Below are 57,671 nucleotides of genomic sequence, written 5' to 3' on the forward strand. Positions count from 1 at the left end.
ACCCCGCCCAATTCCGTACCATCCCCAGCCTTATCCCCCGCAACTCCCCGGTACTTCAATGAACCTCACCCGTCTGCGCGCCGACGCCCTGGCCGGACTCACCACGTCTTTTGCCTTGCTGCCCGAATGCATCGCCTTTGCCCTGGTGGCTCATCTCAACCCGCTAATGGGCCTCTACGGCGCATTCATCATCTGCACCCTCACCGCGCTGTTCGGCGGCCGGCCTGGCATGGTCTCCGGGGCCGCCGGCTCGATGGCGGTGGTGATCGTCGCGCTGGTGGTGCAGCACGGCGTGCAGTATCTGTTGGCCACGGTATTACTGGGCGGGTTGATCATGGTCGCCTTCGGCCTGTTGCGCCTGGGCAAGCTGGTGCGCATGGTGCCGCACCCGGTGATGCTCGGGTTCGTCAACGGCCTGGCGATCATCATTGCCCTGGCGCAGCTGGAGCATTTCAAGAGCGGTGACACCTGGCTCAGCGGCACGCCGCTGTACGTAATGACCGGGCTGGTCGCGGCCACCATGGCCATCGTCTACCTGCTGCCGCGCCTGACCCGCGCCGTACCACCAGCCCTGGTGGCGATCCTCGGCGTAGGCCTGGCGGTGTACATGCTCGGCCTGCCGACCCGCACCCTGGGCGACATGGCCCACATCGCCGGCGGCCTGCCGACCTTCGCGCTGCCACAGATTCCCTGGACCCTCGAAACCCTGCACATCATCGCGCCCTACGCGATCCTGATGGCCATGGTCGGCCTGCTGGAAACCCTGCTGACCCTCAACCTCACCGACGAAATCACCGAAACCCGCGGCTACCCGGACCGCGAAAGCGTGGCCTTGGGTGCCGCCAACATGGTCTCGGGCCTGTTCGGCGGCATGGGCGGCTGCGCGATGATCGGGCAAACCGTGATCAACCTCAGCTCCGGTGGGCGCGGGCGCTTCTCCGGGGTATTTGCCGGGGTGATGATCCTGCTGTTCATTCTGTTTCTGTCACCGCTGATCGAGCGCATTCCGCTGGCGGCGCTGGTGGGGGTGATGTTTGTGGTGTCCCAGCAGACGTTTGCCTGGGCTTCGTTGCGGGTGATCAACAAGGTGCCGCTCAACGACGTGCTGGTGATCATGGCGGTGACGGTGATTACCGTGTTCACCGACCTGGCGACGGCGGTGCTGTGCGGGATTGTGATTGCGGCGCTGAACTTCGCCTGGCAGCAAGCGCGCGAGCTGTACGCGGATGAGCACATGGAAGCGGACGGCAGCAAACTCTATCGGATGCACGGCACGCTGTTTTTTGCCTCGACCACGCCGTTTTTGAATCGCTTCGATCCGGCCAACGACCCGGCCCAGGTGACGCTGGATTGCCGTCACTTGAGCTTCGTCGACTATTCAGCGATTGCTGCGTTGATGACCCTGCGCGAGCGCTACACCAAGGCCGGCAAGCATTTGCGGGTGCTGCACCTGTCCGAGCGCTGCCGCAAACTGCTCAAGCGCGCCCGGGTGCAGCACGACTGACCGTTGTTGAAGTGCGATGATCGTTCCCACGCTCTGCGTGGGAACGCCGCTTTGGACGCTCCGCGTCCGCTCTTAAAATCGTGACGCGGAGCGTCACAAGATGCATTCCCACGCAGAGCGTGGGAACGATCATGGTCCGACCAGGTTTTCCAATTCCTGGGCGCGGGTCTGGGTCATGTCCAACACGCAGCCGGAGCCGTTGACCTGATCAATGGTGCCGCCGGTGGCCGAGCCGATGAAGCCGCAATTGGCATCGCGAAACTTGAGCCACTGGCGCTGGACGTCCTGCAATTGCTGCTTGCGGTTGCCTTCCATCGCGGTCATCGCGGTTTTGTAGGCGGTATTCAGGCGCGCGTCCTGCACCTTGGTTTCCTTGGCGTTGCAATCGACCATGTCGGCGGTGGTGTTGGCGCCGTCCATGCATTTTTTCAGTGCCGGGTTCTCATCGGCCGAGGCCGTGCCGCACAAGGCCAGCAACAGTGCGCCGGCGGCGAAAGGAACAAGCAGGGCGTTACGATTCATTCTGGGTTTTCCTGGTCATGAGTCGGTGTGCAGTCTAAGACTCGGCCTGCGCAGTTGAGTTTCCAGCCCCGGCGATCTTCATGTAAGAACGCCCCCCGAATTTTCATCCACTGACCCTGGGCATATCCCTGCGCGACAGGGCTTGTCTGTGGGCGAAAATTACTTTCATAAAAATTGAAAATACACCTAGGTAATGATTTATGACTTTCACAACCTATTCGACGTGACCCTTTCCGAGGAGTACCGCATGGCCGCATCACCGGGGTATTGGCTGTTGATCTACGCCGCCATCGCCATCATTGCATTGATCGTATTGATCGCGCGTTACCGGCTCAACCCGTTTATCGTTATCACCCTGGTGTCTATCGGCCTGGCGCTGTTGGCCGGGATGCCGGCGGACACGATCATGGGCTCCTACGAGGCGGGCGTCGGCAAGACGCTGGGGCATATTGCGCTGGTGGTCGCGCTGGGCACCATGCTCGGCAAGATGATGGCCGAGTCCGGTGGCGCCGAGCAGGTGGCGCGCACGCTGATCAACCGGTTCGGCGAGCGTAACGCGCACTGGGCAATGGTGTGTATCGCGTTCCTGGTGGGGCTGCCGCTGTTTTTCGAGGTCGGTTTTGTGTTGCTGGTGCCGATCGCGTTTACCGTGGCGCGGCGGGTGGGCGTGTCGATCCTGATGGTCGGCCTGCCGATGGTGGCCGGCTTGTCGGTGGTGCATGCGCTGGTGCCGCCGCATCCGGCGGCGATGATGGCGGTGCTGGCCTATAACGCCTCGGTCGGGCAGACGGTGCTGTATGCAATTTTGATCGGCATACCCACCGCGATCATTGCCGGCCCGCTGTACGCCAAATTTATCGTGCCGCACATTCACCTGCCGGCGGAAAACCCGCTGGAACGCCAGTTCATCGACCGCGAGCCGCGCACCCGCCTGCCGAGTTTCGCCCTGACCATGGGCACCATCCTGTTACCGGTGGTGCTGATGATGATCGGCGGCTGGGCCAACCTGATTTCCACACCGGGCACCGCCTTTAACCAGTTCCTGTTGTTTATCGGTAACTCGGTGATTGCGCTGCTGGTGGCGACCCTGGTGAGCTTCTGGACCCTCGGCCTGGCCCAGGGTTTCAACCGCGAATCGATCCTCAAGTTCACCAACGAATGCCTGGCACCAACGGCCAGCATCACCTTGCTGGTGGGCGCGGGCGGTGGTTTGAACCGGATTCTGGTGGACGCCGGGGTCACCAATGAAATCCTCGGCCTGGCCCACGCCTTCAACCTGTCGCCTTTGGTGATGGGCTGGCTGTTCGCCGCGCTGATGCGCATCGCCACCGGCTCGGCCACCGTGGCCATGACCACGGCCTCAGGCGTGGTCGCACCGGTTGCGATGGGCCTGGGTTATCCACACCCGGAATTGCTGGTGCTGGCCACCGGCGCGGGTTCGGTAATCTTTTCCCACGTGAACGACGGCGGCTTCTGGCTGATCAAGGAATACTTCAATATGACGGTGATCCAGACCTTCAAGACCTGGACCGTGCTGGAGACCCTGATTTCGGTGGTCGCCTTCGGTCTGACTTATGGTTTGTCCTGCATCTTGTAACCCGGAGCCGAACCGATGGACATCCTCTACCAGATCCGCGCCCGCCAGGATTCCTTCAGCGCCGGCGAAGGGCGTATCGCCAGGCTGATGCTCGATGATGTCGGCTTTGCAGCGTCCGCCAGCCTGGAAGAATTGTCCCAACGGGCCGAGGTCAGCACCGCCACCTTGTCGCGTTTTGCCCGCAGCGTCGGCTGCCGCGACCTGCGTGACCTGCGCCTGCAACTGGCCCAGGCCAGCGGTGTCGGCAGCCGTTTCCTCGACCCGGCGGGCCTGCCGGAGCAGTCGGCGTTCCACCGGCAGATTCTCAGCGATATCGAGGCGACGTTGCGCCGGCACCTGTCCGGTTTCAACCAGCGCAGCTTTGTCGACGCCGTGAGCCTGCTGGGCAATGCGCGGATGATCCACGCGTTCGGCATGGGCGGGCCGTCGAGCCTGTGCAGCGACGAGTTGCAAGTGCGCCTGGTGCGCCTGGGCTACGCGATCAACGCCTGCCACGACCCGGTGATGATGCGCGTGACCGCCGCCACCCTGGGCCCGGAGCATGCGCTGATCGTCTGCTCGCTGACCGGCATCACCCCGGAGGTATTGGGCGTGGTGGCGCTGGCACGCAACTACGGCGCAAAAATCATCGCCATCACCCTGCCGGATTCACCGCTGGCGCAGTTGGCCGACGTGCTGCTGCCGCTGCAACCGGCCGAAACCAGTTTTATCTACAAGCCAACGGCGGCGCGCTACGGAATGCTGTTGGCCATCGATGTGCTCGCCACCGAGCTGGCCTTGGCCATGCCGGACGACAACCAGGAACGCCTGCGACGGATCAAGCTGGCCCTGGACGATTATCGCGGCGGCCCTGACAGCCTGCCGCTTGGAGATTGAGATGAAGTACCACACGCTGATCCGCCAGGCGCTGATCATTGATGGCAGCAACACCCCCGGCTATGTCGCCGATGTGGCAGTGCACGAGGGCCGTATCGAGAAGATCGGCGACCTGTCCCGGGACAGCGCCGAGCATGAAATCGACGCTGCCGGGCGCGTATTGGCGCCGGGGTTTATCGACGTGCACACCCACGACGACACGGTGGTGATCCGTCACCCGCAGATGCTGCCCAAGCTGAGCCAGGGCGTGACCACGGTGATTGTCGGCAACTGCGGCATCAGCGCCTCGCCCGTGAGCTTGCAGGCTGATCCGCCGGACCCGATGAACCTGCTGGGCACCGCTGAGGCCTTTGCCTACCCACGGTTCAGCGATTACCGCGCGGCGGTGGAAAACGCCCACCCGGCCGTCAATGTGGCGGCGCTGATCGGCCACACCGCGCTGCGCAGCAACCATATGGACGACCTGCACCGTACCGCCACGCCGGGTGAAATCACCGCGATGCGCGTGCAGTTGCAGGAGAGTCTGGCGGACGGTGCCCTGGGTTTATCCACCGGGCTTGCATACGCCAGCGCCTTCAACGCCGAGACCGATGAAGTGCTGCAGTTGAGTGAAGAACTGACGGCTTATGGCGCGGTGTACACCACCCATTTGCGCAGCGAATTCGAACCGGTGCTGGAGGCGATGGACGAGGCTTTTCTGATCGGCCGGCATGCCAAGGCGCCGGTGATCATTTCCCACCTCAAGTGCGCGGGGGCCGGTAACTGGGGGCGTAGTCCGCAGTTGTTGGCCTCGCTGGAACACGCGGCGAAGACCCACCCGGTGGGCTGCGATTGCTACCCGTATGCGGCCAGCTCTTCGACCCTGGACCTCAAGCAAGTCACCGATGCGTTTCGCATCACCATCACCTGGTCTGGGCCGCATCCGGAAATGGGCGGGCGGGATCTGCAGGATATCGCCGCCGAGTGGGCGGTGCCGCTGATGGACGCCGCCCGCCGCCTGCAACCCGCCGGGGCGGTGTATTACGGCATGGACGAGACCGACGTGCAGCGCATCCTGGCACATCCGCTGTCGATGATTGGCTCGGATGGTTTGCCGGAAGATCCGTTTCCTCATCCACGTCTGTGGGGCGCGTTTCCCCGGGTATTGGGGCATTTCAGCCGGGACCTTGGCTTGTTCCCGCTGCACACCGCCGTGCACAAGATGACTGGCTTGTCGGCAGCGCGCTTTGGCTTGGCCGAGCGCGGTGAAATCCGTGAAGGACACTGGGCCGACCTGGTGCTGTTTGATCCGTTGCGGGTGCGGGATGTGGCGGACTTCAAAGAGCCGCAGCGCGCGGCGGAAGGGATTGACGGTGTGTGGGTCAATGGCGTGCTTAGCTACAGAGACGGTCAAGCCAACGGGCAGCGTCCCGGACGATTCCTGGCGCGCAGCGGGGATTTGCGTAAGGGGTTTGCGGCCGTATAGTGGCCGCTCTCAAATACGGAGCAATCGCCATGCACTTAGGAAAAGTCACCCCCATCTTGCGCAGTTTCGACGAGGCCAAAACGTTGGAGTTCTACGTCGATTTCCTGGGGTTCAAGGTCGATTGGCAGCACCGGTTTGAAGACAACTTTCCGCTGTACCTGCAGGTGTCGCTGGGGGACTGCGTGCTGCACTTGTCCGAGCACCATGGCGACTGCACGCCGGGTGCGGCGGTGCGGATTCAGGCCCAAGGGCTGGAAGCGTACCAGCAACAGTTGCTGGCCAAGCATTACCGCAACGCCAAGCCCGGTATTGAAGACACGCCGTGGGGCAGCCGCGAGATGAGCATCAGGGACCCGTCGGGGAACCGGTTGGTGTTTGTTGAAGAAGTCAGCAGCTGAGGCTGCGCGCATAAATCGCAGGCAATAAAAAACCGCCTTAGTAGGGCGGTTTTTTATTGCAATCCCAGTTCGCGGCTGGGGTTGCGCCTCACCGGAAGCATTGACCTGCTGACCGGATACTACTGTCGGTTCAGGCATCACGCAAGGCCTGGTGACACTCGGTGTTTTCAGTTCTTTGAGATCTACGCTATTTAAGGACGACTGCAAAAACTGGCAATAAATTCTTGGAGCGTTACCGGTGGATTAGTTCTCCCAGGTCACACCTTTGAGCGGGATGTTCGTTAGTATCGCCCCCGTTCTGTGTATGTCGTTTGTAGGTGGGCTGGGTACGCGCGCGAATTTATGGACCGAACGCCACGGGCTAGTAATCCGTGCCGGATTCATGCGGGAGGAACCAAAGCCCGGCCGCCTCACTGGAAGCATTGACCTGCGTCCGAAGGCTCACGTGTTCCGGTAAGTGCGCTGGAGGTAGGCCCAACTGATGGAGGGCCGAGTATGTCCAAGTTTGCACGACGTACGTGGGACCTCGTAGTGAACTCCCTGCGTGTTTATCACGTGTGGAAATTCCTGCGGGACAGCTTTGATGACCGTTAAGGTCTGAGAAGTGGGCCGCCCCGGTTTCGACCGGGGCGGCTTTTTTGTGCCTGGGATCTACACCCGGAAATGGCTGACCATCTGCTGCAACTGCCCGCCCAAACGCGCCAGTTCCACACTTGACTTGGCCGTCTCGTCACTGGCCGCTGCCGTCTGCTCCGACACGTCCCGCACATTCACGATACTGCGGCTGATCTCTTCCGCCACGGCACTCTGCTGCTCGGCGGCTGCGGCGATCTGCTGGTTCATCGACTGGATATTCGACACCGTACGGGTGATGTTTTCCAGTGACACACCGGCCTTGCGCGTCAGTTCGACGCTGCTGTCGGTGAGGCTGCGGCTGTTGTTCATCACGGCGGCCACTTGCTGGGTGCCGTTCTGCAAACCGGCCACCAGGCCTTCGATTTCTTCGGTGGATTTCTGGGTGCGCTGGGCCAGGCCGCGCACCTCATCGGCGACCACCGCAAAACCGCGACCGGCTTCACCGGCACGGGCGGCTTCGATGGCGGCGTTGAGCGCCAGCAGGTTGGTCTGCTCGGCCACGGCCTTGATCACGTCCATCACGCTGCCGATCTTGTTGCTCTCTTGTTGCAGGTGCGTCATGGCGTCGGTGGAGCGTGCCACTTCAGCTGCCAGGCGTTCGATCTGGGCGATGGCTTCGGCCACCACCTTGTCACCGGCACGGGCTTCACCGTCGGCGGCCGAGGCAGCCTGGGACGCTTGTTCGGCGTTGCGTGCGACTTCCTGCACGGTGGCAGTCATTTCGTGCATGGCGGTGGCCACTTGATCGGTCTCGATCTTCTGGCTGTTGACCCCGGCACTGGTCTGTTCGGTCACGGCCGACAGCTCTTCGGCGGCGCTGGCGATCTGGGTCACGCCGTCACGGATGCCGCTGATCAGTTCACGCAGGGTGGTGCCCATGCGCTGAATGCCTTGCTGCAACACGCCGAGTTCGTCGCGGCGGGTCACCTGGATGTTGTGGCTCAGGTCGCCGGAAGCGATGCGCTCCACTACGGCAAGGGTCTCGCGCAGTGGGCGGGTGATCTGGCGGGTGATGATCACCGCAGCCACGATGCCCACCAGCAAGGCCAGCAATGTGCTGATCAGTTGCAGGCTGCGGGCCTGGGCGCTTTCGGCGTCGCGGCGTTGCAGCTGGATGTCGTACAGCTTGTCGCTGATGGTGACAATGTCGGTGCCCTGGGTGGTCATTTCTGCCCGGGCCGAGACGATGTTGGCGTTGGCCGCCTTGTAGTTCTGCACCGCGCTGCGATAGGCGCCGAGGGCGGTTTCCAGGGCGGTCAGTGCAGGCTGTTGGCTGGCGCCAAACGCTGCGTGCAGGCCTTTCAGACCGTCGATGGCTTTCTCGATCTGCGCGGCAGCGCGGGCTTCAGTCTCGGCGTTGACGTTGCCGGTGTAGCCGCGCACTTCGTAGCGGGCCAACTGGAACTGTTCCTTGGCGCTGGTCACGGCCTCGAACTGGGCAAAGCGCTCGGTGCTCTCGGGCATCTGGCGCACGCTGGCGTCCAGGGCACTGATCTGCGCATTGGCGATGTCAGCCTTGTCGCCCATGACCTGGCGCGCGGCGTTACCGTTGCGGTAGGCCTCGCGCATTTTGTTCAAGGACTGCTGGTAAGCGGTGATGATCGCTTTTTGCTCATTGAGCAGCTTGAGGTTGTCCGGGCTCTTGAAGCTGTCCAGCAGCTTCTGTTGCTGGGCGACAAAACCGTCGAGGTTGGTCTGCACGTTTTGCGCCACGGCTTCGTCGCCGTTGGCCAACATGTATTGCAGGCGCACGATGCGCAACTTGGTCAGCGAAGCGTTGAGCTGGGTGATGTCGCTCATCCAGTTGCTGCGGTCGATCAGGCCGCCCAGGCTGGTCCAGCCGGTGAGCGCGAGGATCGAGGTGAGGACCAGTACCAGGCCGAAGCCCAGGCCCAGTTTCATATTGACGCTGATGTTGCCGAACCAACTATTCATCGCATTCCTCCAGGAACAGATTTGCGGGTACATCCGGTTGCTGGAAGTAGCGACCAGCCGATGGGTAGTCAGGAGGTATCGGCAGCCCTGGCGAGAGCTGAAACGGTTTTTTCGTGAGGGCAGGATTTATGGAACGTGAGCGACGAGCGGTCGCACCGCCCTCATGCAGAGGGCGGTGCGAGGGTCAGTGGACTTGGCGCATTCTTTTGCTGGTGGTGATGATGTCGATCAACGCTTCCCTGCTGATGAAACGGCGGTCATCCAGGTTCCAGCGATTGACGAAGTGCCCCCTGGCATCCTGCTGCAACGCGGTGTGGACCAGTACGCCGTCGCGGTTTTTATGGACCATCTCCAAACCGTCGTCCAGGGTGCGCTGAAGCAGGTAGTCGCCTTTGCGCCGCAGGCGTTGTTCGAGGCTGAGGGGTGGTGCGGGCGTGGCAGGTAGCGGCAATGGCGCACCGGCGACTTCGACGTTTTTCTTGAAGTCGTAGCGCACCAGTGGCCATTGCTGCTCGCGCGGCAGCGCCTGGACGCTGGCGGGCTCACGCACAAAGCCGCTGGCCGAGCCGGGAGGCACATCGTCCAGCAGCAGACTGATGCCGTTGTTGAGCTCGGCAATGCCCGGCACGCCGCGATGGGTATTGGCGTGCGTTTCGCCTACCAGTGCGACCCACTTGTGTGGCCGCTGTTGAAGCTGATCGGCGCGGATCACCTGGGTCGCAAAGTAGTTGAACATTGATGTCCTGGAGGCGGGCATGCCGTCCACCCGCAAGCTGGCGACACAGTCGAGTGCGCGGATCCGCACGTTATGCTTCATCGCCACCTGCACCAGGCTGACAAAACCGTAGGGGCTGTCGGCCGGTACGCCGTGGCCTTTGTCCAATGCGTTGAGGTAGCTCCACAGTTCATCTGGCATAAAGCCCAGGCTGTGGACGATATCCAGGTCGGCCTGATGCAGCTCGGTGGTGAGTTGCTCCATGTACAGGGTTTTTACTTCTCGCGGGCCCTTCAGGTATTCCATGTGCCGGCTGAGGAAGCCTTTGCTCGACGTACCGGCGTGGGCTTCGCCGACTACCAGGCCATCGGCGGTGCCCAGCAGTTGGTCGATAAACTTCGCCTCATCCAGGGCCGGGTCGACCACAGGCAGTGCTCCCCGAGCAGGCGGTGTGTGTTCGGTAAAAAACGCCTGGGCCTGATCCTGAAGTTTTTTGCGGGTCTGGTCGAAGGTGGTTTGCGCTGCGCGACGGCTGCTGGCGGTCTCCCTGTAGGCGGTGGCGAAGAGCGCTTCACGCGTGCCTATCGGCAAGGTGATTTCCTCGCTGATCAGGCCCAGGTGTTCATGGGGGAGGTCAAAGGTAGTGAAGTGGCGCGGCGCCTCAACAGGCAGAGGGCGCGTTGGCCGTAGCGCATGTGAGCGCTCCACCGAGGGGCCCGGGTGCGGCGCCGGTTGGCGTGCCGTGTGCAACGACAGCTTCAGGTCGCCCTTGGCCAGGGCATCGCCGGGAATGCCGCCGGCCACATCCGCGATGACTCGGGTGGGTTGGTCGAAGGCGTCGTCGACCCGCAGGGCAATGCTCTTTTGCAGGTCGGCCAGGCCCGGCGTGCCGCGATAGGTGCTCATGCGTTTTTGATCAACCAACGCTATCCAGCGTTCGCCCGGTTTTTTCGCCTGGTCGTCGTTGATGAGGGTGTGGGAGTAAAAGTTGGTCAGCCGGTTGGAGCGAATCGGGGCCGGACGTGAATCAAACAGGCACAGGGTGTTTTCCAGGTCGTAGGAGCTTGAGGCGTTCAACGGCCGAACCTCAATCCCGTGCTGTTGCGCGGTGTTTACCAGCATCCAGTGGCCGTGCAACCCGTCGGGGTCGCGGTAATTTTCCTTGTCGATGGATTTGAGCTGGCCCTCGGCCCGTTTGGAGAGACCACTGGAAAACCGTGAATGGGTTTTCAGGTGATGAATGTCGCGCCACAGCGGCTCGATATAGAGAACCGTGACTTTCAGTTCGCGCAGGTATTGCATGTTTTCGATCAGCACCTGTTTAGCTGCGGTGGAAAACGGTGCCTCGCCCACTACCAGGTGGTGCGCGTCATCGATCAGCAGCTTGAGCAAGTCACGCAGGGCAATGTCTGGCGCCGGGTTCAGGGTTTCGGCCCGGGGAACCACGGCGGGCAACCGTGCAAAAAACGCGTCGGCGTCATCCGTCAGGGCCCTGACATTGTCCAGGTGCTGTTTGAGTGCCGGGGCGAGTTGCCGACGCGAGATCCAGATGCTGTGGGTATTGAGGTCTCGATCCAGGTAGGCGATTTGCAGGAACAGCGCCGACCGGTCCTCGGGGGCGATGACAGCCGATACGTCGCGACGAAACTTTTCCGACAACTCATAGGGCTGGCCGAGTCTTTCAGGGCCAGGCATGCCACCGATGACACCGGAGCGCTGCCACTGGCCGTCCACCGTCTGGTTCACCAGCTTGCCGGTGGAGCGCAATTGCCCGCTGGTGTTGTCGTAGCGAAACAACAGGAATCGCCCCAGGCTGTCCGGGGTGTGCGAGGCCCACAGGCTGTCGCCGGCAAACAGCACGGGCTGCATGCCCTGGGGCAATGGGGGTTGCGGTTGCAGTTGCTTGATCAAGCTCATGGCCTGTTGGTCCTTGGTCACCCGGGCAATATGGCGCAACGGCGGACGGGCGAGCTTGACGGGGGCGAACAGCAGGGGCCGCAGGTCGGTCAACAACGTCCCGCCGGCATTGAGCAGCGCACCCAGATAGTGTCCCAGCGCGGCGGCGGTGTCGTTGCGGCTGTAGGCATGCAGGGCGAGCATCGAATCCTTGAACACCAGCAAGCCGCCCAAGGCCAGGCTCAGTGCCGGGAAGGGCGCGGTCAGCACGGCAATGGTGATTTCGCCGATGACGCTGACCAGTTCCATGATCATCTGCAAGCGCCCGGTGGTGGTGCTTTTGACTTCGTCGATACGGTGACGCAGCTTTTTGTCGTAGGTGTGGTAATGCAGGTTCTTCAGCGGCAGTGCGGTGCGAGGCACTTCGTCGAACACCGGCTTGGAATACAGCCCCTTGAGCTGTGCCGGCAGGCCGGCCACCAACGCATGCAACCTCGGCTCGAACGCCGCGCGCTCAACGCCGCGCGCTCAACGCTGGCGACCCGGCTGATGTAGTAGGTGTCCATGCCTTCAAGGTTTTTCAGGCGTTCGTTGAATTCCCGTTGCGGCCTGAAGGCGATGCCATCCGGTACGTGCGGGGTGTAGAGCAGGGGCAGGTCGTTGGCGTGGTGGAACAGGTAGCAGCCATCGATCACTTGCCCGCTGATGTGCAGGGGATAGAGCCGATACCGATTGCGCATGGCATCGCTGTTATCGGCCAGGCTGTCGATGCTTTTTTCCAGCCAGGCCAGGTCGCTTGTTGCCAGGCAGCCTTGCAGGCAGCACTCAAGCGCAGCGACGTGCATGTGCAGTTGGGCAACCTCCAGGGCCATATTGCGGCGCCATGCATAGTGGGGGCCTTGCGGGTCCAGCAGGGTTTTCTCGACCTCGGCGACATAGCGATCACCGATCCAGGTGCCTCTGACCGAGTTGCTCACCGTTTGCGCGGTGAGTCGACTCAGGTCGACGCCGGGCGGTCCCTTGAACTGCGCGGTGGTACTGGCGTCGGGGTTGATAAAGCCCAGGCTGGCGTCGTAGCCGTTGCGGTACAGCGTGGTGTAGCTGACGCGTTCGCGCGGGGTGATCACGCCCACGAGGTTTGGGTCTACCGCCGGGATCGGGTTGCCGAGCAGTTGGTTGAGGGCGGCTTTTGCCGCCTTGTGCAAGTAACTGTCGAAGTCGGGAAACTGTTGTGGGCTACCCGGGCTTGCGGCGTAGGCCTGTGCCGCGCCCAGTGCCTGTTCCTTGAGATCGGCGAGTTTCTGTCGGTCGGCTGCCGATGCCTGGCTCAGCCACTTGGGCATCTGATACAGGTATTCATCGGCCTGCATGGCCAGCGTCGTGGTGCTCATTTCCACCAGGCAGGCCTCGTAGGTGGAGGGCGCGCCGAAACTGATCATCAAATACTCAAGGCTGGCCGGGGTAAAACCCAGGGCGGAAAGCATCGCGCTGTATTTGGGCCGGATCCGGCTGACCAACTGTTCAAGCAGGTAGTCTTTCATGCTGCGAGAACCTGGAGCGGACGCTATCTCCTGGCTCCAGCCGAGGATATGCGCCTGCAATTCCCGCTCGCTGCCAAAGGCCTGGAACTGTTCGGCGCGTGGCGCGTGAGGCGTGCACAGCAGCAAGCGTTTGACCGCGCCCGTTGCATCGGTCTGGCGCAGCACCCACAGGTCCTTGAGCGGAGCCTTGTGCAGGAACAGGCAGCAGGCAGTGAGTGTGGGCGAGGGGCCTTCACTCAGGGTTTGCAGCAGTGCGTAGTCGTCCGCGCTGATATGGTTTTGCAACGATGCACTGTAGGCCAGCGCGTGCAGGCGGCTGTCGAGCATCTGCTGCATGGCTTCCTGTACGGCGGGCAAACTGTGGGCGCGCTTTTGTTCTTCGGCGAAGGTCAGGCTTGGTTGAACCTTGGCCAGCAGCTCGGCGAGGTAAGCCGGGGTGACGTCCTGGAACTCGGGCGGCAATGGCTGCTGGGCGTAGGTCAGTTGGGTGTGCTCGAGAAACTCGGAACCGGCGTGTTCATCGCCACGGTGCAAGCCACGTACCGCCAGTTGCACCAGGTTGTTGTGCTGGTTGTACGAGTTGCCCGACTTAAGGGTGCGCTCGGTGCTGATCTGCAGTTGCTCGGGGATCAGGCCCTGGATATCCAGGTCGTCGTCCAGGTGCTCAAGCAATTGCAGGCGCGCCATGGCCTCCGGCGAGGCGGCCGGGCCGAGCAGCGCCAGCACTTGCAGGCTGAGGTGTTCATAGGTGCGCAGGTGCTCGGCGAGGGTTTTGCGCTGGGCCTCATTGGCGCTGCGGTACCAGTCGGGGGCGGATTCGTGGAGCAGTTTTTCCAGTAACTGTTGCGCGCGCAGTTCCAGGCGCGAGGACAAGTCCCAAGGCGAGCAGCGCAGCGCCTGGTCCAGTTCGAGGGTCATTCTGGCGACGTCTGTCGGCGCGGGGTGGCCGTCCAGGCCAAGGGCAAACGCGATGTCCTGATGTTGTTTGTCCTGCAGGGCATTGTAGGTGTGTTCGTTCAGCGGGAGGCTGTCGATAGGCTCTGGCACCAGCGGCCAGATACTTGCCGCGCGCAAGTGCTGGTAACGGCGCGGCAAGTGTTGCAGCAGCTCCTGGCGCCAGGCCGCCTGCTTCATGCGCTCTTGCAACGTGCGATCCAGGTGTTTGAGTGAGGTGAAAGCCTCCAGGCCTCTGGAAGGGGTGAACAGCAACACATCGCCGTCCTCGATCTCCAGGTGGGTTACCGGTGTTTGGCTGCGGGTGAGTATGAACACCCCGGCGAACTCGATGGCCTGCTGGCGGTAGCGAAACGTCAGGCGATGGATACCCGGGCGCAGCTCGGGGCCGCTGACGATATTCGTCACCAGCAGCTGGTCGGCAGGGCTGAGCAGGCGATCCTTGACCTTCAGCCTGGCCTCGGCCTCCAGCATCGGCTGATGGCTGTCGAGTATCCAGTTCTTGCGTAAATGGCCGTTGGGACGCCTTTCGATTTCCAGGGCGGCCAGCTTCTTGTGCAATGCCTGGCTGATGCGCGTGCGGTTCAACCGGCCGGGCTCGCCCTGGATCACCCAGTCGCCGGGGACGGTGTAATGCACTTGTGCGTTCTGCAGGCTCCAGCGGCTTTCTTCTGCCAGGGCGGTGTGCAATGCCTGCACCTCCAGCAACTCGGTAGAAGACTGCGCTGCCGGTGCGTGGCCGTTGGGGAAAATCTGTAGACGATGACCGATTTGCAGCAGGTAGCCGTTCAGTTGTTCCGGGGTAAGTGGTGATGTGTTCGGGGGCTGGGCGGGCATGGCCGGTCCTCAGGGAGTCAATGGTCCCTGAGGGTGCGCAGTCTCGGCGTGTGGATGGCGGTAGTTAGTTACTCAAGGCCTCGACCACGGTCAGTATCAGGCGTGACGGGCAATCGGTACTCAGGTGTAGCGTGTTGCGCGCCACCCTGGGATGTTCTGCCTGGCCGGGTGCTTCGCCGCTGTTGGGGTTGACGTCAAAGCGCGGGAAGTTGCTGCTGGCGATGTCGAGGCGCAACCGGTGGCCGCGCTGGAACAGATTGCAGGTGGCGAAGGGTTCGATCACCACCTTGACCCGCTCACCCGGGGTCAGCAGGGTGGGGTGCTCCCAGGTGTTTCGGTAGCGGGCCCGCAGGATGCCGTCGGTGATGTTCATGGCGTAGCCGTCCGGGTAGACGTCGACCAGTTTGGCGGTGAAGTCGGTGTCGGGCGCATCGCTGTCGATCCACAGTTCCACGCGCAGCGGGCCTGCGACGATCAGGTCGTGGCTGAGTGGCTCGGTCTGGAAGCTTAAGACATCGCTGCGCTCGGCCAGGGGGCGCTGGTCGCCACGGGTACCGAAGAAGTCCGCCCGCTCGCGTTGGTCGAAAGCGCCGCCGACAAAAATCGGCGCGCCGGAGGTCAGGGCGCCACCGATGGTCGGCACCGGATCGGCCGGGTCGGCGCAGTAGCTGAGCTGGCCCTCGGTGGTCGGCGGTTCAGGTTGCAGTTGGCGTTGTGCGGTGAGGTGCAGGGTGAGTTGCCGGCTATCCGGTAGCGGCCATTGATGACTGTCGATCCAGTGCCCGCCATGTTGCAAGCGCCCCTGTTGATCGCGCTCACCGGTGCCACCGCCCATCAAGAACACCTTCACCGCCGCGGGGGCGGGCAGCGGCGAACCCTTGAGGGTGCGTTCAAACCAGTCCAGGCGGCAGCTCAGCCAGTCTTTCGCCACCTGCCCGTCGAAAGCCGCTGGCGCACCAAATTGCGCATCGCCACTGTGAGTGATATTGCGATCACCATGCAGCCAGGGGCCCATGATCAACTGATGCTGCGCCGTACTGCCGGCGCAAAACGCCGCGTAGTTGGCGAGGGTCGAACTGACATAGGCGTCGTACCAACTGGACATGAACAGCACCGGGATATCCGGCAGATCGTGGTAATGCCCCTCGGCGTAGATGCCCGGCGCTTGCCAGTACGGGCCGAAGTCGCCCTGGGCCCACTGCTCCAGCAGATAGGCTTCGTACTCCGGCACATGCCGCAGGGGCGATTGCCCGGCGTGCCACGGCATGCGCTTGAACCACTGGTGGATGTCTTCCTGTTCGAGGGCTTCGAGGATCTTCGGATCCGCCAGTGCCGCCGGGCTTTCCTTGGCCTGGCGAAACGCCCAGGTGGCCTGCTTGAGCTCCAGCGCGCCGCCCTGGCGAATCCCGCATTGGTAGGCGTTGGCGAAGCCGCCGCTGTCCAGCACCATGCTGGCGAGGCCCGGCGGATGCAGGCAGGCCATCGCCAGTTGCGTGTGGGCGGCGTAGGACAGGCCCATGCTGCCAATCTTGCCGTTGCACCACGGCTGCTCGACGATCCATGCCAGGGTGTCGCAACCGTCTTCGCCCTCTGCGGTGTATTTGGTGAACACGCCTTCGGAGGCATAGCGCCCGCGGCAATCCTGGAAGATCGCGACAAAGCCCTGGGCCGTGAACCGCGCGGCCATTTGCTCGCGGGAAATATGCTGGCCGTCGAGCTGGATTTCCGAGCGCGATGGTTTGCTCTTGTCGTACGGGGTGCGTTCGATCACCACCGGAAAAGGGCCTGGACCGTGGGGCAAGTAGATATCGGTGGCCAGGTGGATGCCGTCGCGCATGGCGATCATCTGGTTGTGCAACGTCTGCATGGGAAAAACACTCATGGGTTCAGTACCCGGTGCCTACGGCAATGGCCAACAACACCATCGCCAGCACCGCATAGATCAGAAACAGCGGCAGGATGTAGCGTGCCCACTGGCCCCAGCCGACGTTGGCGGTGGCCAGCAATACCAACAGGCCGCTGGAGGTCGGGGTGATCATGTTGGTCAGGCCGTTGCCCATCAAAAACGCGAACACCGTGGTTTGCGGGCTGACGCCGGAGAGCTGTCCCAGCGGCCCGAAGATCGGCATGGTCACCGCCGCCTGCCCCGAGGTGGACGGGATCAGTACATCCAGCCCCAGTTGTGCGAAGAACATGCCGTAGGCAGAGACCACCGGGCCATGATCACCCACCAGATTGGCGAGGCTGTTGACGATGGTGTCGAGCACCTGGCCGGTGCTGAGGATGATTTCCACGGCGGTCGCCAGGCCGATCAACACACCGGCGATCAGCACCTTTTTCATGCCGTCGACAAAGGCGCTGGCGGCGGTGCTGGCACCCAGGCCGGCGATTACGCTGAACGCCACGGTCAGCAGCAGGTAGAACGCCGACAGCTCGTGGTATTTCCACTCCCAGCGGTTCGAGGCGTACACCAGGAAACCAATGCCGGCCCCCAGCACGATCAGGTTCAGCAGGTGGCGCAGGGGCAGCGGTTTGCGTTCGAAGGTGATCTGCGCGCTGGCATCAAACCCGTGCTTGCGGATACTCCACAGTACGAACGCGATGCCCACCAGCAGGAACGTGCAGTAGGCCAGGACGCGCATGCTCAGGCCGCTGAAAATCGGCAGCCCCACCATCGGCTGCGCCACGGACAGCGCCACCGGGTTGGAGATGGAGGCCAGGTAGCCGATCTTCACCGAGATGGCCACGATGGCCAGGCCGATCAGGTTCGACAGCCCCAAGCGGTTGGCCATGGCCACCATCAACGGCACGATCAGGATGAATTCCTTGGCCAGGCCCATGAAGGTGCTGCCGGCGGAAAACACCAGCATCAGGCTGGGCACCAGCACGTAGATATTGCCCCGGGTCAACCCCAGCAGGCGTTCGAGACCGGCATCAATCACACCGGCCTTGTTCAACACGCCGAACATCCCACCGATGAACAGCACCATGAAAATCAGCGCGGCGCGTTTTTCGATGCCTTGGGGAATGGCCATGAAGCCCTCGACCAACGATACCGGCCGAGCGACCGTATCGCTGGCCTTGCGCGGTTCGAGGGAGAACAGTTGGCCCAGGGAGTCGTGCTTTTCCAGCACCTGATAGGAGCCCGGAACCACCAGGCCGTTCTGGCGCTGGAACTTGCCCGAGTTCACCGCGTAGGTGAAGGCGACAGCCAGCAGCACGATGCTCAGCAGAATGAGGGCCGGGTTGATCTGCTTGCGCTGCGCGGGTTTTTCCACCGGCGTATCAGTGGGCGAGTGGGTACGGACGATCTGCGGTTCGGTCATGCTGGTTGCCCCGGTGTGCGCTGTTATTGTTGTGTCGGGTGACACTTGTGGAGCGGACACTAGGGCAAAGTTTTAGCGGCGACAACGTTATGCGCGGGCTGGGTTGGGCTATGCGTTTTGTGCGGCCAGGCGGTGCTTGAGGTGCTCGGCAAACGCCGTCACCACCTTGGACCTGGGTTCATCCGCGCGAAACGCCAGGCCGAATGCATAGGGCAATGCCGGTCGAAACGGGCGGACCACAATCGGCAAATGCATGAAGTGGCTGGCCAGCAAACCATTGACGATCGACACCCCCAGCCCTTCGGCGACAAAGCTGCACGCGGCGCCCACCGAGTGCACTTCCACCCGCACCTGTGGCGTCAGGTTGGCTGCGCGAAACACCTGGTTCAACTCCGCCCGCAGGGCCCGTTGCCGGCCCAGCATTACCAGCGGCACGTCCCGCAAGTGTTGCACTTCGATGCAGGCGTGGCGGGTCAGCGGATGGTCAGCGGGCATCACGCACACGCCTTCGGTTTCCAGCACCGGTTCAATCTCGAAGTCGGGAATCTCGGTAGGCAAGCGCACAAAACCGAGGTCGGCGGAACGGTCGAGCACGGCCCGTTCGATCATGTCGTAGGAACCGGTCAGCAGCTCGACGACGATGTCTTCCCGGCCCTTGAGAAACTCGGCGACGATCCGCGGCAGCAGCTCCTGGGTCATGCTGGTGGGCACCCCGACCTTGATCAGGCTCTTGCGCGAACGGCCCACGCGCATCTCATCTGCCAGGCGCTGGATACGCTGCATGCCGTCGACCAGGCCGGCCACTTCGGCGAGCAGTTCTTCAGCCTCCGGGGTCGCCATCAAGCGGCCCTTTTTGCGCAGGAACAACGCGAAACCCAATGCCTCTTCCAGCTGGCTCAACAACCGGCTGACCGCGGATTGCGACAGGCCCATGCGGGTCGCCGCACCGATGGTCGAACCGGTGGACATGATCGCCTTGAAGGCTTCGAGCTGCTTGAGATTCACCGTGATTTTCCTGTGGTTTGAGGGCTTTGCGCATAGCCTGATGCGCTTCTCGCATAACGTTGCCGGGCGTTCGAGGAGCCGTTAGTGTCCGCCGCAATGCGACGCGCCGTCCAGCGTGTCGCAGGCAGCAACTGCCCATAAAAAACCACAATACGGCATTCGGGAGACGGTTATGCGTGAGCTTTTCACGAGGGGAGGAGTGGTGTGCACGGGCTTGCTGGCGAGCCTGTCACCGGCACTGATGGCCCAGGGTTTCTGGGAGGATTCCCACGGCAAATTGACCTTGCGCAATTACTATTTCAACGACGGTTACCGCGACGGTGGCGAGGACCGCAAGGAGTGGGCCCAGGGCTTTTTGCTCAACCTGCAATCGGGTTATACCGAAGGCACGGTGGGTTTCGGCCTCGATGCGCTGGGGTTGTCGGGGATCCGGCTCGACTCCAGCCGCGCCCATGCTGGCACCGGGCTATTGCCGGTGCACGACGATGGCCGCGCGGCCAGCGAATTCTCAAGCCTGGGCGTGACCGCGAAGATGCGCATCGGTGAAGCCGTGGTGAAAACCGGCACGCTGCTGCCGAAGATTCCAGTGCTGGTGTACAACGATGGCCGGCTGTTGCCACAAACATTCCAGGGCACTCAAGTCGAGTACAGCGGCGTCCGTAACCTGTACGTGCACGCCGGGCATCTGGACAAGTTCAAGCTGCGAAACTCGACCGACAGCGTGGACATTTATCCCCAGGGCTACAGCGGCAAAAAGGGCAGCGACTTTGATTTTGCCGGCGCCACCTATGCCTTCACGCCCAAGCTGAGCGGTACCTGGTACTACGGCGAAATGCGTGAATTCTATCGCCAGCAGTTCTTTGGCCTGGTGCATAAACAGCCAGTGGGTGCCGGCAGCCTCACCAGCGACTTGCGTTACTTCATCAGCAACGAAGCGGGCGAGGCACGCAATGGCAAGGTCGACAGCGACATGTTCAGCGGGTTGTTCACCTACCGGCTAGGGCCGCAGGCGCTGGGCGTGGGTTATCAGAAAGTCACCGGTGATACCGCGTTGCCCTACGCCAGCGTGTCGACGGTGTATTCCTTCAGCAACGCAGGTGTCGGCAAATTCATCCAGGCCGGTGAGCAAACCTGGATGCTGCGCTATGACTACGACTTTGCCGCCGTGCTGCCGGGCCTGAGTTTCATGACCCGCTACTACAAGGGCCAGAACGGTGACTTCAAAGGGCGCGAAGCCCGCGAGTGGGAGTCGGACACCAACCTGCGCTACGTGATCCAGGACAGCACCTTCAAAGGCGTAGGCATCGAGTTGCGCAAGGCCACGTATCGCTCGACCTATGCGAGCGATCGTGACAACTACCGGGTCTACCTCACGTACGACCTGGCGCTGTGGTGACAGGCCCTACTGCTCGACGAAATAGTACGGCTGACGGTTGATCGCCATCTCCTTGACCACCGTCACCGGGACGTTCAGCCGGTCAGTATTGTCCACCAGCGCCACGTTACCGGGCTTGGCCGCGAGGTAGCTTTTGAGTTCCTCCGGCGTCTGCAGAATCGTCAAATAGGCCTGCATGTAGAACACCCCGGCGCCGGCGATTCGCTCGTTGGCCTGATACAGCACCACTTCCTTGCCTTGCGCCTGCATCGCCTGGATCTGGCTGATTACCGGCACAAACGACTGGCGCACATCGGCCTTGGGCGCGAACCAGAAAGCTGCAATCAGGTAGCAGGCCACTACCACGGTGAAGAAGCCACCTACCAGACCCCGTCGGTTTTCATAAACGTGTTCGGCAACGTGTGAAACCTGCCCACGACTTTTCAGCCAGCCCAGCAGCACGCCGCCATACTCGGCGGCCAGCACTGCCGCGGCGGGCGTCAAGGCCATCAGATAAACCGTGCGCTTGCTGGAGGCGAACGTCAGCAGGGTGAACTGCGCCACCAGCCATACGCTGAAAAACAGCCGGTAGCGGTTGCGCACCAGGCTTTTACGGAAGTGCCACAGCCCCAGGTACACCAGAATATTCCAGGGCAAAAAGGCTTCGGGCAGTTTGACGATGTAGTAATAGAACGGCTCGTAGTGACCGGCTTCGACAAACGAACCGCTGAAGCGCCCGACGCTATTGGTCAGCAGCACTTCACGTACTGCTTGCAGCCCGTCGCGCTGGTAGAGGAAACCCAGCCAGATCATCAGCGGCACCAGCGCCAGCAGCGTGAACAGCCCGGGCTTGATCCAGTCGCCCAGCTTGAATTGTTTATCCATCAGGCTGGTACTGGCCAGATAGACGAAGATCACCACACCCGGCATGGCCAGGCCCAGAACCCCTTTGCTCAAGGTGGCGATGACCATCCCAAAGGTGAACAGCAACCAGGTGCTCAGGTTGGAACGGTCGCGCTCCGACTCAGGGCGGTTGGCTTGATAAAACGCCAGCAGGGCCATGGTGACCCCGAGGGTGAGCAGCGAGTCCTCACCCACACCGCGCACGTTGCTCCAGTAACTGGCCATGGTCGCCAGCATCAGGCCCGCGACAAACGCCAGCGTCTTGGGCCGGCCAAACTTGCGCAGCATTCCGTACAGCAGCATCACACTGAACAGCCCGGCAAACGCCGACGCCAGGCGCACTGCCCAAGTGGTACCGCCAAACAACCGGATCGCCCCGGCGTCGAGCCACAGGCTCAGCGGCGGTTTCTCCAGGAAGGGTTCACGGAACAGTCGCGGCACCACCCAGTCGTTATCCAGGTGCATGGCCATGGCGATCCCGGCCACACGGGCCTCGGTCGAGCCTTGCAACTCGTGATTGCCAAGGGCAAAGAAGAACAACAGCGCGGCGAGCAGGAGCAGCAGAGGAGCGGAACGCGTCATGGATTCTGGCTACCGGGGCAGGGGGCCATTCGGGGGAACGGCCCGGGCGATCGGCGAGTATACGAGGGCGATTCTTAATAATTCGTGAATGGATGTGAGGTTTTTGTGGGGTCAGGGTTGTTTCAGCAGTGGCCAGTGGGTTAGCCAGCGTTTGGAGGTGATGCGTTGTTGGTAGATGGCGTGTTTTTCCTGGGTGAAGCGGGGCGTGGGTTTGAGTTGGAGATTGAACAGGTCTTCCAGGCCGAGTGGGGCTGAAACTTCGCATACGTCCACTGCGGTTCTTCTGACGGCTACTGCGGTGGCGGTCTCGGGCCAGAAGCGCATGGCGTCGCTGGCGTTGCGATAGGGCGCATCGCCGTTGCGCAGGTGCATGCGGGCCTGGTTTTTGACGGACCAGTCGATGGAGGGTTCTGCTGCGTGTAAGAGGGCTTCGAGGCGGCGGTCTTCGACGGGGTCGGTGCAGGTGGCGTCGAACCACAGTACGTCGACGTCACCGGTCGGTGGTGATAGGGGGCGACCGTGGAGGTGATCCCATACCGCGTTGCGTACGAAGCCGGCGCCGATCCAGCAGTCGGGGAGGGCGAGGGAGCGGACGACGGCCAGCAAACGCCAGCGCAAAGGATCGCCGCCGATCAGCATCTGCACCATCGCGTGATGGTTATGCACTCAAGGCATCTTCAGGCTGGCAAGTGCGGCTTTACCCTTGGCCGACAAAACAGGCTCCAACTGCTCCCAGGTGAAGCTCAGGTCATTGTCGCAACCGTCGCCATTTGCCGGCGTCGACAGCTTCATGCCTTGAGTGTCGAAGCTCAGGTCGAAGCTCGAGTAACTGGTGATCGCCGGGCAACCTTCATCGGTGGTGGTTTGCTTCTCCAGCCATGCGCTGAAGTTGACGGGCAGTTTCAGATGGCCGGAGTAAGCGTCATACCATTCCTGATGCCCGCCGAGCCAAGTCCATGGGTCAACGCTTTCGCCGGTTTGCAGGTTCCAGGAATGCAGCCCCCAACTGATACCCCTGGCGCCCGTACCGGCGGCCCATCGGTAAAACCTGACGGTGATCCACTGGGATGACCAGTACGTGGGTTCGACGCTGATTTCGCTGGTATAGGCCGCACCGTTGCGTCCAAGGTATTCCCGTCGTTCGCTGAAGTAATTGGCTTGATCCTCAGCGCTGACGGCCAGGCTTGCCAACTGCCGGTTGATCTTCTGAATTGCCGGGCTGTCGCCCTCAAGCTTGAGCGTCACCTGGGCGCCTTGGGTTTTTATCTGGTAGCTGTGCCCGGCGAAGGACTGCTTCTGCGTCTTGACCGGCAGGGGCGAGGTTTCCATGGGCGTGTTGTAAGCATCGCTTGCGCAACCTTCGGGTGGCGTTGCTACGCGCTGCAATGCCAGGGGTAGTGGATTGCTGCCCTTGGTTTTGCTCCAGACGCCCTTGAGCGATTCGCCCTGTGGCATCTCCAGTTGCCAAACACCGCTGTTGCCTTCTTCGACCCAGGGAGCATCGGGTGTTTCCTGGGTGAGCTGGATCGGTGTCAGGAATCGCTGGTAATAGTAACTGCCGCCTGTGTTGGGCGCGGCGTTGAAACAGGCGGTGATCGGCGTCTTGCCGAGCGTGCCTTGCCAGACCCCGCCGAGGTCGGCGTTGGCGATCGTGGAGAGCGTGGCGAGGGCCAGGAATAAACAGGGCTTGAGCATGAGGTATCGGACTTCCGGTTGTCTGATAGAGGCGAATTCAGGTGGAGCTGTGCTGGGCACGGGATGGAGAAGTATCACAACCATCCGTAATAGAAAAAGGTGACGGATTTATTTTCGAAGAAAATAGCCCGCTCACCCTTTGGTTACTTTTTGGCGATCTCCTGCTGGATCGCTATTTTTAATACTCTGAAGCTGTCCTTTCCTGCGTTTTCGAATCTGCCGTTGGCACGAGAATGTCCAGTGCGCGCGTCACCAGCAACTCGCCCAAGACACTCAATTGCTGAGTGGCCAGAAGTTTATGGCGAAAGGCGCCGTCAAGTTCGAAAGCCAGGTCAGTAGTGAGCGCGTTTAGCGAGGCGAGGGTTTCGCAGGCCTGTACTAGAAGGGTTTCGGGGTCGATGCCTTGGGCGATGCAGAAGATATCCGCGCCGGGGTGGTTCGAGCATGGAGGATTGGGAGTGATCTTTTTCATGGTGACGCTCCTACACTGGTGACGGGAGCTGCCATCCCCTGCTGTCAAACAGGGTTGGGTGGCAGCTGTACGCGGGTTGACAGACCGGAAGTGTAGGAACCCGGCGCACCCGAAGATGCCCCACGCACAGCCGCCATGAACGAAGCGGAATGCGCGAGGCATGCCGACTTATCAAGGGGAGTGAAAGGTTACACTTTTCGGCCTGTCAAAGCCGGTTGCTGATGAGCAGCAACCAGAGAAGGCTATCTTCGTGGGGTGGCTCGCGCCAGTTCATGCAGGGCGCGATGACTTGCGGGAAAAATCCGAAGGTCCATTCGGCGGTGTGTTTACAGGAGCCCAGAAACAACAAAATCAGCACAAGGCGGGTTTTGGTGGTGCTTCGTATTTGGAAAAAAGTGACGGATTTATTTTCGAAGAAAATAGCCCGCTCACCCTTTTTTTATTTTTTGGCGCTTTCCCGCTGGATCGCTATTTTTTAATCCTCGGAAGACGTCTTTCCCTGGATTTTCGAGTCTGCCGTTGGCACAAGAATGTCCAGTGCGCGCGTTACCAGCAACTCGCCCAAGACACTCAATTGCTGAGTGGCCAGAAGCTTATGGCGAAAGGCTCCGTCAAGTTCGAAAGCCAGGTCAGTAGTGAGCGCGTTTAGCGAGGCAAGGGTTTCGCAGGCCTGTACGAGCAGGGTTTCGGGGTCGATGCCTTGAGCGATGCAGAAGATATCCGTGCAGGATTGGCCCGGGCTCGGAGGATTGGGACTGTTGTTTTTCATGAGTGCAACTCCTTGATTGGTGGAGTCGCCAGACATTGCTGCTAAACGAAAAGGGTGGCGACCGTACGCGGGTTAGCAGACCAGGAATCAAGGAACCCAGCGCACTCGAAAGTGCCCCACGCACAGCCGCCATAACGCGGACAAGCGGACGCAAGATGCTTCGTTTGAACGGATGGTGGCATTGCATGCCTTGATATTAACCGAGCTGCTAAACCCGGTCGCTGATTTTGCAGCGACGTTTCAAGGCTAGTCGTGTCGATTGATGAGCACCAGTTCATCAAGGGCGCGATGGCTTGCGGGAAAAATCCGAAGGCTCATTCGGCGGTGTGTTTCCAGGAGCCCAGAAACAGCAAAACCTGCACGAAGCGGGTTTTGGTGGTGCTTCGTATGTAGTGGCCGGGGTAATTTGAATAAGATCACTAGTCTATTGATTTATAACATTAATTTATTGTTTGTTTTTTAGTTGGAATACCAATTGGAATGCCGTGCGAAATTGCATTCCACTTGACCACTCGGTTGCATTCGACTTTACCAGCACGCTTCGTAATCATGATCGACAGAGAACTGCCCATTGCTGCCGGTGGCGACAGGCAGCAACCGACTAAAAGCGGCGATCGAATGTCCACATATTAAGGGGCGATTCAACTATGTCTGGAAGCGACCTGAAACGCCCCCGTGGCCCACAGTTGCTGGGCGTAAGGGACGCACACTGGAAGCCTGCATTACCTAGACTGCGGCCGGATGGTGCTCCAGCGGTGCTGCCTAACACTTTGGCTGTGTATCTCGTGGCGGCATTTTCTAACGGGGGATAGTAATAAAAACAGGTTCTACCAACCGCCAACACAATTCAGTGCTGGCATGATGCCCGCACAAGTAATGCTATTTCTGGCTATTTACGGAGGCAGGGCTCGGCAGAATATTGCCTGATGTTTAAAGGCTCAAGCGCATAGATAAGTCTATGGCTTTTATATTTTTAGTTAGCGCACCAATTGATATGTAGTCAACCCCAGTACCTGCGATAGCTACCAATGTACTTTCATTGATTCCGCCGCTGGCCTCAAGCCGGGCCTGTCCGTTGTTGAGTCGAACGCCTTCACGCATGTCATCCAGACTCAGTTCGTCGAACATAATTAAATCCGCTCCACCTCTCAGTGCTTCTTGCAGTTCGCCTAGGTTTTCGACTTCGATCTCTACCGGTCTACCTGGTGCAATGCGGTGTGCAGCATGGATAGCTTCGAGAATACCACCGCAAGCTGCAATATGATTTTCTTTGATGAGGAAGGCGTCGTAGAGACCAATGCGATGATTATGGCAACCACCGCAAGTAACTGCGTATTTTTGTGCGAGCCGAAGGCCAGGGATAGTCTTTCGAGTGTCGAGCAACTTTACGTGAGTATGCGCAACTTTATCAGCTAGCCGCCGGCATTGTGTCGCGACGCCCGAGAGAAATTGTAAGTAGTTCAGTGCGGTTCGCTCACCGGTCAATAAAGAGCGGGCAGGACCCTCTAAATGTAATACGGCTTGATTTGGTTCTGCGCGCTCTCCATCCTTAACGTCCCATTTCAGGATGACAGGTGGATCTAGTTGGCGAAAGACGGCCTCCACCCACGACACACCACTGATGATACAAGGTTCTCTAGTAATAATTTTTGCACTGGCCAAGCGAGCGGACGGCACAAGCTGCGCGGAGATGTCACCACTTCCGATATCCTCCAATAACGCCCTACGTACGTTTTCATCGATCTCGGAATCCAAGCCCGTCAGTTCTATATTTTGCATTCCAGCACACCTAAATCAATAAATAACGAAATATCAGTTCGCCATGCCCAGCGCAGAATCCAGACGAGCATTGCACCTGAACATGGCTATCAATCAAAAGTTATAGACATATCCAATTATGAGTCGGTTCTCATCGGCCCCATCTGAATAAGTGGATCGATTGATTGCATTCCTCCATCGGAATGAAACACTTTTAAACACGCCACTTTGTACTACGTAAGTGATATCAGAACTTCTTTCCCACTCCTCACCGTCGGAACCTTCCGCCCTGAGCGCCTTTGCCTTCACAGTTTTAATATTCGTGGGGTCGACGTTTTCTCCTTTCGCATAACGCAGACTCCATGTCAGACCAGGCAAGCCGAGGGCGGCAAAGTCATACGAATATCCGGCATACCAGACATCTTCATTTGCAAGAGCGAAGTTGCTCACCAGCATTTCACCAAACAGATAGGTGTCCGTACCGTTTACATACGGGTATGCAGTCGCGCCGGATGCCGCTTGATAACCCGCACTTAAGGTGTGTCCCATGGCCGAATAGCCCGCATTGCTACTGATCGTCCGGTTATCCACTTTTCCTAGTAGTTTTTTGCCACTTTCTTGACCTTCAAAGTATCTGACTTCAGCAAACACGCGACCTTTGGACAAGGGCGTATTAAACTTTAAACCGACGTAGTCTCGACGGAACAAGTTCTCCAGATCGCTGTACTGGTACGCCACATTGAGGGAAGGAAGAAGTTGATAGTCAAATCCCGCATATGTGTAGTGGTCACTGGTGATGGCAGAGGAGTAGCCGCCTAGTTGAGAACTGGCAGACAGGTCTTCAGAGTTGGTTGAGTCGCGCTGTTTTACGGTGTCGACCTGGCCGAGAGTTGCAGTCAGCGATTTGATATCCTTTGATGTCAGTTGCACACCGTTAAAAACTTGTCGCAACAGCCGTGTATTGTTTGAGGCCAGTAAGGGAAGAACTGGATTCAAGCCGCCAACTCTTAACTCACTCTGAGAGATTCTGGCCTTCGCCGTCAGTTCAAGCTTCGAGTAATCATCATAGGCGCGCCGATCGCTGCCGCGAGATAGAAGTCCTGTGCCCGATCGGTCGGGGCTGGAGTCAAGTTTCAGCCCCAACATACCAAGGGCGTCCAATCCAAAACCGACAGTTCCGTCGGTAAAGCCTGATTGCAGATTAACGATGAAACCCTGCGCCCATTCCTCTCGCTTGGATTCAGTAGCCGTCGAGTCTCTAAAGTCGCGATTGAAGTAAAAGTTTTTTAGCTCAAGACTGCCTTTGCTGTCTTTTAATAGATCCGCCGCCGCAAAGGGAGAGCCGAAGGACAATGCAAGAAGCAGAGCATTTGTCCTGGCAATATAGGTGTTTTTATTCATTGTTTTACCTTTTCTTATTTTTGTGCAGCAGGTATTCGTCCAACCTATTGCCCCGGACAGTTAGCTCGCCTATCTAAAGGTTTTGCGCACGCGCAAGAAAATACTTCAAACGGATAAATCAATTACCCGTCCACCCCATATTGGCGATAACGACCAGAGCTTGGATCAAGCTAGACATTGGTAGGCAACTCAAGATCTAAAGTTGTCATTAAACATAAAAATTCTGCATCTCATCTTGTCGATAATCGCCCAACCAAACAATGAGACCTAGCAAGATAAATACATTTTATGCGACTGAACTTATATCCGCGAATGTACTCAGGCATTGAAACCGTTATCATCTCTCTGCACGTAATGGAAAGTTGTGGCCGCCATCTACTCGCCCGATAGGGACAGCCACAAATTTAATAACCATACTCGGTTTACTAAACACCCTCGAACCTACTTTTTCGAGGGTGAACATTCGCTATGACCACCGTTAAATTTTAAAGCTCTCCAACGACGCTGGATGGAACAGTTCCTCAGGCTGAAGCAAGCGTGACGACAGTCCTTCGGCGTGGTGGCGTTCTAGGAAGCGAGTGAGTACATGGCGGTTAGCTTCGAAACCATAGGACCAGAAGTCTTCACCGAGCAACTGGCGCGCCGCCCTTAACTGATCCTCGATAAACGGCAACGTTACCTTGGTGGCGGAGGTGTCGCTTAGTTTCTGCAACGCTACGGACTTGGACTTCTCGAATGCTTTGGCAACGGCCCCGGGTAACCAAGGGTGCTGCTCGGCCAACGTGCGCCGGATCCCCAGCACGTGCATGATCGGGAATAGCTGAGTGCGGCGATACCAGTCCGAGGCCGCTCCCTGAGGATCACGATAAAGATAGCTGACCTTGGGATGGCCCTGGGTGAAACACGAAGGTGCACGTGGACCGATCACGGCATCCAGTTCACCAGAGGCGAGCATGCCAGAAAGCGTTTCAGTCTCCGGTGCGTTCTCGACGATTACATCCGCGGGTAGTTTCAGAACAATTTTCTCCAGACGCCCGGTTTCTTCATACCCACCACGGACCCAGGTGACGTCAGACGCTTTCAAACCATGGTCCTCTTCCAGGAACAGTCGAACCCATACGTTCGCCGTCAACTGGTACTCCGGCACACCGATACGTTTGCCCTTGAGGTCTGCTGCGGACTCGATTCCGCGATCATTGCGGATGTAGATCGAGGTGTGGCGAAACGCGCGGGACGGGAAGACAGGGACAGCAATATAGGGACTGGTGCCAGCTGCGGTTTTAACGCTGTAGCTGCTCAACGATAACTCGCAGATGTCGTAGTCAGCATGGCGAAATGCGCGAAAGAAGATCTCTTCGGGATCTTGCAGCATAAAGATTGGGTCGACCCCATCGATCTGTACTTCTCCGTCCACCAATGGTCGGATACGATCGTAGTTGCCCACAGCAATAGATAAGTTCAACTTGTTCATGACGGGTTCTCGCAGGATTGAGTATCTTCAACATTCACACCCAGTGTGATGTCGCATTGTTCTTTGCTGGATCGCAACATGGCGAGACAGATCTCCAAAGTGTCACGAGCCCACTCGCCGTTATGCAACGGAGTGACCCCGTAGAACTGCGCTAGATACAGTTCGTCTATGACTTCGGAACGCGGCACCGTTGGCCGCTCAAGCATCATTCGATCACGACTATGCGGCCGGTAAATCATGACGGCATCAGCCATTGGCCTAAGGTCGCCACCTTCGCACGACACGATAATCGGGCCGAAATGCTGGAAGGCCGTCGCGTCGTCGGCAGAAGGGGGGCTGACGTAGCGTGTGCCGCCATAAGTGCCCTCAGCTTTGAGCCGCGCCTCCTCATCCGCCGTTTGCACCTGCTGCAATAACCGACGCGCGCCGCCGTAAGCTTCGGGATTTTTGGGCTTGCCCATTTCCCCAACCCAGTCCATCCACTCGTCGGAGTCGAAGTGTCCGTAGCCGTTGTAGGTAATAGAGGCGAATGCCCCATTCTCGAACCATAGAGTGGCTGTGTAGGCGCCTTCAGTAGGCCGGGCGGGGTCCCAGTTACCCACTGCCGCGCGGACACAGGTAGCGCGACTGCCAGCCAGCAAACGGACCACGTCCACTTGATGTGCGGCCTGGCTGAATACTGCTCCGCCGCCTTCAGCGGTCGAGAGTTCTTCCGGGCGGCGAGGACGCTGCAAGTAGTCGGTGTAGTTCAACGCTTGAATCATCTTGACCGCGCCGAACTCGCCACTACCGATCAGCTCCCGGGTACGCAGATACGGGGTATCGAAGCTGTGGCAATGCCCAACGATCAGTTTCACGTCAGCATCGGCGCAATCGGCGATCATCCGGTCGCACTCGTCCAACGACAACGCCATAGGTTTTTCGACCAGCACGTGCTTGCGGTTAGCCGCAGCTATACGGGTGTGTTCGGCGTGAAACTGATGTGGGCTGGCAATGTATAAGGCGTCGACATTGCTGTCGGCTGCCAAGGCTTCGATGGTCTCGAAAGCAGGAGCATCGAAATCCCGTTCAAATTGCCTGCGAGCTTGTTCACGAGGATCACAGGCGCCTACCAACTGAATGCGGCGATCGGCCAGGAAAGTTGGCAGCATCAGGGTAAATGCCCGACCTAGACCGACGACCCCCAGGCGCAGCCGTGTCGAAGATTCCGTCTGGCTGGCCATCAGGTCTGGACCTCGTAATCGGGCTCGACAACCATATTGGCATCGCCGAAGTCCCAAACGTAATGAGCTTTATATTCACGCCAGTCGATGTCCTTGGACACGATCGCCTGGAACGAGCAGATATTGGAAGGGATCGCTTTCTCACCCGTACCAATAGCGCTATCACCCGCTTGGAACGCTGCCACGGCATCAAGCATAACCCGGCGGAATTCCACCACCGCAAGGTCACTGGCGCCCAAGCGCTCATCGGAGCGGTTGGCGATGGGCCCCATGGTCACCCACATGGCGATATCTTGATTGGGGAAGCCCTTGATGCCCGTAAAGTTGCCGTTTTTCATGGCTTCACGGTCCTGGAAGAAACGGTTCTCGTCGTTCCGTAGCGGGCGGTAACACTCGTCCAGATCGATGCCGGGCTGCTGGCCAAGAAACTTTCGCCAGGTCTCGGTTTCCGGGGTGGTATCGGGATTTCCCCAAGCCATGAAATAGAAGGCTGTGTGGGTGTCGTCGATCGGTACGTTGATATTCGCCACGTTGTACAAGTTATTCGGTGGGATCAGCGCGGTGGCGGGGGCTACGAATACAGTAGATCGCACATACTCGTTGATGGCTGCATCCTGAATGGGGCGGCGCAGAGCGGCATAACGAAAGCCATAGCTGGTACGGTCAACTTGCATGCGTGGAGCTTTGTCCGTGGACGGTCGTAGCCAGTTTTTCGCGGTCGTTTCAGCGCCCCCAACCCGGGCTGGAACGAAGTCGGATGAGTGCAGGCTTGAGCTGTGTGCCGAGTCGATGGCGCCTTCCAGGATCTGCGCCCAGTTGCAGGGAATGATTGCCTTGGCGATGCTCACTCGAACCTGCGCATGGGGTGCCCAGACAGGTGGCACAAATTCGGGAATTGCGTCCTGTGGCCCCATGTAGGCCCAGACGAAACCGCCCCATTCTCGGGTTTTGTAGGCCGTGTGCTTGACCTTCTGACACATGTTGCTGGCGGCAGGTTCGGAAACCATTTCCACCACATTACCGTCCACGTCCATTTTCCAGCCGTGATACAAGCAGCGTAAGCCTGAGTTTTCATTGCGGCCGTAGATCAGCGACACGCGGCGATGCGGGCAATACTCGTCCATGACACCCACGCGACCTTCGGTGTCGCGAAACACTACCAAGTCCTCACCGAACAGACGGGCCCTGACAGGCGTGCCGTCGGGCTCGCTGACTTCTTCGAGCAAGCACACTGGCGTCCAGTGACGGCGCATCATCTGGCCCATCGGTGCGTCGCCTTCGACGCGGCAGAGCAACAGGTTCTCTTCAGGGGTCAACATGTAATATCTCCAGCGTTCAACTAATCGTTTGTAAAAAGGGTCTCGCCTAGAGGTCGAGTACCAGCACGTCATTTCTGGCTCGGGAAACGCAAATCATGATCTGATCGTGCTGTTCGTCCTCACGCAGCACCATGTCGCGATGCTCGACGTCACCTTCAATCAGACGGGTACGGCAAGAGCCGCAGGTGCCACTCTCACAAGAACTTGGTGCCCGGATACCGTTGTCGCGCAAAACCTCCAGAATCGAGCGGTCGGCGGGAATTTCGAGGTCGATTCCGCTCCGGCCAAGGGTCACCGAAAAAGGCCGGTTTTCGGCGAAGCGACTCTGGTCGACGCCGAAGCTTTCAAAATGTACGGAGCCGGGTGGCCAGTGCCCCGTCATGTCCAGCACGCTGTCCATCAATGGCCGGGGGCCACAGCAGTACACATGTGTACCGCTGCTCGGTTTGTCGAAAACAGGCCAGAAATCGTAAGCGTCTGCTGGATTGCCGAAGTCGTGGTGAATGACTACCGTGTTAACAAATTCGGCCCCCAGCAGCTCATCCCTGAAGGCGGTGAGTTCCGGATTACGGGTGCAGTAGTAGAGTTTGAAGGAGATGTCGGTGCTGGCCTTCAGGTGACGCATCATCGACAGGATCGGGGTAATACCGATGCCTCCGGCGACGAAGATGAACTGTCGGGCACTCTCAGTAAGTTCGAACTCATTTTGCGGTGTTGCCACCGGTAGCAAGTCGCCTACCTCGATATCATCGGCCATGCTCACCGAACCGCCTCGTCCGTTGGCGTCGCGCTTGACCGCAATGACATAACGCTCACGCTCTTGCGGGTCGTTGCTCAATGAGTAATTGCGGATGCTTCCGTTGGGCACCCTTACCCTGAGGTGCGCACCGGGCGTAAACGCGGGCAGAAGCAACCCCTGCGGGTGGGCCAATTCGAAGCGGAAAATGCCTTGGGCAATTTCGGTTTTGGCGGTCACCTTGAGGCCAGTGAACCCATCATCGAGCTGTTCGGAACTACTCATCGCTGTTTCCTCATTACATCCGGTCGCGGGCTGAACACGCCCGCGAACCGGGAGTTGCATAGATATCTAACGTTTTTTAGGCGTGCTTCGGCCAATCAGACTGCTCGATCCTATTCGTCGGTAAGTGGCTTTTCGCTCAAGGCGTTAGCTGGCACCGCAATCAGAACCGCCAGACCGCCGGCCAGGATCAGTACCCCGATTATCGTCAGTCCGATTGCGAGGCTGCCGGTAACTGTGTTGATCCAGCCGAGTCCGATGGGCGCACAGAACGCTCCGATCTGACCAAGAGAACTGATCGCCGAAATCCCCCCTGCGGCGGACTCATCATTAAGATAAGCAGGAGGAATCGACCAGATGATCGCTGCGGCACCAAAGTACGACACCGCAATCATTGCCAGGCAAGTAATTGAAATAATGGCCGAGTCCACAACGTGAGGCAGCAGGCAGGCGCCCAAGGCACCGAAGGCGACACTGAAAAAGAAGTGCTTACGACGCTCCAGACGAATGTCGGAGCTGCGCGCAATGAGAATCATGGCGATCGCCCCCACGATGTATGGCACGGTGGAAAGCAATCCGACTTGCAGTACATCCTGGATACCGGTGTTCCGGATGATGGTAGGCGTCCAGTAATTGAGGATCGTGCCACATAGCGGCACGGTGGCCCAACCAGCAGCAAGGATGTATACGCGCGGATCCTTGAACGCAGCCAGCACAGCATGACGCTTATCGGTAACGGGCTTCTTGCCTGCGCGGTCAGCGGCCAGCGCGTCGAGAATAATGGATTTTTCCTCGTCGTCGAGCCACTTTGCCTGCTCGGGTTTGTCCACCAGATAGAAGTAGGCCATCACACCCATTACAGCAGCAGGAAGACCTTCCAGGATGAACATCCACTGCCAGTTTTTCATTCCCATGACGTCGACGAAATGCGTGAGTATCCAACCGGACAGGGGACCGCCGATGATTCCCGCCGCGGCGATGGCCAGCAAGAATCGCGAGGTGATGCGAGCACGCCTGGCACCTGGATACCAATAGGTCAGATAAAGAATGATTCCAGGCCAGAAGCCAGCTTCGGCAGCGCCCAACAGGGCGCGGGCAATGTAGAACTGAGTGGGCGTTGTCATGAACGCCATGGACGCTGAGATCAAGCCCCACAGCACCATGATCCGGGTGATCGTCAACCGGGCACCAATCTTTTGCAGGTAAAGCGTGCTGGGTATTTCCAATGCGATGTAGCCGATAAAAAACAAGCTTACGCCGAGTCCGTAGGCAGCATCGCTCATGCCTAAATCGTGCTTCAGGTAAACCTGCGCGAAGCTGATGTTCACGCGATCCAGATAATTGAGAACCCAGGCCACGAAGATGAAGGTCATCAAACGTAGTGTGACTTTTCTATAGACCTTCTCGATGCGCTCATTGCTGCGCTGGAGAAGATGGGGCACGGCATCTGTAGTTGCTGTTGTTGTCATTGTGCACGCCTCGGACTTTGTGTAACACAACCGGAGCCAGGGAGGGCTTGGTGTGTCTTTTTTATTAGGTCTCTAAGAGAATATGGTGATTTTTCTTCCCTCGCAATCAAAAAAAGTACGATCTCTAAGTATTTTTTGATCTGGCGCATGTGTTGAGGCAACGCGTTATGCTTAGTACCGCTTACGCAGGTGATGAGATTGGATCTTGATATGACTGTACGAAAGCCTTTAGGCCACAAACAACCTGAAACCCAGGAAATACTCAGGCATTGGCACGATGTTGTGCCTGATGACCGTCTGGCCCACCTGGTCAAGGATGCAACTCGCTCTCTGGTAAGAGCGCTGCAGATGCGACTGACCGAACACGACGTATCCTTTGGTCATTGGGCGTTCTTGCGGATCCTCTGGGAGACAGACGGATTGACCCAAAAACAACTCAGCACTCAGGCTGGACTGATGGAGCCTACGACTTTCGCTGCGGTGAAGGCGATGGAAAAACTGGGCTACGTCGTCCGGCAGCAGATGCCGGATAACAAGAAAAATGTTCACGTCTTCCTCACCGATGAAGGACGGCGCCTGAAGGATGTGTTGATTCCTCTGGCGCTGGAAGTCAACGAGGTGAGTGTGGCCGGGCTCAAGGAGCAAGACGTCGAAACAGCACGACACGTTCTATTGACAGTGATAGAGAATCTCGCAAACGCAGAAGCGAATTCCATCAATCCCTCACATCGGGTACCGTCAACGCGGGAGGTTGGACGCATGATCAATGAGCGCGGCGAAACTGTTTGTCCGGATTAGTGTCGTGTCGCAAACCGTTGAAACGGCCTCAGTGCTCCAATCCGTCGGAATTGAATTGTTTTTTCACGCTCAGCCTTGGCGCATCTTCAGATTGCCTCGTCTCCTGGCGTTACGCTTTTCGTACACCAGTGAAGAACGTCAGGCAGGCTGTACCTCACCCCCTGCCGAGTGCAGCAACCGGGGCCGCCTCTACACAACCTGCCTCCCATTGAAAAACTGTGCGCCTTCAACTTTGAGAATACCCAGCAGCATCTGCGCCGCCGGCGACAGGTAGGCGTTCCTACGAGTGAACACGACGATAGTGCGTTTCATCGTGGTTTCCTTGAGCATGACCTCGCGAAGGTTCGTCCTGCCCTTGACGTCTTCAAGTGTTTCCCGGGGTAGAAAGCAAAGCAGGTTTGTTGCACCGACCAAGCGTGGCAGAAGAGAAATCGAGGTGGTCTCGATCTGCACCTGGGGCAAGGGCAAGTTCCGCTCCTGGAACGCATTATCGATCCAGCGACGGGCTGAAACGGTGGTCGCCGGCAGCACCCAGCGGTACTGACACAGGTCACGCAACTGATATCGGGCATTGAACAGCGGATGATTATGGCTGGCGACCACCACCGCTTCAGCGTCGAACAAAGCATGAGACTCCAGTAACGGACCCGTTTCATACTTCGAGCAAATCACCATGTCTAACCGCCCGGAACAAAGGGACTCATGCAGGAAATCGTCCTGACCGATCACCAGGTTCAGCGTGATTGCCGGCGCATGGGAAAGCAATGTCGCGGTCAGGTGTGGCAGCAGGTGGTCCGCCATGGAAGCGCTGCAGCCCAAGCGAATGTTACCCATCACACCGCTGGCAAAATCGCGCACCTCACGTCGGGTTTCAGCGATGTTCTGTTGCAGCTGTTTGCCGCGCACCTTCAGTAGCTCCCCAACCGGGGTGAGTTTGATGCGTCGGCCGTCACGCTCGAACAGTCGCGTACCGAGCGACTCCTCAAGCCGCTGAATGCTCTTGGTCAGCGCCGGTTGGCTGCGGTTGAGCTTTTGCGCCGCCTGGCCCAGGTGGCCCAACTCGGCGATGGTTTCAAAATAGGCGAGGTCGCGCAGGTCCATATCCATCAACCAAAGTTATTAATTCATCAATATTAGAAAATATACTTGATCGAATAAGGCATCAATAATGATCCGCACATTGACTGTACGCCCCGCAATCGGGGCGGCCAGCATGTGGGAGCGTAAATTTGACTTATTCACCGCCGCCTCTATTGCACACTTGCCCCGCTCCGATTCAATGGATCGCACTGACGCTGCTTGCCGGTGCCAGCGGTCAGTTGCTTACGTTTCTGGGGGTACCCGCCGGGCAGTTTCTGGGACCCATGTTAGTAGCCATTGTCTTCGGCGTATGCGGTGCTAGCATTCGCTTGCACCGCTTTGCCTTCACGTTGGGCCAGGGTTGTGTTGGCATTCTTGCAGCCCATTCGATGACCCTGGCAGTTCTGGTCTCGCTGGCACGGTCCTGGCCGTTGATGCTGCTTGCAACCCTGCTGACGGTCATCTTCAGTGCGCTGGTCGGGCTTGTGCTGGCACGGGTCGGCGGTATCCCGGCTAGCACCGCCGCCTGGGGCGCGGCACCGGGGGCCGCTTCGGCGATGGTCGCAATGTCCGATGAATTCGGTGCCGATTCACGAGTGGTCGCCACCATGCAATATGTGCGGGTGGTGTGCGTGGCCATCATCGGTGCGCTAGTCAGCCGCTGGCTGGAGACACCGACCGGGGATAGCGAAGCGCATGCCGCGTGCGCCGCGATGCAATGCTCCAACCTGCTGAACCTGGGGCTCACATTCGCCACGCTTCTGAGCGGGATCACACTGGGTAATTTTCTACCAGCCGGTGCTCTGCTCATACCATTGTTGTTGGGTGGCGCTTTGCAAGCGAGCGGCTTGTTGCACATAACCCTGCCCACCTGGCTGCTCGCCACCGCTTACGGCGCGATTGGTTGCTACGTCGGCTTACGTTTTGACCGCCCGACCATCGGCTACGTCTGGCGGCGTTTGCCGGCGATGATATTGGGAGCGGTGCTGATGATCACGATGTGTGCGTTGTCAGCCTGGTTGCTGGCGGCACTGCTCGACAAAGACTTTCTCTCGGTTTACCTGGCCACTAGCCCAGGCGGGCTGGATACCATGGTGATCATGGCAGTGGACACACATTCCGATGTCGGGCTGGTGCTGGCGATGCAGACCTTACGATTATTCGCGGTAATTATTACTGGCGCGCTTCTGACGCGCGTGATCATTCGATTGACGGGCCGTTGATCCGTTGATATGCGGTCCAGCAGGAGGGTCGTGACCATTTACTTTTGTGGTCCACACAGCCCTTGGCCGCGCGGCGTTAAGAAACACTGGACGCCATCGCCTTTCAATTGAATGTTCGGCGCGTAAACGTTTCGACTTCAAATGCCAGATTGAGGTCATGGGGGAAGCATGCAACAGGCCAGCACCATGCAACACAACCCTCACACACCAATTTAATAGCCGTGTTGCATTCAGCTCCTGCAACCGTCCATTCCTAACTTGAACCTGAAGAGATACTGATCATGTTGAGCAAATCGCTCTTTCTCACAGTTTTACCGATGGCCATGGCGTTCGTTGCTGGCGCGGTCCTGCCGATTCAGGCGACCAGCAACGCGGCGGTTGGACGAGCCTTGGGGCATCCGCTCTGGGCAGCCCTCACCTCACTCGTCATCAGCGCGTTCGTGGTAATCGCCGTCCTGCTCATCCTCAAGGTGCAAGCTCCGGATATCGGTCGCGCCTTGCGAGGCGCCTGGTGGGTATGGATCGGGGGAATCCTGGGGGCGATCTATGTCGGCAGCGCAGTAGTTGTAACGCCGAAACTGGGCGCCAGCGGCTTTATCATCCTGGTCGTCGCCGGACAGATCTTCCTCGCACTGTTGATGGACCACTTCGGCTTGATGGGGCTTACCTCGAAACCCATCACCTTCTTGAAGGTGATAGGCGCAGCCATGATTCTTGGGGGGGTCTTCCTTGTTCAAAGCCCAAACTCGAAGGTCATCTCCCAACCCAAGGAGACCATTGCACAGCGATCCATTCCGCAGTAAAGCAGCAACATCTCGATCTATGGCTGGTGGTGCTTCATCCCGCTTGGCTGTAAGTCGGATGGGTGTTGGCGCATTTTACCTTCAAGACTAATCCAAGGGTCTGGAGGGGATGGTCGCCCGGACATTGTTGAGATAGATGAAGGCAGCCTACTCACGATTCGAGCGTCAGATCAGCAACTCTCTTCGCTCCCTAATCGCTTCCAGACCAATAGGGCGGTGAGTCGATAGTAATACCGGGTGGCGTCGGAATGGTCTTTCAGGTGCTGAGTGAGAAACCAGCGCACATGCTTGATCTGCCAAGTCCAGGGATTATCGCGTTGCCATCGCTGTTGAATGGCCGCTTGCATGGCTCGGGCTTGGCGTAGGTGTCGTTGTTGTGTGACCTTCGAGCCGGTCAGGACGCCGCTCAGGAACAGCGTCATATCGAAGGGCTTACTCACGCTCTGCCTCCAATGTAGACGGAAACTACATCGATCCGGTTATGCCCGAGCTCCACGCTGATCTGTTGCCGCGCTTGTTGATCAAGGTCGCGGTCAATGCGATAGCAGTGGCCACCATTGACCGGTGCGGCGTGACCAGTGAGCTGCTCGTATCGTTCGCAGGCGTAGGCCGCGCGCAGTTCATGAAAACCCTTCAGCCCATGTTCATGCAGCGTTTCGCGGGCAGGGAGTACGGTCTGTTGCAGGAACGCGGCGTAGCTTTCGTTTCGGGCCAGCAAGTTGCGGCTGCCGGTCGGTGCCGCATGACGAGCAAACTGCAGCGCCGCCTTCACCGCTTCATTGGCTATGACCCATCGCGGTGCTGATGCCCCTGAGCGGCCACCTTTGGTGCCGTCCTGGATGTTGATGCGGCCTAAGTGTTCAGCTTCGCGGTGCAAGCGTGGCAGGTCAGCCAGGATCGCTTCGCGCAGGCGCATGCCGGTTTCTCGGGCCAAACGGATAATCGCGGCCACCCGCTCGTGTTGCTGTTCGCCAAGCGCCTCGAGTACTCGCCGCACCTGTTGGTGGTCTTGGCCATCCGGCGCGCGGGTGCGTACGGTCGAGCGCTTCTGTCCCAACGCCTGACTCGGGCTGGCGATCCTCACGTCCTGATCACCGCGTAGCGCAGCGAGGGTACGGTTGACGCTGCTCAGGCGGTTCTGCGCGGTAGCGATGCAGAGTTCACCTTGCTGGATCTGCTGGCGCAGGGAAGCGGCGTAGTCTTGCAGCGTCTGACGATCGATCTGGCGCGCATCGTTGTAACCGGGGCCGTCCTCTGACCGACACCAACGCACGAACGCTTGCCAGCGATCACTATGCGCTTTGACCGTGGCGAAGTGGCCGCCAGCAAACAGATCGCTGAGCGCTTGTGGGCCGGCGTAGCTCAGCTGACGACCGTAGCCAAAGTTGCGACCATCACGCCGACCGACCAGTGCCATTGTCATCACCATTTTCGTTTGTCTGCAGATAGAGCAGCAGGGCTTTCCAGTGGGGGCTGAGCCTGTCCATCTGCCGCCAGTGTGTCGGGCGGATCAGGAGGGCGTTCTCCTGGTGTTGCAGCAGTGCCCCTTCTTCGCGCAGTTGCTCAATCAGCAGGGCAAGGTTGGCAGGCTCCAGGGGGGGGGTGGCGACAGCGGCGACAGTGGCGACAACCCGCGTCGTTTCTGGCCTGGCACGTGGCGACAGGGTGGCGACAGAGGCGGCGACACGCCGCGATTCTGGCTGCGGTTGATGTTGCGCCTGGTAGCGGCGCACCGCGTCATTGAGGCGGAACATGACGGACCTCGAAGGTTCTTCCATCGCGGCTGCTCAGCCAGCGATGAGTGATCAGCACGACCAATAAAGAGGCGGTATGGTCAGCGCTCTTGCGGGCAAAACGAGGGCCGTTGCGATTGACGTCGCGAATGGTGAAGTGAGTCCAGCCCTTCTGCACCAGCCAGCGCAGCAGTCGATCCGCTTCCTCGCGACGGCTATTGACCGGCGCCTGTTCGGTCAGGCGCTGAATCTCGGCCAGGTAGTAATCCATCAGTGTGGAGGCGCGCTGGATGTGTGCTTCGTCCAACGCACTGGCCTCTTCAACCATGGCCAGTACGCCCGCGATACGCAGTACATTCGCCGCGGCCTTGCTCGCCACAGGCTGGACGCCGGCTAGCTCGCCGAACTCGCCAGACTGGCACTCGATGGTGTCGTGAATATCGATCCAGGCACGACGGGCGCGGGGAGTCAGCTCCAGCGTGGCGGGATTGAGTGATCCATCCTTGTGAAGCGACCAGGGCTTTTGCAGCAGGGCGGTGATCCGCTGTTGGTAGCGCTGGACTTTGGCATCTCGGGTCAGGTCGATTGCCTTGTAGAGTCGCTGGCCGGCCAGGCGCTCGGGCCAACTGATCAGGCAACGGCCGAGGATGCCTTGGCCATTGATCACCGGGTCTTTGAACAGTTGGTTGGCCAGGTAGGGTTGCAGCATCAGGTGTAGGCTGAGGCGGCGGTCATAGGCACGCAGGCTTTCTCCTGCCATAGAGCGCGCCCGGTCGATGGGGCTGCCATCCCACAGTGTCGACAAGGTGGTGATCGCCTTGAGCTGGTTCTCTTTGCTCATGGTGCTGCTGCCCAAGAACTGGCCACCTTCATCATTGAACAAACCCATGCTGGGCAAACCATGGCATAGGCTTTTGACCAGGGCCTCAATGGTGGGCTCGGCAATGATCAGTCTCGGCGGTACCGGCTCGGATAGCTCACCGCCTTCTGCCTCCGTGGGTTTCTTTGAGGTTTTGGGTTTGGTCATGAGGCTGGTGGCTACGCGATAAGCTTTGAGCTTTTCCGCATACAGGGTCCACTGCTGTCGTTCCCAGTCGCGCGCCGCCTTCAGTGCCAGGTGATCCACCGCGCTTTTGCGATCACCCGAGGACGCCACCGTCAGTAGGTAGAGGGACAACGGATAGGTTCGGCCATCGAGTTGGACATTGGCATGACCCTGGCTCACCAGGGCAGTAGTAGCCAGCACCGATTGCGCCGCCATGGCGCAGGGTACGCCGATCACCTCGGCCAGTCGTTCGACCGCAGGGCCCAACAGTTCCCCGAGTGCTTCGACCGGGTAGGGCAGTGGCGCCTGCTGGTATTCCAGCAACGGTTGTGGTGGCTCGAACGCTTCGCACAGTTGCATCGACATTCTCCTGAGATTATCGACTTCGTCCTCACTCATCCCGCCACGGTTGTTGAGTGTTATCAGGGATCAAGGCCCCTGCGACCTGTGAGGGTTGTCCACTCACGCGGGACTGACGGCTCCTTACGGCCGGGAGCTTGGGCATCTCATGATCTGGCCTCCTGAACACCGATAGCGGTGGGCGGGTGGAGGCTGCACTGGCTGACGAGACCGGTGCCGAGAGATCCTGAGTTGGGTGACGGCAGTGATGTGATGACTGGGGCATGCCTGACTGTCAGTCAGGTGCAGTCCATTCCGTGGGCTGCGGCATCATCATCGGCATCGCTGTGGTGAGTGAGCATTCGGTGTTTGTCACGCCGATTGTCACGAGGGGGAAAGCCGCAAAGGCTCGTGCGAGCAAGGCTGCAGCAGTGTGAGATGCGCCCGTCTCTTTAGGGGGCAAAGAGACGGGCAACAGGTTGGCGCAAGAAATGGCCAAGCGGATAAGTTGCTGCAGAGCAGCCGAGTAGGGTGGGTTTTGCCGCAGTAGGCAAAGCGTAGAAGTGGGCATCCATCACATGGGTAGTGACCGTGCGAGCCGCCGGACGCTAATCGCACTTGGGGAGAACCACCACGATGTGGCGTAACCTCAACGGTTCTGGCTACCTGGGTGCTGTCGAGGACAGCGCTTGTACGGTTCTGGTTTAGCGCTCGTTTTGCTCGCGGTCAACAGCATTTTTGGGGAGACTCTTGAGCAAATCGGTAGCGCTGGAAGACCTTGGAGCCCAGTGGTTTTCCATGGCCGGGTGATCGTTCGTCGGTTTTTAATGTGAGCCCACGCGGGCTGGAATGCGGAGCCTTCCCGCTCGCGTGGGCTTGGCCGAAAAATCCCCAAGAGAGAGGCTTGCAGCGGCGACAGTCGCCACTTTTGTCGCCATGCTGCAGACCAGGTATTACGCGGGTTGTCGCCGGTGTCGCCGCTGTCGCCAAATCAACCATCACTCCATCTGGGGAGTCATCCTCGGTTACCAGCGGCGTCCGGTGATGCTCACCGTATCGGCACGACGTTGCGGTCCCTGGTTTGATTGATCGCAGATGCCGACAGGCTGCCGGTGGCCGCCTTCTGAATATGCTCACTCCACCAAGCCATCATCGGACGCCGGCGTTCGATGTAGTCGGCTCGGTTGTAGGCGCTCCGCACCTCATCCTTGTCGACATGCGCCAGTGCGACTTCGATGAGCTCCGGATCCCACCCATGTTCGTTCAGGATGGTGCTGGCCATGGAGCGCATGCCGTGGCTGACCAAGCGGTCCTGGAAGCCCATGCGTTTCAACGCCATGTTGGCTGTCTGGCTATTCGCGTGGGTGCGCGGGTTTCTATCTGACGGGAACACATAATCCCTGTGGCCGCTATGGGGCTTAAGCGTCTCCAATAACGAGAGTGCATGTTCGGTCAGCGGGATTGTGTGCGGACGACGCTTTTTCATTCGCTCCGGAGGGATGGTCCAGATGCGTTTGTCGAAGTCGATGTCTGCCCATCGGGTAGTTGCCGCTTCGGCAGGGCGGGTCATGGTATGAAGTTGCCATTCGATCAGGCAGCGGGTCGTCCGTTTGATGCTGGCGTTCGCGATTTCCATCATGAGCTCCGGAAGCTCATCAGGTGGTAGCGCGGCCATATTCTCTTTCTTAGGTTTCTTGAACACCGCTCGAATGCCGCTGAGAGGGTTGGCAAAGATCATTCCGGAATTGACCCCGTAGGTCATGATCTCGTTAAGGCGCTGACTCACTCGCTTAACTGTCTCGAGGCTGCCTTTGGCTTCAATCGGACGAAGGAGCTTGATGACCATTGGGGCGCTGACTTCCGAGAGAGGCATTGATTTCATGCTCGGAAAAACATGCAGTGTGAGGGAGCGCCAAATGTCTTCGGCATACGCCGGCGTGACGGAATCCTTCTTCAGCTCGAACCAGGCGGTGGCCACGTTCTCGAAGGTGTGTTCCGTTTCCGCTCGTTTGGCTTCCTGAAGCTCATTGCGCTGAGCTTTTGGGTCGATGCCCTGTGCAAGCAGCTCTCTGGCCTCAACGGTTTTCTTCCTCGCTTGCGCAAGAGAAACCTCAGGATAAGAGCCGAGTGCCATGTTGATTCGATTCTTGGTGACGGGATGCCGGTAGTTGAAATTCCACTGCATCGAGCGATTGACCCTAACTCGCAGCTGGAGCCCGTCGCCATCGGTGAGGACGTAATCCTTGTCTTTCGGTTTGACCGCCTTGAGCTGGCGGTCGGAGAGGCGGGTGGTTTGAGCGCACATGAGAAGTACTCCATGACACCTTTTGGTATTCCCAAGATTAGCGCCGGGTAACCGGGAATACCATTGGGAATACCAAACCGCCTGGAACTCAAAAAACCTGGAAAGCCCCCCGCAGCCCTGAAACACCCGTATCCACTGGATTTCAGGCACAAAAAAAGACGTCCGTGGACGTCTTTAGATGATGAAGTGGTGGAGCCGGGGGGATTTGAACCCCCGTCCGCCAGTACTCCGCTGTCGGTACTACATGCGTAGCCGTTTCTATTAAGTTAACCCTCAGCGACCCGAAGGGCAGGGTGCTTTGGGCGAGTTGTGTAAGTTTTAGCCGCTTCGTCCACAACGTACTGCACGGCGATTCTGTTCTATATGACAATCACTTTGGGTTTACAGACATCCCCTGATGATTGCTGGACCCGAAGGTACCAGGAGGGAAGGGCTAAGGCTGCTTACGCAGCGAGAGCGTATTCCCCGTAGGTTTCGTCATTGGCAACTATAAGAAGTTGCAACAGTGGATTTACGAGTTCTGTTACCAACTCGGCATGCACCTAAAGTTTCGCAACCGGCGTCGAATCCTAAACGGCCCCGTGCTTGTAACTCGTTGTTTCTTAGTGAGTGACAAGCCTGTGCAGTGTACGCCAATCGGTCACAGAAGGCCAACCCGAAGGTTGGCCTCGGGCAATCAGCGAGTTACTGATTGCCGCCTTTGTCCGTGTCTTGCAGGCTTTGCAGGGCCTTGGAGGTGATCTCGATGCATTTCTTGTCATCGCCTGCCGCATGGGCTGCCTTGGCCTGGGAAACGGCGGTGTCGATTTCGCCAGATTTGCCGCTGGTGTCGGTGGCGAGCAACGCTTTCCCGTTGTTGATTTTGTCCAGGTTGATTTGGCACAGATCGTCTTTTGTTCCGGCCGCAAACGCGGGGGACGCCAGCATCGCAGCGGTAATGAACAAACCAGCAAGAGCGGAACGCTTCATGGGTATCTCCTTGTGCAAATAGGGCTCGATGCTGCCGGTTTTCCGTGCAGCCAGCGAGGTCACTGATGAGCCTCGTTTGTCGAGGCCTATGCAGATGACTACGCCGGCGCGCAGGGGTTCTGTTTTGTCGCTGGATTAGTCGAAAAACCCCGAAATCATTAGGTTTTGCACCCAAAGAGGGCGGCCCTAGTGGGCGCGCGCCTGGGTTACTCGATCCACCAGGTACACCAGGCCGTGGTAATCAATTCCACCGTGTTGTGTCAGGCCAATCTCACACGTACGGCTGGTGGAGATGCCCTCGCTGCAATACTGCACGGCGTCCTTCAGGCTGCGCAGTGAGTGCGCGTTCAGCTCTGGCGTGGTGAAGCCTTTGTCGCCGGCAAAACCACAACAATGAATGCCTTCAGGGATCACCACGTTTTTACTGCAACGCCTGGCCAAGTCGATCAGCGCCTGGCTCTCTCCCAGGTGTTGGGTGCTGCAGGTGACGTGCACGGCGATCGGGGCTTCCTGGGGGGTGAAGTCGAGGCGGTCCATCAGGTGCGTGCGGATAAAGCGTACCGGGTCGTAGAGGTCGAGGCGGGTTTCAGCCAGGTCCTGGACCAGGCGCAGGGTGCACGGGCTGGTGTCGCAGTAGATCGGGTCGAGGCCGCCACGGCTGGCGTGGAGCAGGGCGCCGATCAGTTCCTGGCGTTTGTGTTCGGCTTGTTCGGCGTAGCCCTTGGATGCGAATGGTTGGCCGCAGCAGAGGTTGTCCTGATTGTCGGGGAAGACTACCTGATAACCGGCTTTTTCCAGCAGGCCACGGGTTTTGTCGTACAGCGACATCTGTTCGTGGTCGCCGGCTGCCGGGCCCATCGCGCGTGATACGCAGGCGGCGAGGTACACCACGCGGGGGCGCTCATCGCTCACGGCGGGGCTGAAGCGAATGGCCTTTTCCGGTTGCGGCATGGCGTTGGTCCACTGGGGGATTTGCCCCTTGGACAGGCGGGTCACCGTGGCGGAGAGCTTCGCCAGTCGCGGCGCGCCCAGCAGCATGCGCGCACCGTTGGCTACGTGCAGGGTGAAGCGCGCACCTTGCAGTGCCGTGGCGAAGTGCGTCGACAACCATTCGGCGGTTTTCGTACGGTCGGCGTCGCGGCTGCGCAGCTTTTTCACCAGGTCGCCGGTATTGATGCCTACCGGGCAGCGCTGGGCACAAAGCCCGGTCGCAGCGCAGGTGTCGATGCCCTGGTATTGATAGGCCGCTTCCAGTTCAGTGGTGTCGATACCGGCGCGTTTCCTGGCCTGGATATCGCGCCAGATCACAATGCGCTGGCGCGGGCTCAGGGTCAGCCCCTTCGACGGGCACACCGGTTCGCAGAAACCGCACTCGATGCACTTATCCACAAGCTCGTCGGCGGCAGGCAGGGGCTTGAGGTGCTTGAGGTGGATTTGCGGGTCTTCGCTGAGCACCACGTCCGGGTTGAGAATGCCGTTGGGGTCAAGCAGGCGCTTGAGCTGCCACATCAATTGGTAGGCATCGCTGCCCCATTCCAGTTCGACAAAGGGCGCCATGTTGCGACCGGTACCGTGCTCGGCCTTCAGCGAGCCGCCAAACTCCACGGCCACCAACTGGGCGACGTCGTCCATGAACGCCTGGTAGCGTGCGACTTCTTCCGCGCTGTTGAAGCCTTGGGTGAAGACGAAGTGCAGATTGCCTTCCAGGGCGTGTCCGAAAAGGATCGCTTCGTCGTAGTGATGTTTGTCGAACAGCTCGATCAGGCGATTAACGCCAATGGCCAGTTGTTCCACCGGGAAGGTCACGTCTTCGATAATCACGGTGGTGCCGGTTTTACGCACGGCGCCCACGGCGGGGAAGGTGTCTTTGCGAATCGCCCACAGGCGCGCGTTTTCCACCGGGTCTTCGGTGAAGTCGACTTGTTTCTCCACTGGGAAGCTGGCCAGGGAGGCCATGATCAGTGCCAGTTGCTCATGCAGCAGCGAGGGCGAGGCGGCGCGGGATTCGATCAGCAGGGCGCAGGCATTTTCCGATAGCTGCTGTACGAAAGCCGGCATGCCGGGTTTGTCCTGCACCGAACGCATGCTGCGCCGGTCCAGTAGTTCAACCGCTGAAACAGGTTGGGTTTTGAGTACGGTCACCGCGTTGCAGCAGGTTTCCACATCCGGGAACACGATCAGGGCCGAGGCTTTGTTCGGGTGGTCGATCACCGTGTCGTAGGTCACTGCGCTGATAAAACCCAGGGTGCCTTCGGAGCCGACCAGCAAATGGCTGAGGATATCCAGTGGCTCGTCGAAATCCACCAGGGCGTTGAGTGACAACCCGGTGGTATTTTTCAGACGGTATTTGTGGCGGATTTTTGCAGCCAGTTCAGCGTTTGCCCGGGTTTCTCGACCGAGTGCCGCCAGGCGGTCAAGCAGCTCGCCATGGCGTTGGCGAAAGGCCGCGACACTGGCCGGATCTTCCGTGTCCAGGCGGCTGCCGTCGGCCAGTACCAAGCGAATGCCCGCCAGGGTGTGATAGGTATTCTGCGCCGTGCCGCAGCACATGCCGCTGGCATTGTTGGCGACGATGCCGCCAATCTTGCAGGCATTGATCGACGCCGGGTCCGGGCCGATCTTGCGCCCGAACGGTGCCAGCCAGGCGTTGGCCTGTGCCCCGATCACGCCGGGCTGCAAGCGGATTTGTGTGCCCTGGCCGCGAATCTCGCGCCCGTTCCAATTGTCCCCCAGCACGATCAGTACCGAGTCGCTGATGGCCTGTCCGGAAAGGCTGGTGCCCGCCGCACGAAAGGTCACCGGCACGCGATCGCGTTGGGCCAGTTGCAGCAGCGCCACCACCTCATCTTCCGACTCGACACGGATCACCAGTTGTGGGATCAGTCGGTAAAAGCTGGCGTCGGTGCCGAAGGCGAGGGTGGAAAGTGGATCGTCGAAACGACGATCTTTCGGGATCAGTTGTGCGGCGTCGCTCAGAAAAGCAGCAGGCAGGCTCATCGGTCCTCCAGAAATAGCAGACGCCGGAATCGCTGCCCGGCGTCGGTTCTTACCCTATCGCGTGCAGGTCTTAGTGCACCAGCATACCGGTGAACCAGTAAGCCTGGGCCAAGGTGATCAGCCCGACGATCGTCGCGAAAAACAGGCTGTGCTTGAGGGTAAAGCGGAACAGGTCGGATTCCTTGCCCACCAGGCCAGTGGCGGCGCATGCCACGGCAATCGACTGCGGCGAGATCATCTTGCCGGTCACGCCGCCGCTGGTGTTCGCCGCTACCAGCAAGGTGTCGTTGACGCCGATCTGGTGCGCGGTAGTGGCTTGCAGCGAGCTGAACAGCGCGTTGGACGAGGTGTCGGAGCCGGTCAGAAACACTCCGAGCCAGCCAAGGAATGGCGAGAAGAACGGGAATGCCGCGCCGGTAGCCGCCAGCACCAGGGCCATGGTTGATGACATGCCCGAATAGTTGGTGACGAAGGCAAAGGCCAGCACCATGCCGATGGAAAGGATCGGCCAGCGCAGCTCATAAAAGGTTTCTTTCAAGGTGGTCAGACCAGTTTTGAAATCAATCTTCAGCACCAGCATCGATACCAGGGCGGAAAAGAAAATCGCCGTGCCGGTTGCCGAAATCGGATCAAGCTTGAATACCGCGGGGATGGCCGTTGGCGTAGCAACGATGGGCGCAACCTTGATCACCAGTTGATCCAGGTGCGGGATCGCAAAGTTGAATACCGAGCTGTACATCGCGCCGCCGGCGGCGAACATCGCCTTGAACGGCTTGAGGGTCCAGATGGTGACCAGCACGGTCAGGATCAGGAACGGCGACCAGGCCTTGAAAATTTCCCCCAGGCTGTAAGGCGAAGCCAGGGTGTTGCGAGGCAGGCCAAAGCCACCGGCGCTGGCAGTGACGGCAGTGCCGGACGTTGCGCCAGCGATTTGCGCGCCGGCACTGCGCTTGGGCTGCCAGACTTTCAGGAACAGGGTCAGGGAAATCAGGCTGGCCAGGGCCGAGGTGATGTCCGGCAGTTCAGGCCCGATGTAGTTCGAGGTGAAGAACTGGGTAACGGCGAAGCTCAGGCCTGCAACCAGTGCGGCTGGCCAGGTTTCCTTGACGCCGCGCAGGCCGTCCATCATGAACACCAGCCAGAACGGCACGAACAGCGACAGCAGCGGCAACTGGCGGCCGGCCATGGCGCCGATCTTGAACGCGTCGATCCCGGTCACTTGCCCGGCCACGATGATCGGAATCCCCAGTGCGCCGAACGCAACGGGGGCGGTGTTGGCAATCAGGCACAGGCCGGCGGCATACAGCGGGTTGAAACCCAGGCCTACCAGCAGTGCGGCAGTAATCGCCACCGGTGCGCCGAAACCGGCGGCGCCTTCCAGGAACGCGCCGAAGCAGAAGCCGATCAGCAGCACTTGCAGGCGCTGGTCGTCGGTAATCGACAGCACGGAGCTGCGGATGATTTCGAACTGGCCGCTCTTGACCGTCAGTTTGTACAGGAATACGGCGGCGACGATGATCCAGGCGATTGGCCATAGGCCGTAGGCGAAGCCATAACCGGCGGCGGCGAGCGCCATGTCGACCGGCATCTGGAAGGCAAAGATCGCCACCAGGATCGACAGTGCCAGGGTGATGCTGCCCGCAACGTGGCCTTTGAGGCGAAACACCGCCAGGGCCAGGAAGAAAAATACGATGGGAATGACGGCGGCCAGTGCGGACAGGCCGAGGCTGCCGAGCGGGCTGTAGAGCTGTTGCCAGGTTTGCATATGGGGTGGCCCCTAATTGTTGTTGGTCAGGCACTGCTTGGATGATTTGGGTAATTGGTATTACCAATTTACAATCACCGTTGGCTAGGTTAAAAGCCTTCTGGGGGATGTGTCAATTTGCCGCTTGTGAATCTTTGGTCGTAGGTCGGGGTTGGTGGGGGCTGATTGGCTTAACCGAGGGCGTTCTGATAGGTGCCGGATACGCGGCGATAGGCCAGAATAGGGGCCCCGGCGAGTGGTCGGGATGGTGGAGAGTGAGTTATGGGGTTTGATCAGGTGCGTCAGCGCCGTTTGTCTGACGACATCGTCGAGCAGCTTGAGGGCATGATCCTTGAGGGCACGCTGAAGTCGGGCGAGCGCTTGCCGGCCGAGCGCGCACTGGCCGAGCAGTTCGGGGTGTCGCGGCCGTCGTTGCGTGAGGCGATCCAAAAGCTGGTGGCAAAAGGTTTGCTGATCAGTCGCCAAGGTGGTGGCAATTATGTGGTGGAGTCGCTGGGTTCAACCTTCAGTGATCCGCTGCTGCATCTGCTGGAAAATAATCCGGAGGCTCAGCGTGATCTTCTGGAGTTTCGTCAGACCCTGGAGGCCTCGTGCGCGTATTACGCAGCGTTGCGTGCCACTGAGGTGGACCGCGAGCGGCTAACGGCAGCGTTCGAGGAGTTGCAGGATTGCTACACGCGGTCGGATGAAGTGAGCCGGGCGGAAGAGGGCGCGGCGGATGCGAGGTTTCACCTGGCCATCGCCGAGGCCAGCCATAACGCGGTATTGCTGCACACCATTCGCGGCCTGTTCGACCTGCTCAAGCGTAATGTGGTGACCAATATTGGCGGCATGTACCAGCAGCGTACGGAGACCCGCGACATGCTGATCAATCAGCATCGGGACCTGTACCTGGCGATTATCGAGGGGCGTGCCGAGCAGGCACGGGAAGTCTCAACACGTCACCTGCTGTATGTGCAGGAAGTGCTGGAGGAAGTGCGGCAGGAGGTTCAGCGCATGGCCCGGGCGGAACGGCGCAAAGGGATGTAGCAAATGCTGTGGATGAGGGAGCGGGCTCCGTCATCCACATCAAGTCACAAGAAAGTCAGTCTTCCTTGCCCTTGTTGCGCACGGCACGCTGCAATTCCCGGTTGGAATCGCGCTCGCGCTCGGTATCACGCTTGTCGTATTCCTTCTTGCCCTTGCCCAGTGCGATCTCGCACTTGACCAGGTGCTTGCTCCAGTACCACGACAGGCAGACACAGGCGTAGCCCTTTTGCTGCACGGCGGCGTGGAGCTTTTCCAGCTCGCGGGCATTGAGCAACAGCTTGCGCGTGCGCACCGGGTCGGCGATTACGTGGGTGCTGGCGGTCATCAGCGGCGTGATATGACTGCCGAGCAGCCATGCCTCGCCGTCTTTGAGCAGCACATAACTGTCGACCAGCTGCAGCTTGCTGGCACGCAGACTTTTTACTTCCCAGCCGGCCAGGACCAGACCAGCCTCGAAACGATGTTCGATGAAGTAATCGTGTCGCGCCTTTTTATTTTGCGCGATGGTCCCTGTTGGGTGTTTCTTTTGTTTAGCCATAGGGGCGGCATTATAGGGAGTTGCGAGCGCGTCGGCTACGGTCAACCTGCGTGCTTGAGCGTGTTGAATGAATCCCGGACAATGCAGGCTGGTTTTTGATTTTTTTCTTTCGCGAATCCTGTTGTCCTTTCGCGATGTTTGCCGCTCAGCTGTGGAAATAACGCTCACATGACGACGCATATTCAACGTTCGGCCCTGCTGCCTTATCCGGCACAGGCGCTCTATGATCTGGTCAACGACGTGGCGCGTTACCCGGAGTTCCTGCCTTGGTGTTCGACTGCCGAGGTGTTGGAGAGCAGTGATGAGCACATGGTTGCCAGCGTGGGGGTGGCAAAGGGCGGCTTGAGCCAGCACTTTGTCACGCGCAACACGCTGGTGCCCGGGCAGTCCATCGAGATGAATCTCGAAGAAGGTCCGTTCACTCAGTTGCACGGTGTGTGGGTGTTCAAGGCGTTGAACGAGAAAGCCTGCAAGATCAGCCTGGACCTGTCGTTCGACTATGCCGGCCCTATCGTGCGTGCCACCCTGGGGCCACTGTTCAATCAGGCGGCCAATACTCTGGTGGACGCGTTTTGCCAGCGCGCCAAGCAAATGCATGGCTGAGCCATTGGTTGAAATCGAGGTGGTGTACGCCGCGGTGGATCGCCAGGTGTTGATGAGCCTGGCAGTAGCGCCGGGCTCAACCCTCAGGGCTGCAGTGTTGGGCTCGGGAATGGCTGCGCAATTTCCGGAGCTGAATCTGCAGGATTGCCCCTTGGGGATTTTCGGCAAGGTGGTGGCAGACGCTGACGTGCGTGTGGTGCAGGCTGGAGAACGAATCGAGATCTATCGGCCATTGCTCGCAGATCCGATGGAGATACGTCGTTTGCGTGCAGCCAAGGCTGCCAAGGCAAAGCAGCAGAATTCATAGCTTGCGAAACAGCAGGCAACAAAAAGCCCGGCATGCCGGGCTTTTTATCGAGCGCTGCAAACTTATTGCGGGCTGGCATCCAGGGGTTCTGGAGTCGGCACCGGAACGGTTTGTACGCCGTCGACGCCTTTCTGGATCTCGTCCAGCAACGAGCCAGGCTTGGCCGGTACCTCGGACTTGGGCTTCTCCTCGTTCTGCGCGGGCGCAGGAGCGGTGGTGCCGTTGTCCTTGCCCAGCAAGGCTTCATCGCGGCTTACGCCCGGTTTGAAGTCCCCCGACAGGCTGACGAGCTGGTCATTGCCATTGAAGATGACACTGACCCGCTCCTGCTGGCGTTCACCGCCACCAGGTTGGATGCTATAGAGATAATCCCAGCGATCGGCATGGAATGTGTCGGTCAGCAGGGGATTGCCCATGATAAACCGTACTTGCCGTCGGGTCATTCCCGGGCGTAACTGGTCTATCATGTCCTGCGTGACGACATTGCCCTGCTGGATGTCGATTTTGTAAACCCCGGGGAATGAACAACCGGCGAGTGCGAGCAGTCCCACAAAGGTGAAACTGGTTAGCAAGAGCTTGGTGTTTTGCATCGGTGGGCGACTTCCACTATCTTGGCTGGGACAACGTAAACGCCGATCATACCCGTATTAAGAGAAGCTGCGAAGCAGCATCCGCGAGAAAGCTAACCATGGTTGAAAATAGCGAACTACGCAAAGCCGGTCTTAAAGTGACTCTGCCACGAGTCAAGATTCTACAAATGCTCGATTCTGCTGAGCAGCGCCACATGAGTGCCGAGGATGTATACAAGGCGCTGATGGAGTCTAACGAGGACGTCGGCCTGGCCACGGTTTACCGTGTTCTGACCCAGTTTGAAGCAGCAGGACTGGTGGTTCGTCATAATTTCGACGGCGGTCATGCAGTGTTCGAACTGGCCGACGGCGGTCATCACGACCACATGGTTGACCTGGATACCAATGAGGTTATCGAGTTCACCAGTCCGGAAATCGAGAAGCTCCAGCACATGATCGCTGAGCAGCATGGATTCGATTTGGTGGACCACAATCTGGTTCTCTACATACGTAAGAAAAAGTAAGAAAGCTACGCAGATTCGCTCTGCGAAACGATCGAAGGCGACCCTAGGGTCGCCTTCGTGCTTTCTATAGAAAGAAAATACTCAGTAAGCCAGGCTTCAGACCTTCGCGGTTACCACCATTTTCTTCGCGTGAGCCAAGGACTCCTTGGTCAAGTCGATGCCGCCGAGCATCCGCGCCACTTCTTCTACCCGTTCGGTCTTGTTCAGCTTGGACACGGCGGTATGGGTCGCATCGCTGCCTCGCACCTTGTGCACGAACAAGTGCTGATGCCCTTGGGCAGCTACTTGTGGCAAGTGGGTAACGGTCAGTACCTGGCCGCGATCGCCCAGCCGGCGCAGCAACTGGCCCACGATCTCGGCAGTCGGGCCGCCGATCCCTACGTCCACTTCATCGAATACCAGTGTTGGCACGCGAGAGGTCTGGGCGGTGATCACCTGAATCGCCAGGCTGATCCGCGACAGCTCGCCGCCGGAAGCTACCTTTGCCAGTGCCTTGAGTGGCTGGCCCGGGTTCGCGCTGACCAGCAGTTCTACCTGTTCAAGGCCGTTGGGCAGCAGTTCATTGCTGGTGTTGGTGTGCAACTCGATGGTGAAGCGCCCGCCGGGCATGCCCAGGCGCTGGATTTCCTGCTCCACCGCGCTGGCCAGGCCGGTCGCTGCCTGATGGCGCAGGTCGCTGAGTTCTCGGGCTTTCTCGTGATAATGGCGAGCAAAGGACGCCAGCTCTTCACCCAGTCGCTCGATGGATTCGTCGTTGGCGTTCAGGGTTTCAATTTCATCCAGCAGCTTTTGCTGCATGGTTGCGACTTCAGTCGGCTGGATCCGGTGTTTGCGCGCCAGGGTGTAGATGGTGTCCAGGCGCTCTTCTATATCCTGCAGGCGGGCTGGGTCGGCATCGAAGTGATCGAGGAAGCGGTTCAGTTCGCCCACGGCTTCTTCTACCTGGATTTGCGCACTGGTCAGCAGAGTGGTGGCTTCGTTCAGCGAGCCTGATGCGTTATTCACGCTGGATAGTCGGTTCAGGCTTGCAGTCAGGGCGTTGAGCACATTGCCTGAATCACTTTCGCTGCACTGCTCCACCACTTGCCGGCAGATGCCCAGCAGGGTTTCGGCGTTGGTGAGGTTCTTGTGTTCCTGTTCCAGTTGCTCCAGTTCCGTCTCGCCGAGCCCCAGGCTTTCCAGCTCTTCCAGTTGGTAGCTGAGCAATTGGTGGCGGGCACGCTGCTCATCGCCGGAGTTGGAAAGGCGCTCCAGCTCCTGGCGGGTCTGGCGCCAGCGCTGCGCAGCCAATTGCACCTGGCGCGCAAGATCGGTGGCACCGGCGTATTCGTCGAGGAGTCGGCGATGGGTGTCGGTTTTCAGCAGGGACTGGTGTTCATGCTGGCTGTGGATATCGATCAGCAGTTCGCCCAGGGCTTTCAAATCGCCGAGCGGGCAGGGCGTGCCATTTATATAGCCGCGGGAGCGCCCTTCGGCCGTGATCACCCGGCGCAGGATGCACGGGCCTTCATTGTTAAGGTCGCGCTCGGCAAGCCAGGCCTCGGCTTCCGGGATATCGGCCAGGTCAAAGGTGGCGAGGATATCGGCCTTGTCGGCGCCCGGGCGTACCACTCCGCTGTCGGCGCGATCACCCAGGGTCAGGCCCAGGGCGTCGAGCATGATCGACTTGCCGGCGCCGGTTTCGCCTGTGATTACGCTCATCCCGCGATCCAGTTCAAGATCCAGATGTTCAACGATGGCGTAGTTATGTACGGACAGGTGCACCAGCATGACGGCCGCTCCCAGGCTTTAGGTCTGGTTATTTATACAGTGTTTTGTTTGGAGGTGACAATCCTGATGCTTAGTCCGATTTGCTTGAATAAATCGCTTTTTAAGCGCAACAGGGAATGATTGATAAGAATTGATCCAGGACAAGTGAAAGACTTTTGGTAACGCCTCAACCCTTGAACCTGAAAATTGTGGCCCCATATACCGGAACAGAAGCGCGAGTCGAGTTCGCGCATGATTTTGAAAGGAGAAATCTATGGCTGACGAACAGACGCAGGATACGCAAAATCCAGACGCCAACCAGGCCGCAGGTGAAGACCTGGCCGCTCGTGTGCAAGTGCTCGAAGAGCAATTGGCAGGCGCACAGGATCAATCGTTGCGTGTTGCCGCCGATCTGCAGAACGTCCGCCGCCGCGCCGAGCAGGATGTAGAAAAAGCTCACAAATTCGCCCTGGAAAAATTTGCCGGTGATCTGTTGCCGATCATCGACAGCCTGGAGCGTGGCCTTGAGCTGTCCAACCCGGACGACGAAAACATCCGCCCAATGCGCGAAGGGATCGAACTGACCCTGAAAATGTTCCAGGACACCCTGAAGCGTTATCAGCTGGAAGCCATCGATCCGCAAGGCGGCGAGCCGTTCAATGCCGAGCATCACCAGGCAATGGCGATGCAGGAAAACGCTGATCTTGAGCCGAACAGCGTATTGAAGGTGTTCCAGAAGGGTTACCAGCTCAACGGTCGCTTGCTGCGCCCGGCAATGGTTGTGGTGAGCAAGGCTCCTGCACCGGTTGCACCTTCTATTGATGAGCAGGCTTGAAATAAGTCGTAACGGCCCCATCTATAAGTCAAGCGTTTAAGTACTGCCGCAGTTAGCCACCACTGCTGCGGCAAAAAAATCTAAGTTTCGGGAGAGTAAATCATGGGCAAAATTATCGGTATCGACCTGGGGACTACCAACTCCTGCGTCTCCGTGCTGGAAAACGGCGTATCCAAAGTTATTGAAAACGCCGAAGGCGCACGCACCACTCCGTCCATCGTGGCTTATGCCAACGACGGCGAAATCCTGGTGGGCCAGTCCGCCAAGCGTCAAGCTGTGACCAATCCGCATAACACCCTGTACGCGGTGAAGCGTCTGATCGGTCGTAAGTTCGACGAAGAAGTCGTACAGAAAGACATCAAGATGGTTCCGTACAAAATCGCCAAGGCTGACAACGGTGACGCCTGGGTTGAAGTGAACGGCCAGAAAATGTCACCGCCGCAAATCTCGGCTGAAATCTTGAAAAAGATGAAGAAAACCGCCGAAGACTACCTCGGTGAAGCCGTGACTGAAGCGGTGATCACCGTTCCGGCCTACTTCAACGACAGCCAGCGCCAGGCGACCAAAGACGCCGGCCGTATTGCTGGCCTGGACGTGAAACGTATCATCAACGAACCAACCGCAGCCGCTCTGGCCTACGGTATGGACAAGGCCAAGGGCGACCACACTGTGATCGTTTACGACCTGGGTGGCGGTACCTTCGACGTTTCCGTGATCGAAATCGCTGAAGTCGATGGCGAGCACCAGTTCGAAGTGTTGGCCACCAACGGTGACACGTTCCTGGGCGGTGAAGACTTTGACATTCGTCTGATCGACTACCTCGTTGACGAATTCAAGAAAGAAAGCGGCATGAACCTCAAGGGTGACCCGCTGGCCATGCAGCGCCTGAAAGAAGCCGCTGAGAAAGCCAAGATCGAACTGTCTTCGAGCAATTCGACCGACGTGAACCTGCCGTACATCACTGCAGACGCTACCGGTCCTAAGCACTTGAACGTGAAAATCTCCCGCGCCAAGCTGGAAGCGCTGGTAGAAGACCTGGTTCAACGCACCATCGAGCCTTGCCGCATTGCGCTGAAAGACTCGGGTATCGACGTTGGCGCGATCAACGACGTGATCCTGGTGGGCGGTCAGACCCGTATGCCACTGGTTCAGAAGCTGGTGACCGAGTTCTTCGGTAAAGAAGCGCGTAAAGACGTGAACCCGGACGAAGCAGTTGCCATGGGTGCTGCCATCCAGGGCGCGGTATTGGCCGGCGACGTGAAAGACGTTCTGCTGCTGGACGTAAGCCCGCTGACTCTGGGTATTGAAACCATGGGCGGCGTGATGACTGCGCTGATCGAGAAAAACACCACGATTCCTACCAAGAAATCGCAAGTGTTCTCGACTGCCGACGACAACCAGGGCGCCGTGACCATTCACGTGCTGCAAGGTGAGCGTAAGCAAGCCGGTCAGAACAAGTCCCTGGGCAAGTTCGACCTGGCCGAGATTCCACCAGCACCACGTGGCGTGCCACAAATTGAAGTGACCTTCGACATCGACGCCAACGGCATTCTGCACGTAGGCGCCAAAGACAAGGCCACCGGCAAGACTCAGTCGATCGTGATCAAGGCTAACTCGGGTCTGTCCGAGGAAGAAATCCAGCAGATGATCCGTGACGCTGAAGCCAACGCTGACGAAGACCGCAAGTTCGAAGAACTGGCCGCTGCCCGTAACCAGGGTGATGCACTGGTTCACTCGACTCGCAAAATGATCGCTGACGCTGGCGACAAAGTGACTGCCGAAGAGAAAACTGCAATCG

Annotated in this window: 47 protein-coding genes, 1 other RNA gene and 1 pseudogene (1 of these 49 running past the window's edge); 16 read left to right on the plus strand and 33 right to left on the minus strand. The window is 59.1% G+C overall.

Features of this window, described 5'->3' with window-relative positions; translation table 11 throughout:
* Positions 1-58: 58 nt before the first annotated feature.
* Positions 59-1,504, plus strand: a complete 1,446-nt coding sequence (locus tag AC3WKX_RS09370; protein WP_102604477.1) for a SulP family inorganic anion transporter — start codon at positions 59-61, stop codon at positions 1,502-1,504.
* A gap of 129 nt (positions 1,505-1,633) precedes the next feature.
* Here AC3WKX_RS09370 and AC3WKX_RS09375 read toward each other — a convergent pair whose 3' ends face one another.
* On the minus strand, positions 1,634-2,026 hold the full coding sequence (locus AC3WKX_RS09375) for a lysozyme inhibitor LprI family protein (RefSeq protein ID WP_102604478.1): 393 nt from the start codon (positions 2,024-2,026) through the stop codon (positions 1,634-1,636).
* 193 nt (positions 2,027-2,219) lie between these two features.
* On the opposite strand from AC3WKX_RS09375, the gene AC3WKX_RS09380 reads away from it, so the two are divergent.
* Genes AC3WKX_RS09380 through AC3WKX_RS09395 form a run of 4 tightly spaced genes read left to right on the plus strand, consistent with a single transcriptional unit; the run spans position 2,220 to position 6,362 of the window.
* Entirely contained in the window at positions 2,220-3,623 is a 1,404-nt protein-coding gene (locus AC3WKX_RS09380) for a GntT/GntP/DsdX family permease (protein WP_017478510.1), read from the plus strand.
* Between the two features lie 15 nt (positions 3,624-3,638).
* Positions 3,639-4,499 carry a MurR/RpiR family transcriptional regulator gene (locus AC3WKX_RS09385; RefSeq protein ID WP_102604479.1) on the plus strand — a complete coding sequence of 287 codons (861 nt, stop codon included), beginning with the start codon at positions 3,639-3,641 and terminating at the stop codon, positions 4,497-4,499.
* A 1-nt stretch (position 4,500) separates the two neighbouring features.
* Positions 4,501-5,964, plus strand: a complete 1,464-nt coding sequence (locus tag AC3WKX_RS09390) for an N-acyl-D-amino-acid deacylase family protein (protein WP_102604480.1) — start codon at positions 4,501-4,503, stop codon at positions 5,962-5,964.
* Between the two features lie 29 nt (positions 5,965-5,993).
* Positions 5,994-6,362 carry a glyoxalase superfamily protein gene (locus AC3WKX_RS09395; RefSeq protein WP_102604481.1) on the plus strand — a complete coding sequence of 123 codons (369 nt, stop codon included), beginning with the start codon at positions 5,994-5,996 and terminating at the stop codon, positions 6,360-6,362.
* A gap of 651 nt (positions 6,363-7,013) precedes the next feature.
* Here the strand turns inward: AC3WKX_RS09395 and AC3WKX_RS09400 are convergent.
* The 7 genes and pseudogenes from AC3WKX_RS09400 to AC3WKX_RS09430 all read right to left on the minus strand — a co-directional run bounded on the left by AC3WKX_RS09400 (position 7,014) and on the right by AC3WKX_RS09430 (position 19,207).
* The gene (locus tag AC3WKX_RS09400; protein ID WP_371132985.1) at positions 7,014-7,877 is read right to left on the minus strand and encodes a methyl-accepting chemotaxis protein; all 864 of its coding nucleotides are present in this window, start codon (positions 7,875-7,877) and stop codon (positions 7,014-7,016) included.
* Positions 7,869-8,966 (minus strand): annotated as a pseudogene (locus AC3WKX_RS09405) (methyl-accepting chemotaxis protein); the annotation flags it as partial. The gene AC3WKX_RS09400 and the pseudogene AC3WKX_RS09405, both read right to left, overlap by 9 nt.
* A 151-nt stretch (positions 8,967-9,117) precedes the next feature.
* A complete protein-coding gene (locus AC3WKX_RS09410) occupies positions 9,118-12,036 on the minus strand; it encodes a membrane-targeted effector domain-containing toxin (RefSeq protein ID WP_256579722.1) in 2,919 nt (972 codons plus the stop codon).
* Positions 11,943-14,876 (minus strand): dermonecrotic toxin domain-containing protein, encoded by a 2,934-nt coding sequence (locus AC3WKX_RS09415; protein ID WP_256579723.1) that lies wholly within the window; start codon positions 14,874-14,876, stop codon positions 11,943-11,945. Before AC3WKX_RS09415 ends, AC3WKX_RS09410 begins: the two co-directional genes overlap by 94 nt.
* A 64-nt stretch (positions 14,877-14,940) precedes the next feature.
* Positions 14,941-16,743: a CocE/NonD family hydrolase gene (locus tag AC3WKX_RS09420; RefSeq protein ID WP_102604482.1), complete on the minus strand. Its 1,803-nt coding sequence runs from the start codon at positions 16,741-16,743 to the stop codon at positions 14,941-14,943.
* Between the two features lie 19 nt (positions 16,744-16,762).
* Complete coding sequence (locus AC3WKX_RS09425; protein WP_102604483.1) at positions 16,763-18,202, minus strand: YfcC family protein; 1,440 nt, start codon at positions 18,200-18,202, stop codon at positions 16,763-16,765.
* Between the two features lie 108 nt (positions 18,203-18,310).
* Complete coding sequence (locus AC3WKX_RS09430) at positions 18,311-19,207, minus strand: LysR family transcriptional regulator (protein WP_003212270.1); 897 nt, start codon at positions 19,205-19,207, stop codon at positions 18,311-18,313.
* Positions 19,208-19,379: 172 nt separating this feature from the next.
* On the opposite strand from AC3WKX_RS09430, the gene AC3WKX_RS09435 reads away from it, so the two are divergent.
* Positions 19,380-20,603 carry an OprD family porin gene (locus AC3WKX_RS09435; RefSeq protein ID WP_173883001.1) on the plus strand — a complete coding sequence of 408 codons (1,224 nt, stop codon included), beginning with the start codon at positions 19,380-19,382 and terminating at the stop codon, positions 20,601-20,603.
* A gap of 6 nt (positions 20,604-20,609) precedes the next feature.
* Here the strand turns inward: AC3WKX_RS09435 and AC3WKX_RS09440 are convergent, their stop codons facing one another.
* From AC3WKX_RS09440 to AC3WKX_RS09455, 4 genes are all read right to left on the minus strand, one after another.
* Positions 20,610-22,067, minus strand: coding sequence for an ArnT family glycosyltransferase (locus tag AC3WKX_RS09440; protein ID WP_102604484.1), 1,458 nt, complete (start codon positions 22,065-22,067; stop codon positions 20,610-20,612).
* Positions 22,068-22,178: 111 nt separating this feature from the next.
* Complete coding sequence (locus AC3WKX_RS09445; protein WP_102604485.1) at positions 22,179-22,715, minus strand: nucleotidyltransferase family protein; 537 nt, start codon at positions 22,713-22,715, stop codon at positions 22,179-22,181.
* 18 nt (positions 22,716-22,733) lie between these two features.
* Positions 22,734-23,762 (minus strand): hypothetical protein, encoded by a 1,029-nt coding sequence (locus AC3WKX_RS09450; RefSeq protein WP_102604486.1) that lies wholly within the window; start codon positions 23,760-23,762, stop codon positions 22,734-22,736.
* A 178-nt stretch (positions 23,763-23,940) separates the two neighbouring features.
* Complete coding sequence (locus AC3WKX_RS09455) at positions 23,941-24,234, minus strand: DUF6124 family protein (RefSeq protein WP_102604487.1); 294 nt, start codon at positions 24,232-24,234, stop codon at positions 23,941-23,943.
* 221 nt (positions 24,235-24,455) lie between these two features.
* Between AC3WKX_RS09455 and AC3WKX_RS09460 the strand changes: the two genes are divergently transcribed.
* Entirely contained in the window at positions 24,456-24,713 is a 258-nt protein-coding gene (locus tag AC3WKX_RS09460; protein WP_146013706.1) for a hypothetical protein, read from the plus strand.
* Here AC3WKX_RS09460 and AC3WKX_RS09465 read toward each other — a convergent pair.
* The 8 genes from AC3WKX_RS09465 to AC3WKX_RS09500 form a co-directional block, all read right to left on the minus strand.
* Positions 24,710-25,003 carry a DUF6124 family protein gene (locus AC3WKX_RS09465; RefSeq protein ID WP_102604489.1) on the minus strand — a complete coding sequence of 98 codons (294 nt, stop codon included), beginning with the start codon at positions 25,001-25,003 and terminating at the stop codon, positions 24,710-24,712. The genes AC3WKX_RS09460 and AC3WKX_RS09465 overlap by 4 nt on opposite strands.
* Before the next feature lie 930 nt (positions 25,004-25,933).
* Positions 25,934-26,782, minus strand: coding sequence for a carboxylating nicotinate-nucleotide diphosphorylase (gene nadC / locus AC3WKX_RS09470; RefSeq protein WP_102604490.1), 849 nt, complete (start codon positions 26,780-26,782; stop codon positions 25,934-25,936).
* 93 nt (positions 26,783-26,875) lie between these two features.
* Positions 26,876-28,162, minus strand: a complete 1,287-nt coding sequence (locus AC3WKX_RS09475; RefSeq protein ID WP_102604491.1) for an OprD family porin — start codon at positions 28,160-28,162, stop codon at positions 26,876-26,878.
* A 478-nt stretch (positions 28,163-28,640) separates the two neighbouring features.
* Entirely contained in the window at positions 28,641-29,633 is a 993-nt protein-coding gene (locus AC3WKX_RS09480) for an ABC transporter substrate-binding protein (protein ID WP_102604492.1), read from the minus strand.
* Entirely contained in the window at positions 29,630-30,856 is a 1,227-nt protein-coding gene (locus AC3WKX_RS09485; RefSeq protein ID WP_102604493.1) for a Gfo/Idh/MocA family protein, read from the minus strand. The genes AC3WKX_RS09480 and AC3WKX_RS09485 overlap by 4 nt, the downstream gene beginning before the upstream one ends.
* On the minus strand, positions 30,856-32,175 hold the full coding sequence (locus tag AC3WKX_RS09490; protein WP_102604494.1) for a Rieske 2Fe-2S domain-containing protein: 1,320 nt from the start codon (positions 32,173-32,175) through the stop codon (positions 30,856-30,858). Before AC3WKX_RS09490 ends, AC3WKX_RS09485 begins: the two co-directional genes overlap by 1 nt.
* A gap of 46 nt (positions 32,176-32,221) precedes the next feature.
* Positions 32,222-33,196: a PDR/VanB family oxidoreductase gene (locus tag AC3WKX_RS09495; RefSeq protein WP_102604495.1), complete on the minus strand. Its 975-nt coding sequence runs from the start codon at positions 33,194-33,196 to the stop codon at positions 32,222-32,224.
* Positions 33,197-33,306: 110 nt separating this feature from the next.
* Positions 33,307-34,662, minus strand: coding sequence for an MFS transporter (locus AC3WKX_RS09500; RefSeq protein ID WP_102604496.1), 1,356 nt, complete (start codon positions 34,660-34,662; stop codon positions 33,307-33,309).
* Between the two features lie 210 nt (positions 34,663-34,872).
* On the opposite strand from AC3WKX_RS09500, the gene AC3WKX_RS09505 reads away from it, so the two are divergent.
* Positions 34,873-35,460, plus strand: a complete 588-nt coding sequence (locus AC3WKX_RS09505) for a MarR family winged helix-turn-helix transcriptional regulator (RefSeq protein WP_102604497.1) — start codon at positions 34,873-34,875, stop codon at positions 35,458-35,460.
* Positions 35,461-35,649: 189 nt separating this feature from the next.
* Here the strand turns inward: AC3WKX_RS09505 and AC3WKX_RS09510 are convergent, their stop codons facing one another.
* The gene (locus AC3WKX_RS09510; protein WP_102604520.1) at positions 35,650-36,561 is read right to left on the minus strand and encodes a LysR family transcriptional regulator; all 912 of its coding nucleotides are present in this window, start codon (positions 36,559-36,561) and stop codon (positions 35,650-35,652) included.
* 128 nt (positions 36,562-36,689) lie between these two features.
* Between AC3WKX_RS09510 and AC3WKX_RS09515 the strand changes: the two genes are divergently transcribed.
* Positions 36,690-37,763: an AbrB family transcriptional regulator gene (locus AC3WKX_RS09515; protein WP_102604498.1), complete on the plus strand. Its 1,074-nt coding sequence runs from the start codon at positions 36,690-36,692 to the stop codon at positions 37,761-37,763.
* 281 nt (positions 37,764-38,044) lie between these two features.
* Positions 38,045-38,566, plus strand: a complete 522-nt coding sequence (locus tag AC3WKX_RS09520; RefSeq protein WP_102604499.1) for a DMT family transporter — start codon at positions 38,045-38,047, stop codon at positions 38,564-38,566.
* Positions 38,567-38,736: 170 nt separating this feature from the next.
* Here the strand turns inward: AC3WKX_RS09520 and AC3WKX_RS09525 are convergent, their stop codons facing one another.
* The 9 genes from AC3WKX_RS09525 to AC3WKX_RS09565 all read right to left on the minus strand — a co-directional run bounded on the left by AC3WKX_RS09525 (position 38,737) and on the right by AC3WKX_RS09565 (position 49,719).
* The gene (locus tag AC3WKX_RS09525) at positions 38,737-39,006 is read right to left on the minus strand and encodes a hypothetical protein (RefSeq protein WP_102604500.1); all 270 of its coding nucleotides are present in this window, start codon (positions 39,004-39,006) and stop codon (positions 38,737-38,739) included.
* Positions 39,003-39,983, minus strand: a complete 981-nt coding sequence (locus AC3WKX_RS09530) for an integrase domain-containing protein (RefSeq protein WP_102604501.1) — start codon at positions 39,981-39,983, stop codon at positions 39,003-39,005. Before AC3WKX_RS09530 ends, AC3WKX_RS09525 begins: the two co-directional genes overlap by 4 nt.
* A complete protein-coding gene (locus AC3WKX_RS09535) occupies positions 39,961-40,320 on the minus strand; it encodes a hypothetical protein (RefSeq protein WP_102604502.1) in 360 nt (119 codons plus the stop codon). The genes AC3WKX_RS09530 and AC3WKX_RS09535 overlap by 23 nt, the downstream gene beginning before the upstream one ends.
* Complete coding sequence (locus AC3WKX_RS09540) at positions 40,304-41,704, minus strand: YfjI family protein (protein ID WP_102604503.1); 1,401 nt, start codon at positions 41,702-41,704, stop codon at positions 40,304-40,306. Before AC3WKX_RS09540 ends, AC3WKX_RS09535 begins: the two co-directional genes overlap by 17 nt.
* A 1,027-nt stretch (positions 41,705-42,731) precedes the next feature.
* Positions 42,732-43,988 (minus strand): integrase domain-containing protein, encoded by a 1,257-nt coding sequence (locus tag AC3WKX_RS09545; protein WP_102604504.1) that lies wholly within the window; start codon positions 43,986-43,988, stop codon positions 42,732-42,734.
* A 187-nt stretch (positions 43,989-44,175) separates the two neighbouring features.
* Positions 44,176-44,569: a transfer-messenger RNA gene (gene ssrA, locus AC3WKX_RS09550) on the minus strand.
* Between the two features lie 103 nt (positions 44,570-44,672).
* On the minus strand, positions 44,673-44,957 hold the full coding sequence (locus AC3WKX_RS09555) for a PA2433 domain-containing protein (RefSeq protein ID WP_003212250.1): 285 nt from the start codon (positions 44,955-44,957) through the stop codon (positions 44,673-44,675).
* A 186-nt stretch (positions 44,958-45,143) separates the two neighbouring features.
* On the minus strand, positions 45,144-47,954 hold the full coding sequence (locus AC3WKX_RS09560; RefSeq protein WP_102604505.1) for an FAD-binding and (Fe-S)-binding domain-containing protein: 2,811 nt from the start codon (positions 47,952-47,954) through the stop codon (positions 45,144-45,146).
* Between the two features lie 70 nt (positions 47,955-48,024).
* Positions 48,025-49,719 (minus strand): lactate permease LctP family transporter, encoded by a 1,695-nt coding sequence (locus tag AC3WKX_RS09565; RefSeq protein WP_102604506.1) that lies wholly within the window; start codon positions 49,717-49,719, stop codon positions 48,025-48,027.
* Positions 49,720-49,980: 261 nt separating this feature from the next.
* On the opposite strand from AC3WKX_RS09565, the gene AC3WKX_RS09570 reads away from it, so the two are divergent.
* On the plus strand, positions 49,981-50,748 hold the full coding sequence (locus tag AC3WKX_RS09570) for an FCD domain-containing protein (protein ID WP_003212240.1): 768 nt from the start codon (positions 49,981-49,983) through the stop codon (positions 50,746-50,748).
* A 55-nt stretch (positions 50,749-50,803) separates the two neighbouring features.
* Here the strand turns inward: AC3WKX_RS09570 and smpB are convergent, their stop codons facing one another.
* Entirely contained in the window at positions 50,804-51,286 is a 483-nt protein-coding gene (smpB, locus tag AC3WKX_RS09575; protein ID WP_003212238.1) for an SsrA-binding protein SmpB, read from the minus strand.
* Positions 51,287-51,454: 168 nt separating this feature from the next.
* On the opposite strand from smpB, the gene AC3WKX_RS09580 reads away from it, so the two are divergent.
* Both AC3WKX_RS09580 and AC3WKX_RS09585 read left to right on the plus strand, forming a co-directional pair.
* Entirely contained in the window at positions 51,455-51,889 is a 435-nt protein-coding gene (locus AC3WKX_RS09580; RefSeq protein WP_003212236.1) for a type II toxin-antitoxin system RatA family toxin, read from the plus strand.
* Positions 51,882-52,196 carry an RnfH family protein gene (locus tag AC3WKX_RS09585; protein WP_102604507.1) on the plus strand — a complete coding sequence of 105 codons (315 nt, stop codon included), beginning with the start codon at positions 51,882-51,884 and terminating at the stop codon, positions 52,194-52,196. The genes AC3WKX_RS09580 and AC3WKX_RS09585 overlap by 8 nt, the downstream gene beginning before the upstream one ends.
* A gap of 62 nt (positions 52,197-52,258) precedes the next feature.
* On the opposite strand, the gene AC3WKX_RS09590 is transcribed toward AC3WKX_RS09585, so the two are convergent.
* Positions 52,259-52,786: an outer membrane protein assembly factor BamE gene (locus AC3WKX_RS09590; protein WP_003212232.1), complete on the minus strand. Its 528-nt coding sequence runs from the start codon at positions 52,784-52,786 to the stop codon at positions 52,259-52,261.
* A gap of 98 nt (positions 52,787-52,884) precedes the next feature.
* On the opposite strand from AC3WKX_RS09590, the gene fur reads away from it, so the two are divergent.
* The gene (gene fur, locus AC3WKX_RS09595) at positions 52,885-53,289 is read left to right on the plus strand and encodes a ferric iron uptake transcriptional regulator (RefSeq protein WP_003212228.1); all 405 of its coding nucleotides are present in this window, start codon (positions 52,885-52,887) and stop codon (positions 53,287-53,289) included.
* A 96-nt stretch (positions 53,290-53,385) separates the two neighbouring features.
* Here fur and recN read toward each other — a convergent pair whose 3' ends face one another.
* Positions 53,386-55,059 carry a DNA repair protein RecN gene (recN, locus tag AC3WKX_RS09600; RefSeq protein WP_087693402.1) on the minus strand — a complete coding sequence of 558 codons (1,674 nt, stop codon included), beginning with the start codon at positions 55,057-55,059 and terminating at the stop codon, positions 53,386-53,388.
* Positions 55,060-55,312: 253 nt separating this feature from the next.
* Between recN and grpE the strand changes: the two genes are divergently transcribed.
* Together grpE and dnaK are read left to right on the plus strand one after the other, a co-directional pair.
* Positions 55,313-55,873 (plus strand): nucleotide exchange factor GrpE, encoded by a 561-nt coding sequence (gene grpE, locus AC3WKX_RS09605; RefSeq protein WP_003212224.1) that lies wholly within the window; start codon positions 55,313-55,315, stop codon positions 55,871-55,873.
* Positions 55,874-55,975: 102 nt separating this feature from the next.
* Positions 55,976-57,671, plus strand: the 5' portion of a protein-coding gene (gene dnaK / locus AC3WKX_RS09610; protein WP_003212222.1) for a molecular chaperone DnaK. The gene runs 221 nt beyond the window's last position; 1,696 of the gene's 1,917 nt are visible here — the first part of the coding sequence; its start codon is at positions 55,976-55,978; its stop codon lies beyond the right edge, outside the window.

Source organism: Pseudomonas sp. GP01-A4 (assembly GCF_058780865.1).

Bases quoted from the DNA above. Each gene is read 5' to 3' on its own strand.
- AC3WKX_RS09370 (WP_102604477.1), top strand. From the start codon at position 59: ATGAACCTCACCCGTCTGCGCGCCGACGCCCTGGCCGGACTCACCACG.
- AC3WKX_RS09375 (WP_102604478.1), bottom strand. From the start codon at position 2,026: ATGAATCGTAACGCCCTGCTTGTTCCTTTCGCCGCCGGCGCACTGTTG.
- AC3WKX_RS09380 (WP_017478510.1), top strand. From the start codon at position 2,220: ATGATTTATGACTTTCACAACCTATTCGACGTGACCCTTTCCGAGGAG.
- AC3WKX_RS09385 (WP_102604479.1), top strand. From the start codon at position 3,639: ATGGACATCCTCTACCAGATCCGCGCCCGCCAGGATTCCTTCAGCGCC.
- AC3WKX_RS09390 (WP_102604480.1), top strand. From the start codon at position 4,501: ATGAAGTACCACACGCTGATCCGCCAGGCGCTGATCATTGATGGCAGC.
- AC3WKX_RS09395 (WP_102604481.1), top strand. From the start codon at position 5,994: ATGCACTTAGGAAAAGTCACCCCCATCTTGCGCAGTTTCGACGAGGCC.
- AC3WKX_RS09400 (WP_371132985.1), bottom strand. From the start codon at position 7,877: ATGGGCACCACCCTGCGTGAACTGATCAGCGGCATCCGTGACGGCGTG.
- AC3WKX_RS09415 (WP_256579723.1), bottom strand. From the start codon at position 14,876: ATGCCCGCCCAGCCCCCGAACACATCACCACTTACCCCGGAACAACTG.
- AC3WKX_RS09420 (WP_102604482.1), bottom strand. From the start codon at position 16,743: ATGCAGACGTTGCACAACCAGATGATCGCCATGCGCGACGGCATCCAC.
- AC3WKX_RS09425 (WP_102604483.1), bottom strand. From the start codon at position 18,202: ATGACCGAACCGCAGATCGTCCGTACCCACTCGCCCACTGATACGCCG.
- AC3WKX_RS09435 (WP_173883001.1), top strand. From the start codon at position 19,380: ATGCGTGAGCTTTTCACGAGGGGAGGAGTGGTGTGCACGGGCTTGCTG.
- AC3WKX_RS09440 (WP_102604484.1), bottom strand. From the start codon at position 22,067: ATGACGCGTTCCGCTCCTCTGCTGCTCCTGCTCGCCGCGCTGTTGTTC.
- AC3WKX_RS09445 (WP_102604485.1), bottom strand. From the start codon at position 22,715: ATGGTGCAGATGCTGATCGGCGGCGATCCTTTGCGCTGGCGTTTGCTG.
- AC3WKX_RS09450 (WP_102604486.1), bottom strand. From the start codon at position 23,762: ATGCTCAAGCCCTGTTTATTCCTGGCCCTCGCCACGCTCTCCACGATC.
- AC3WKX_RS09455 (WP_102604487.1), bottom strand. From the start codon at position 24,234: ATGAAAAAGATCACTCCCAATCCTCCATGCTCGAACCACCCCGGCGCG.
- AC3WKX_RS09460 (WP_146013706.1), top strand. From the start codon at position 24,456: ATGAGCAGCAACCAGAGAAGGCTATCTTCGTGGGGTGGCTCGCGCCAG.
- AC3WKX_RS09465 (WP_102604489.1), bottom strand. From the start codon at position 25,003: ATGAAAAACAACAGTCCCAATCCTCCGAGCCCGGGCCAATCCTGCACG.
- nadC (WP_102604490.1), bottom strand. From the start codon at position 26,782: ATGCAAAATATAGAACTGACGGGCTTGGATTCCGAGATCGATGAAAAC.
- AC3WKX_RS09475 (WP_102604491.1), bottom strand. From the start codon at position 28,162: ATGAATAAAAACACCTATATTGCCAGGACAAATGCTCTGCTTCTTGCA.
- AC3WKX_RS09480 (WP_102604492.1), bottom strand. From the start codon at position 29,633: ATGAACAAGTTGAACTTATCTATTGCTGTGGGCAACTACGATCGTATC.
- AC3WKX_RS09485 (WP_102604493.1), bottom strand. From the start codon at position 30,856: ATGGCCAGCCAGACGGAATCTTCGACACGGCTGCGCCTGGGGGTCGTC.
- AC3WKX_RS09490 (WP_102604494.1), bottom strand. From the start codon at position 32,175: ATGTTGACCCCTGAAGAGAACCTGTTGCTCTGCCGCGTCGAAGGCGAC.
- AC3WKX_RS09495 (WP_102604495.1), bottom strand. From the start codon at position 33,196: ATGAGTAGTTCCGAACAGCTCGATGATGGGTTCACTGGCCTCAAGGTG.
- AC3WKX_RS09500 (WP_102604496.1), bottom strand. From the start codon at position 34,662: ATGACAACAACAGCAACTACAGATGCCGTGCCCCATCTTCTCCAGCGC.
- AC3WKX_RS09505 (WP_102604497.1), top strand. From the start codon at position 34,873: ATGACTGTACGAAAGCCTTTAGGCCACAAACAACCTGAAACCCAGGAA.
- AC3WKX_RS09510 (WP_102604520.1), bottom strand. From the start codon at position 36,561: ATGGACCTGCGCGACCTCGCCTATTTTGAAACCATCGCCGAGTTGGGC.
- AC3WKX_RS09520 (WP_102604499.1), top strand. From the start codon at position 38,045: ATGTTGAGCAAATCGCTCTTTCTCACAGTTTTACCGATGGCCATGGCG.
- AC3WKX_RS09530 (WP_102604501.1), bottom strand. From the start codon at position 39,983: ATGGCACTGGTCGGTCGGCGTGATGGTCGCAACTTTGGCTACGGTCGT.
- AC3WKX_RS09535 (WP_102604502.1), bottom strand. From the start codon at position 40,320: ATGTTCCGCCTCAATGACGCGGTGCGCCGCTACCAGGCGCAACATCAA.
- AC3WKX_RS09540 (WP_102604503.1), bottom strand. From the start codon at position 41,704: ATGCAACTGTGCGAAGCGTTCGAGCCACCACAACCGTTGCTGGAATAC.
- AC3WKX_RS09545 (WP_102604504.1), bottom strand. From the start codon at position 43,988: ATGTGCGCTCAAACCACCCGCCTCTCCGACCGCCAGCTCAAGGCGGTC.
- AC3WKX_RS09555 (WP_003212250.1), bottom strand. From the start codon at position 44,957: ATGAAGCGTTCCGCTCTTGCTGGTTTGTTCATTACCGCTGCGATGCTG.
- AC3WKX_RS09560 (WP_102604505.1), bottom strand. From the start codon at position 47,954: ATGAGCCTGCCTGCTGCTTTTCTGAGCGACGCCGCACAACTGATCCCG.
- AC3WKX_RS09565 (WP_102604506.1), bottom strand. From the start codon at position 49,719: ATGCAAACCTGGCAACAGCTCTACAGCCCGCTCGGCAGCCTCGGCCTG.
- AC3WKX_RS09570 (WP_003212240.1), top strand. From the start codon at position 49,981: ATGGGGTTTGATCAGGTGCGTCAGCGCCGTTTGTCTGACGACATCGTC.
- smpB (WP_003212238.1), bottom strand. From the start codon at position 51,286: ATGGCTAAACAAAAGAAACACCCAACAGGGACCATCGCGCAAAATAAA.
- AC3WKX_RS09580 (WP_003212236.1), top strand. From the start codon at position 51,455: ATGACGACGCATATTCAACGTTCGGCCCTGCTGCCTTATCCGGCACAG.
- AC3WKX_RS09585 (WP_102604507.1), top strand. From the start codon at position 51,882: ATGGCTGAGCCATTGGTTGAAATCGAGGTGGTGTACGCCGCGGTGGAT.
- AC3WKX_RS09590 (WP_003212232.1), bottom strand. From the start codon at position 52,786: ATGCAAAACACCAAGCTCTTGCTAACCAGTTTCACCTTTGTGGGACTG.
- fur (WP_003212228.1), top strand. From the start codon at position 52,885: ATGGTTGAAAATAGCGAACTACGCAAAGCCGGTCTTAAAGTGACTCTG.
- recN (WP_087693402.1), bottom strand. From the start codon at position 55,059: ATGCTGGTGCACCTGTCCGTACATAACTACGCCATCGTTGAACATCTG.
- grpE (WP_003212224.1), top strand. From the start codon at position 55,313: ATGGCTGACGAACAGACGCAGGATACGCAAAATCCAGACGCCAACCAG.